Here is a 41627-nt window from a genome sequence, read left to right as displayed (position 1 = left end):
CCGCTCGATTGGGACAGGCAAGCCTTCGAGGCCGAGCGCAAAATGGATTCTAAAAAACACCTTGCCAAATAGGAGCGTCAGACCAGGAAACCCCCTTATCCGCAGCTCCGAAGGAGCAGGATAAGGGGGTTTCCATGGTCGAGGACGTTCTGAAAACTAAGTCCAGCACGGGCCCGGACAAACAACCGACTACAGGTCGATGTGCGATTCCTTGATCGGGAACGGCTCGGCGAAGTGGCAGGCACAGCAGTGACCCGGTGCAACTTCCTTAAACTCGGGGAGCTTCTCGGAGCAGATACCCTGCGCGATCGGGCAACGCGTGTGGAAACGGCAGCCGGTCGGCGGATCCAGCGGCGACGGCGGATCGCCAGCGAGGATGATGCGCTTGCGGGTCTTCTGGATATCAGGATCGGGAACCGGCACGGCAGACAGCAGCGACTGCGTGTACGGATGGTGAGGCTCGCTATAGAGCGTCTTCCAGTCCGAAACCTCGACCATCTTACCCAGATACATAACGGCAACGCGATCGGAGATGTGCTGTACGACGGACAGGTCGTGTGCGATAAACAGATACGCGGTACCGAACTTGTCCTGCAGTTCCTTAAGCAGGTTCAGAACCTGGGCCTGAATGGAAACATCCAGAGCGGAAACCGGTTCGTCGCAGATAATCAGCTTGGGTTTCAACGCAAATGCGCGGGCAATGCCGACACGCTGGCGCTGACCGCCGGAGAACTCGTGAGGATAGCGGTTGATGTGCTCGGGGTTCAGTCCGACAACGTCGAGAAGCTCGCGGACACGCTCAATGCGCTCCTCCTTGGTGCCCACGCCGTGAATGGTCATGGGCTCGGAGACGATCTCGCCGATGGTCATACGAGGATTGAGCGAAGCATAAGGATCCTGGAAGATAAACTGCATCTCACGACGCATGTCCTTGATCTCATGCTTGCTCATCTCGGCAACATCTTTGCCCTGGAAGAACACCTTACCGGCAGTCGGCTTGGTCAGACGCATGATGGTGCGGCCCGTGGTGGACTTACCGCAACCAGACTCGCCGACCAGGCCAAAGGTCTCGCCCGGATAAATCTCGAACGAAATGTCATTCACTGCAGAGACGACACGCTTGGAAAAACGCTTGGCGAACATGCCGGACTCAGCGGGGAACTCCTTAGAGAGGTGCTCGACTTTCAGCAACGGAGTACGCTCGTTGGTATCTGCCATTACGCCTCGCCTCCCTTCTTGGAATCCTTGCGCGTACGGGACGTCTCAGGAGCGTTCTTGAGAAACTCGGGGTCACCGGAGTAGTGGCACGCAGAGTAATGACCAGACTCGGTGACAACGCGCTCGGGGCGCTGCTTGCGGCACTTATCGGTCGCATAGGGACAACGAGGCGAGAACACGCAGCCCTCGGGCAGGTTCATGAGCGAAGGCGGGTTGCCGTGAATCGGCGTAAGCGGCTTCTTCTCTTCGATGGCCTGCTCCGGGATGGAGCGGATAAGGCCCCAGGTGTAGGGGTGGCGGCTCTCGTAGAAGATTTCCTCAGCAGTACCGAACTCGACGGGACGGCCGGCGTACATAACCATGATCTTGTCGGCCATGTCGGCGACGACGCCCAGGTCATGGGTAATCATGATGATGGCGTTGCCGTTCTTCTCCTGCATTTCCTGCATGAGCTCGATAATCTGAGCCTGAATGGTAACGTCCAGAGCCGTCGTGGGCTCGTCGGCAATCAGAATATCGGGATCGCAGGCAAGAGCCATGGCAATCATGACGCGCTGACGCATACCGCCAGAGAACTGGTGCGGATACTCATTGACGCGCTTCTCGGGCTCGGGAATACCAACGAGGTCCAAAAGCTCGGTGGCACGCTTGAGCGCCTCCTGCTTGGAGTAGCCACGGTGCAGACGAAGGCCCTCGCCCACCTGCTTGCCGATCTTATAAACCGGGTTCAAGGAGGTCATAGGATCCTGGAAGATCATCGCGATGTCGTTACCGCGAATGTGCTGCATCTCTTCCTCGGTCATTTCGAGGATGGAGCGACCGCGATATCGAACGTCACCGCCCTCAATCTTTCCCGGAGGCATCGAGATAAGGCCCATGATGGTCATGGCGGTTACGGACTTACCGGAGCCGGACTCACCGACGACGCCCAGGGTCTCGCCGCGATCGAGCGTGTAGGAGACACCGTCGACAGCGCGAACGACGCCATCCTCGGTGTGGAAATACATCTTAAGGTCATCGACCTCGAGCAGATGCTGGCCCTCGGGAACCGGCTGGTCCTTCAGGTCCACATAGTTCTTGTTCTTCTTCATCCTTATGCGTCCTTCATCTTGACGTCGAGGGCGTCGCGCAGACCATCACCCAACAGGGTGAAGGCGAGCACCGTCGAGAGAATTGCCAGACCGGGCATGATCATCATCCAGGGAGCAGTCAGAAGATACTGCTGACCGTCCTGAATCATGGAGCCCCACGAAGGCGTAGGCGGAATAACGCCCATGCCGAGGAAGGACAGAGCGGACTCGGTCAGAATGGCGCCACCAATGTTCATGGTCGCGTAGACCACGATGGAGGCGACGGAGTTCGGGAAGATGTGACGTACAACGATACGAGCATCAGATGCACCCATCGCGCGCGCAGCATCAACATAGTCGTTTTCCTTGACGGTCAAGATCGCAGAGCGGAAGACGCGCGCAATCGAAGGCCAGCCGAGAATACCGATGGCGATAAAGACGTTCTGAAGACCACGGCCGATAACGGCGATCATGGCGACAACGAACAGCACGTACGGGAACGCCAGGAAGATGTCCGCACAGCGCATGATGATCGTATCCCAGATGCCGCCGTAGAAACCGGCCAGAGCACCCATGACCAGACCAATCAGCGTGGAGATCGCGGTGGCCATAATGCCGACGGACAGCGAAACGCGCGCACCGTAGATAACGCGGACGAGAATGTCACGACCAAGGGCGTCGGTGCCAAACGGATGCTCTGCACACGGAGCCAGCAGCGACGTCTCGGCCATAGTGGTCGAGTCGGAAGCCGTCGGAGAACCGAGCCAGGGCTTAGCCCACAGATCTGCGGTCAGGGCAACCACAACGACGATGATGATCCAGCAGACACCGATAACGGCGAGCTTGTTCTTACGAAGACGCTTAAAAGCGTCGCCCCACAGCGTGCGGGACTTGGCGGGAGCAGATGCGACCTTGGTGGCGGTAGCCTGCTCCTGAGACTGAGAATCAGTTTCCTGCATGAGACGTACCTCCCTTAGGCCTTATCCGACGGACCGCCAAGGCGGATGCGCGGGTCGAGGAATGCATAGCTAATGTCGACGAGCAGGTTGATCACCATGACGACGACAACGATGAGCGTAACGCCGCCCATAACGATGGGCCAGTCACGCATGCTAATGGCGCGATAGACCTCATAGCCGATACCGGGCCAGTTAAAGACCGTCTCGGTCAGGATGGCGCCCGAAAGCATGCCACCAAAGTCGACACCAATATAGGTAACGACGGGGATGAGTGCATTCTTAAGCGCATGCTTGATGATGATCGCGCGATTGGAGAGACCCTTGGCCTTTGCCGTACGGATGTAATCCTGGTTCATGACGTCAAGCAGCTGCGAGCGCATAATGCGCGCGGCATAAGCGGTCGAAACCGAAGCCAGCGTAATGGTCGGAAGCACATAGTGCATCCAATCCTGATACTGAGAGCTGGAACCGCCGGCACCCGAGATCGGCATGGAGAATGCACCGCCCGTGGCGTCCTTGAGGATGACGCCAAAGAACAGCTGCAGCAACATACCGAGCCAGAAGGCCGGGACCGCAACGAGGATCGACGTGGTGAGCGTTACCAAAATATCCCAGAAGGAATAACGCTTTACCGCCGAAATGATACCCGCACCGATACCCATGATTGCCTCGAGCACGATGGCGCACGCGGCAAGTTTGACCGTATACGGATACTTCTGGGCGAAGATTTCCGTAACCGGCAGCTTGCGCTGATACGAATTGCCCAGATCGCCATGAAGCAGGCCGTTCATGTAATACAAGTAACGGTCCACGAGCGACGTTTGAACGGGGTCGCCGTTCTCGTCAAGGATCGCGTTGCCGTCCTCGTCCGTCTGGACCAGGTGATAGCGGACGCGAAGCTGAAGCTCCACCTCGGGGGACAGAGCCTTGTCTCCACCGATCAGCTTGATCGGATCTCCCGGCACGATATTCTGAAGGGCGAACAGAATCAGCGTAACGCCCAAAAACACCGGGATGAACTGAAGCACACGTTTAACGATGTACTTACCCATACCACTCCCCTATCTAGGGATTAACCTAAATGGGATGCCGATCGCCAGACCGGCATCCCAAAATTACCATCAGCCAGTTTACCCCAGGTTAGGGAGAACTGTATGTTTCCCATGAGGTCTACGTAAATACTTGACCCTCACGGAAGCTGCAAACTCTTAGGCGAGCTCAGCGGTACCCAGATCGGCGTGCTTCTGCGGATCGACATAGAGGTGCTTGATGCGATCGGAGCCGGCGATGGTGTGCGTGTAGAACATAATCGGGATGACCGGGCAGTCGGCAGCGACCATTGCGTCGGCCTCCTGCATCTTAGCGACGCGCTCCTCGTCGTCAACAATAGTACGAGCCTCGTCGACCTTGGCGTCGAACTCGGGGTTGTTGTAACCGGAGCGGTTGTCGCCACCGAGGGAGTCGGAGTGGAACAGCGGATACAGGAAGTTGTCCATGATCGGGTAGTCGGCAATCCAACCCAGACGACCGAACTGATAGTTAAAGTTCTGATACTGCTCGAGCAGGGCAGACCACTCAGGGGTATCGGAGACAGCGGTAACGCCAACCTTGGCGAGGTCGCCGATGATGGACTCCATGATCTCCTTGTGACCGCCGTCCTGGTTGTAGGACAGGGTCACGCTAATGCCACGATCCCCGTTAGCGCCAGCGGGAGCAACCTTGTCGAGGTACTCGTTAGCCTTGTCGACATCGTAGTCGCAGAACTCCCATGCGCCCTCCTTGTAGCCATCGATGCCCGGAGGAACAATGCCGTCGGCAGGGGTACGGGTACCCTTGAAGATGGTCTTGCAGATGGCCTCACGGTTGATGGCCAGGGAGATGCCCCTACGCAGGTCGGCGTTGTTGAACGGCTCGGCCGTGGTGTTGCAGGTCAGATAGTACGTGGAAGGCTCGGCGCCGAGCAGCATGCGCTCGCCGTCACCCATGGTGTAGCCGTCCTTGGACACGCCGCGATCCTTCTTGGCGGCATCGATCTGAGCGACGGGAACGTCGCAGACATCGAGGTTACCGGCCTGGAACTCCTTGTAAGCGGTCTCCATGTCCTTGATGACCTGGAAGTGGATGCCATCGATCTTGGCCTTGTCACCATAGTAATCGTCGAACTTCTTGACGTTGATCTCCTGGCCATCCTCCCACTTGCCGTCCATCATGAACGGGCCGTTACCGACCGGGGCAAGATAGAAGCTCTTGACATCGGACTCGGCGCACTCGGGAACCGGGGCCAGAGCCGGATGAGAGGCGACGAAGGGGAAGTCAGCGTAAGCGGAAGACAGCTTGACGACGAGGGTCTCATCGTCGGGGCACGTAACACCGCTGAGCTCGGTAGCGTTACCGGCAAGCAGGTCGTCATAACCCTCGACCATGGAAAGGTGATAGGAGACCTCGGAAGGACCGTACTCGGTAGCGATGGCCGACTTGGTGTTGACCAGACGCTCCCAACCGAGCTTGAAGGACTTGGAGGTAACGTCGTCACCGTTGTGGAACTTGGCCTTCTTGATCTTGAAGGTAAACTCGGTGGCGTCGTCGTTGGACTCAAAGGACTCGCAAGCCAGCGGAACGATCTCGCCCTTCTCGGCGTCGTAAGAGGTCAGAGCGTCAAAGAGCTGGTACTCGACCTGAGTGCCCTGGTCCTCCTGGACATTGTAGGGGTCGATGCAGACCGGGTTGTTGATGTAGAAGTTCAGCGTCGAACCGGACTCAGAACCGGAAGCGTCGCCACCCTTCTTGCCACATGCGGCAAGAAAAGCCATGGAGCTCGCAGCAAGGGTGCCGCCAACAAAGGCGCGACGACCCATAACGGGCTGGTGGAACATAGAATCAGCCATGCCATCCTCCTTATGAGATAGGACAAAGAAATGTTCAGTCGGACACATGTCGAAACAATCCGATCCGAACCATCAAAACGCCGCCCGCTGCTATGGCTGGTTATGCACAACGGACCAACGTTTTGCAATACAGTAGCGCATTTTATACACAATTTGGGGCTAATTCCGGTTAACGGTCGAGAATTTCTTTAGTTGGGCGAAGTATGTGGGGATATTTTGACTCTGTTACAAATATGTAAACAAAAAGGGTCCCGCACTTGCGGGACCCTTTTCAAGTATTTACGCGGCTCGTGATTAGTAGCCCACGATGCCCTGCGGAAAGAAGAACATGCACAGCACGACGCACACGGCAAACACGACAGCCATGATGACGGTCAGGCGATCAAGGTTCTGCTCCATAACGCCCGTGGCAGAGCTGGAGTTATACAGCGAGCTGGCAATCATATCCGAAACGCCGGTACCCTTACCGGAATGCATCAGGACGAGAATCGTCAGCGCCACGGCAGAAACAGCCCAAACGACAAACAGAAGAATCTGGAACGGACCCATAGATAAGCTCCTTAATAGAACAGTTCAAACTCCAGTACTGTACCACAACCCCCAGCACTCCCCCATCAGCCATTTGGTGACGAGGTAGAAATAGCGCAAAAAAGAGGGTTGTCCGGTTGTGGACAACCCCCTTACTAGAAAACGGTATTTGTTTTCTATTAGGCCTCGGTGGCGAGTACGCGACCCGTCATCTCGGCGGAAGGCTCAATACCAGCCATGGTGAGCATAGTCGGAGCGATATCGGAGAGACGGCCGTCCTCGATACCGGTAAGCTGTGCCTTCTCATCAACGATGATGAACGGCACGCGGTTGGTGGTGTGAGCCGTAAACGGATGCTTGGAACCGTCGGAAGCAACGTCAAACATGTGATCGGCGTTGCCGTGGTCGGCGGTAATCAGTGCAAAGCCGCCCTTGGCGAGAATCGCCGGGACAACCTTGGACAGGGCATCGTCAACAGCCTCAACGGCCTTAACGGCAGCGTCGAAGACACCGGTGTGACCAACCATGTCGCAGTTCGCGAAGTTCACGATGTAGAAATCAGCGCGATCCTCGTTGATGGCGGCGACGAGCTTCTCGGTAACCTCGGGAGCGCTCATCTCGGGCTGCAGATCGTAGGTAGCAACCTTGGGGGAAGCGACGAGCACGCGCTCCTCGCCCTCCTTGGGCTCCTCGATGCCACCGTTGAGGAAGAACGTCACGTGGGCGTACTTCTCGGTCTCGGCAGTGTGCAGCTGCTTCAGGCCATTGGCGGCGATAACGTCGGCCAGGACGTTCTCGGGGAACGTCTTGGGGAAGGCGACCTCGACGTCAAACGTCGGATCATACTCGGTCATCGTCACAAAGTGCGAAAGCTTGATCTGCTCGCGCTCAAAGCCGTCGAACTCCTTGTCCGTGAACACGCGGGTCATCTGACGAGCGCGGTCGGGACGGAAGTTGAAGAAGATGGCCGCGTCGCCCTCGTGAATGCCCTCGTTGTGGGCAGCGAAGGGCTCGACGAACTCGTCGCCGCGCGGGTCCTTCTCGTAGTAGGCCTTGATACCGGCAACGGGGTCGGTATCAGCATCGGACGCGTTGACCATGACATCGTAGGCGCGCTGGATGCGCTCCCAACGGTTGTCGCGGTCCATGGCCCAATAACGGCCCGAGACGGTGGCAACGCGAGCGTCGCAACCGGTCTCCTCGGAGATCTTGGCCAGGAAGGCGCAGAACTCACTCATGTAACCGGCACCGGACTGCGGGTCGACGTCGCGGCCGTCCATAAAGGCGTGGACGCGAACGGTCTTGACACCGTGCTCGGCAGCCATCTTGACCAGAGCCTCGACGTGGTTCATGTGAGAATGAACACCGCCAGGACTCATAAGGCCCATGAGATGGAGAGTCTTGCCGTCAGCCTTGACATCGTCCATAGCCTTGACGAAAACCTCGTTCTTGGCGATGGAACCGTCCTTGATGGCATTGTTGATGCGCGAAAGCTCCTGGAACACGATGCGGCCGGCACCGATGTTGAGGTGACCCACCTCGGAGTTGCCCATCTGACCGTCGGGAAGGCCCACATCCTCGCCCGAAGCACCGAGCGTGGTGTGAGGATACTTCTCGTACAGGCTATCAAGGAAGGGCGTCTTAGCAGCGGCGACGGCGTTCTCGCCATCGGCCGGAGCCAGGCCACAGCCGTCCATGATGATCAGGAGTGCAGGAAGATGACGTTGTGCCATATGTCCTACTCGCCTGCCTTGACGACCATAGAAGCGAAGTCGGCAGCCTTGAGCGAAGCGCCGCCCACGAGGGCGCCGTCGACGTCGGGCTTGGCGACGAGCTCGGCGATGTTGCCGGGCTTGGCAGAGCCACCATAGAGAACGCGGATGCCGTTAGCGAGCTCCTCGCCGAACATCTCCTTGAGGGTCTCACGGATAGCGCCGCAGACCTCCTGAGCGTCCTCGGCGGTAGCGGTCTTGCCGGTGCCGATAGCCCAGATGGGCTCGTAGGCGACGACGACCTGCTTGGGGCAAGTGATCTCGAGACCCTCGAGACCAGCCTTGACCTGGTTCACGACGTGCTCGACATAGGTGCCGGCCTCGCGGACCTCAAGAGACTCACCGCAGCAGAAGACGGGAACAAGACCGGCGGCAACGAGGGCCTTGGCCTTCTTGTTCTGATCCTCGTCGGTCTCGTGGAAGTAATCACGACGCTCGGAGTGACCGATGATGCAGTAGGTGCAGCCAGCGGACTTGAGCATGTCGCAAGAGGACTCACCGGTGAAGGCACCCTTGGCCTCCCAGTACACGTTCTGTGCACCGAGGGCGATGGGGGCAGCCTGAATGCGGTCATGAACCGTGGTGATGTCGATGGTCGGAGGGCAGACGAGCACCTCGACGCCAGCCGGAACCTCGGGCAGAGCCTGGGCCAGCTCGTCGGCGAGCTTGGCAGCCTCGGCGACGTCGTTGTTCATCTTCCAGTTACCAGCGATAAGAAGGGTGCGATTAGGCATCGAGAAGCGCCTCCACTCCGGGCAGGGCCTTACCCTCGACGAGCTCCATGGAAGCGCCACCGCCGGTGGAGATCCAGCTCATCTTGTCGGCCAGGTTAAACTTATTGACGGCTGCGACGGAATCGCCACCACCGATGATCGAGGTGCAATCAGCCTCGGCAACAGCCTCGGCGATAGCCTGGGTGCCATGAGCGAAGTTGTCGAACTCGAAGACGCCCATGGGGCCGTTCCAGAACACGGTCTTGGCGCGCTTGACGGCCTCGGCGTAGAGCTCCTCGGTCTTGGGGCCGATGTCCATACCCTCACGGTCGTCGGGGATAGCGTCGGAAGCGACAACCTCGGGGACAGCGTCCTCGCCAAAGTGATCGGCAACGCGGTTGTCGATGGGGAGCAGGATCTTGACACCCTTCTCCTCGGCCTTCTTGAGCATCTCGCCGGCGCGCTCGACCCAGTCCTCTTCCTTGAGGGACTGACCGACGGACAGGCCCTGAGCCAGGAAGAAGGTGTAGGCCATGCCGCCACCGATGATCAGGGTGTCAGCGGAGTCGATGAGGTGATCGAGAACGCCGATCTTGGAAGAAACCTTGGAACCGCCGACGATAGCGACGAAGGGGCGCTCGGGCTCGGCGAAGATGCCGGTCAGCGTGTCGACCTCCTTCTCGAGCAGGAAGCCAGCGACTGCAGGCAGGTAAGCGGCGGGGCCCACGACGGAACCCTGGGCGCGGTGAGCGGTGCCGAAGGCATCGAGAACGAAGACGTCACCATAGGAAGCGAGCTTCTTGGCGATCTCGGGATCGTTCTTCTTCTCACGCTTGTCGAAACGGACGTTCTCGAGAACGAGGACCTTGCCCGGCTCGACGGCGGCGACAGCCTCAGCAGCCTTCTCGCCGTAGGTGTCGGCGACAAAGGCAACGTCGAGACCAGAGAGCTCAGCGAGCTTCTTAGCGACAGGCTCAAGGGAGAGCTCAGGCTGGAAGCCGGTACCCTCGGGACGGCCGAGGTGGCTCATGAGGATGACGCGAGCGTTGTGCTCAACGAGGTAGTTGATGGTGGGCAGGGCAGCCTTGATACGGGTGGTGTCGCCAACGACGCCATCCTTGATAGGCACGTTGAAGTCAACGCGGACGAGAACGCGCTTGCCGTCGACATCGATGTCGCGGACGGTCTTCTTGGTAAAGGCCATGTTTGCTTCTACCTTTCGTACGTGTCTGCCTCCCATTACGGCAGACGATTTCCTATAAAAAGGGCGCGACCCTAGGGTGTAAGCCCTATGAGGCCGCGCCCTTCTTTAGACGCTCAACGAGCTATTCGCTAAAAGCTAAATTAAGCAACGAACTTCTCGAAGTACTTGATGGTGCGGACCATCTGAGAGGTGTAGGAGTTCTCGTTGTCGTACCAAGAGGTGACCTGAACGAGGGTCTGGCCGTTGCCGAGATCAGAGCACATGGTCTGAGTGGCGTCGAAGATGGAGCCGTGGGTCTCGCCGACGATGTCGCGGGAGACGATCTGGTCCTCGTTGTAAGCGAAGGTATCGGGGATGGTCTCGGCGTAGGCCTTCATGGCAGCGTTGACCTCGTCGACGGTGACCTTCTTGTCAACGACGGCGTAGAGGTTGGTCAGCGAGCCGGTCGGCGTCGGGACGCGCTGGGCGGCACCGATGAGCTTGCCGTTGAGCTCGGGGAGAACCAGGCCGATGGCCTTGGCAGCGCCCGTGGTGTTCGGGACGATGTTCTCGGAGCAGGCGCGGGAGCGACGGAAGTTGCCCTTGCGCTGCGGGCCGTCGAGCGGCATCTGGTCGCCGGTGAAGGCGTGGATGGTGGTCATGATGCCGGAGACGATGGGAGCGAAGTCGTTCAGACCCTTGGCCATCGGGGCGAGGCAGTTGGTGGTGCAGGAAGCAGCGGAGATGATGTTGTCCTCAGCGGTCAGCGTCTCATGGTTGACGTTGTACACGATGGTGGGCAGATCGCTGCCGGCCGGAGCGGAGATGACGACCTTCTTGGCGCCAGCGTTGATGTGGGCCTGAGCCTTAGCCTTGCTGGTGTAGAAGCCGGTGCACTCGAGAACGACGTCGACGTCGAGGTCGCCCCAAGGCAGGTTGTTGGCGTCGGCCTCCTTGTAGATCTTGATCTCCTTGCCGTCAACGGTGATGGAATCCTCGCCAGCGACGACCTCGTGATCGCGAGCATAGTTGCCCTGCGTGGAGTCGTACTTCAGCAGGTAAGCGAGCATATCGGGAGAGGTGAGGTCGTTGATAGCGACGATCTCGGAGCCCTCATGACCGAACATCTGGCGGAAGGCCAGACGACCGATGCGACCGAAGCCGTTAATAGCAACCTTTACTGCCATTGTGTCTCCTTTCGTAAGGCCCCCGCAAGCTACAGCGCCTGCCGTTGAGGCCCACAAACTAACCACTCGCCTAATATACCTTTTTTTTGGCTTGAATTTCACGAGAATGCTCGAAATTGAAAATCAAATTTGCGTTAAAACGTTTTAAATACTAAAATAGCAGCTAAATCCATATATAAGTCGTTACTTCAAACTACCTGTTTGCTTCAATGAGCTTTTCAAGCCGTAAAACACGATGGTAGAGGGCTGACTTCGACAAGGGAGGGTCAGCCATCTCCCCCAAATCACGCAGCGACAGATCGGGATAGCGCTCGCGCAGGTCGCAAAAGACCGCCAAGGCATCCGGAAGCGCATCACGAAGGCCACGCTGCTCGAGCTCATCGATAAGCGCAAGCTGATGTTGGGCGGCACCGGCGCTTCTGGTCTGGTTGGCGAGCTCGGCGTTCACGCGACGGTTCACATCGTTCTTAACCAACTTGACCGCGCGCGCCTCCTCAATCTCGGCAACGCTGCGCTTGGCGCCAATCAGCTTTAATAGATGCTCGATTTCCTCGGCGCTCTTAATGTACACGGCATATGACCCCCGCCGTGCATTAACACGAGCATGGACCCCAATCTGCTCCAACAGATCGCAAAGCCCCTTGGCATATTGCTCGCCCTGCACAGCAATCTCCAAATGAAAATCGCCGCGTGGATCGGCCACGAAGCCACCCGCGATGAGCGCGCCGCGGATATAGGCAAGTCTACAGCAAGGACGGGCAACGATATGTCGGGGTACGCCGGCGACAAGTCCTCCCCTACGTTCGAGGATACCCAGCAGAACCAAGGCCTTATCCAGGTCTGGCTGATCAGGCAAGGTGATGAGGTAGTTTCGAACCTTATGCAATACAGATTTACGGACGGTGAACTCCGTTTTGAGCTTAAGGATACGATGCGTCAGCGTGATCATCGTGCGCGCGACGGCTCCCGTCTCAGTCGCAACCGTCAAACGATACCGCCCAGAGCCGGTAAGCGAGAGCGTACCGCTCACGCGCGTGAGGGCGGCAAGCGTCGACAAGTCGCAGTATTCACATTCGGGTTCGCAGCGCGCAAGCTCGTCGCGCACCTCAGCGGTAAACGACATGCAGGCCTATGCCTTCGTGTTGGCGCGCGACAGGTCGCGGTGGGAGATGCTCACATGATACTGAGCGCCTTCCAGGTAACGGGCCGTGGCCTCGGCAATGGCAACGCTGCGGTGCTGGCCGCCCGTGCAGCCGATGGCGATAGAAAGCTGCGGCTTACCCTCCGCGATATAACCGGGCATGACCGTATCGAGCAGCTGTGTCCAAGCCTTCCAAAACTCCTGCGTCTTGGGATGGTCCAGAACAAAATCGGAGACCTTTTTATCGAGACCGGTCATCGTGCGCATCTCGGGATCGTAGAACGGATTGGGCAGGAAGCGGACGTCGATCATAATATCCGCTTCGACGGGCATGCCGTGCTTAAAGCCAAACGAGAACACGTGGACGTCCATGAGCTGCTGGTCGGACAGCTCGGAAAATGCCATACGTAGCTTGTTGCGCAGCGCAGAGGTACGCAGACGGCTCGTGTCGATAATCATATCGGCTCGGTCGCGCACGCCCTGCAGCTGAAGGCGCTCGCGCTGAATGGCATCGGCCGTAGTCTCCCCCGGCTTGGCAATGGGATGACGGCGGCGATTTTCGCTGTAGCGACGAATCAGCACCTCGTCAGAAGCCTCCAGGAACACGATGTCGCAGCTCATCTCGCGCTCTTCGAGCGCGGCGACCGCATCGAGCAGCTCGTCAAACAGTCCCTGGCTACGCAAATCGCAGGTGACGGCGAGATGCCTGCCCACGCCCGTATTGATGCCGACGAGCTCGGCAAGCTGGGCGATGAGACGCGGAGGCAGGTTATCGATGCAAAAATAGCCCATGTCCTCGAACACGTGCATGGCCTGTGTGCGGCCTGATCCGGACATTCCGGTGATGATGACGATATCGGGGATGCGCTCCGAGCGCTCCGCCGCATCCATGGCATCTCCCTTTTGCATGTGTTGCCTCCCGAAAACAAGCGCGGGACCCAGCAACCCGGATCCCGCGCGGTCAATTGCCTATATTGAGTATACCGCCCCGAGCGGATACGAGGCCTGTCTTACGCCTCAAGCGCAGCCTTGAACCAACTCGTAATACTCGTGGGGTGCGTGATGGCGGTGCCGACGACAACGGCCCAGGCACCAGCATCGATCGCGGCGCGAGCCTCCTCGGGCGTATGCACGCGACCCTCGCAAATGATGGGAAGGCCGGGGAATTCCTCGGTCGCCTGACGCAGGAGCGGCAGATCGGGGCCATCGGCCATGGTGCAGTCGATGGCGGCGACGCCGTGAGAAAGCGTGGTGGATACCAGGTCAAAGCCCATATCAACAGCACGGCGAATATCCTCGATGGTGGCACAATCCGCCATCAGGAGCACACCCTCCTCGTGCAGCGGACGGAAGGTATCCTCGACCGTCTTGCCATCGGGGCGCGGACGATCGGTGGCGTCGATCGCCACGATATCGGCACCCGCAGCAACGCAGGCGCGAGCGTGACGCAGCGTCGGCGTGATGTAAACGCCCTCGTGCCCATCCTTCCACAGGCCGATGACGGGAACCTCACAGCGACCCTTAATGGCGGCAATGTCGGCAAGGCCCTGGCAGCGAATGGCGGCGGCGCCGCCGAGCTCGCAAGCGCGAGACATTTGAGCCATGGTCTCGGGCGTACGAAGCGGCTCGCCCATATACGCCTGAACGCTCACGACGAGCTTGCCCTTCAGGGATTGAATCAATGGATCGACGGTCATAAGGCTGTAACCTTTCTCAGAACAGCCTCCCGAGGCGTGTTGTCTCGGGAGGCTCCTACAGAAGATACGTTTACTTCAACGAGGCAAGAAGATGCTCAGCGGCACCGATGAGCGGAGCATCGCCCTCCAGAGAACCGATGAGGATCGGCGTGTCCTGAAGCGGATCGAGCGCCTGGCTGGCATAGCCCTCGTGTACCGAATCCTTCCACGTCTGTGAACGCCAATCGGGACCTTGGTGAATCACGCCACCCGAAAGCACGATGACCTCAGGGTCCAGGATGTTAGCGAGCGAGCCCAAGCTGGCACCCAGCGCAAAGCCGGCGTCATGGATGACCTCGGTCGCCTTTGCGTCGCCCGCACGGCACAGGTCGTTCACATCGCGACCGACCGAAGGACGGCTGGGGTCGACGCGACCAAAGCGCTCATCGTACATACGACCAATGGAAGTGCCCGAAGCAACCGACTCCAGATGGCCGGAACGCCCGCAGGCGCAGGGAATACCGGCGGCAGCCGAGCACTCGATGTGGCCCATATGGCCAGCAGCACCATGGAAGCCTTGCATCACGCGGCCGTTCTCGACATATGCGCCGCCGATGCCCGTACCGATGCCAAGACACAAGACGGAGAACTTGCCCTTGCCGACGCCCCAGTGGGCCTCGCCCAGAGCATGAGCCTGCACGTCGCCTACAACGGCAACGGGAAGACCGAGGTCCTCGCGCAGGCGCGGCCCCAACTGAACGCCGGACCAGCCGGGCATGATCTCGTTGGCATACGCGATGGCGCCCGTCTTGGGATCGACAACGCCGGCGGCACCGATACCGACGCCAAGGACCTCGACATCGGGATTCGCCTCGAGAGCAGCCTTGATGGACGCCTCGATACGCTGGAAGACGGCCTCGCCGCCCTCTTGGGCCTCGGTGGGAACCTCGGCCTCAAAAACGGGATGGGGCACGCTGCCGTCAGCCGGGTACTCCATGATGGCAGTCGCGATCTTAGTTCCGCCGATATCGACAGAGCAGACGTACTTGTTCTCCATGTCGCTCTCCTTAGGAGATAAAAAACAACTACAGGAAATGCGCCGTCAGGCTAGCCGTCACAGCGCGGTAAAGGTTTTCCAGATGCCCGAGATCGCCGAGAAACCGTGTGGCCATTGACCTAATGGGTCATGGCCGCACGGTTGAACGGCGAGGTCGGGTGCCCGGGGAAGCTTTACAGGAGACCGTTGTCCTGGAGGACCTTCTTAATCGCCTCGACGTTCTCGCCGGTCATGGCCTTCACCGGGCGCGGCATGGTCGGGCTGTCGAAGATACCCATGAGGTTCATAGCGGTCTTGAAGGCGCCGACGCCACCGGCATAACCCTGGACGCCCGAGGTGACATCCCAGATGTGCGAAATCTCATTGAGGCGATCCTGCTCGGCCTTGACGGTAGCCCAGTCACCAGCCTGAGCGGCCTTCCACTGACGCACGTAGCCCTCGGGCTCAACGTTGGCGAGACCCGGGACGGAACCGTCGGCGCCACCAAGGTAGGCGCCGTCGACAACAACCTCGTGACCGGTGAGAATGCTCATCGGATGGCCGTTTTTCTCGTTCTCCTGAACGAGGTAGCGGAACGAGATGTCATCACCCGAGGAATCCTTGACGCCAGCAAGGACACCCTCGGCGCCGAGCTTGGCAAGGAGCTTCCAGGGGAGCTTGGTGTGGACGCACACAGGGATGTCGTAGGCGAAGATGGGCAGGTCGAGTTCCTCATGCAGGATGCGGAAGTGCTCCTCGACCTCGGTCATGCCCTGCAGGGCATAGAACGGGCAGGTGGCGACGAGGGCATCGGCGCCCAGCTCCTGAGCGACCTTACCGTGCTCGATCATGCGCTCGGTCTCGGTGTCAATGATGCCGACCAGAACGGGAACGCGGTGGTCGACGATACGGACGGCCTCGGCGATGATCTGACGGCGACGCTCGTCGGTGGAGAAGACGACCTCGCCCGAGGAGCCCAGGAAGAACAAGCCATCGACGCCGGCATCGATCATGCGGTTGATGCTGCGCTCAAAGGAGGCAACATCGAGCTGGTGGTCTTCGGTATCGGGAACAACGACGGGAGGGATAACGCCGGTGAATTTCTGAGTTGCCACAAGAATCTCCTTAGTTGTCTGGCGGGCAGCCCTATGCCGCCCACTCTTGTTGGCAGTGTCCAGGCCGTCTAGGCCAAAGAACACGGGTAGAACGTTTGGTTAAAAAAGTCGACGACTTCGTTTTCGAACGCATTGATGCGCTCGTGAGCGTATTTGGCATAGATGATATGCCTCCGGTCACACTCAAGACCGTTGAATACGGCAAACTGATCCTTGGGATCGCTCACGGTATCCATAAGCGATGTGCCCATGAGCACCGATCCACGCACCCGAGACGACAGCGCCTCGAGGCCGCCAGGAAGCGGATTGGCAACCGCCGTGCAGGCGAGGCCCCGCTCGTCCAGAGCAGAAACCGCCAGCGCGACTCCGCCGCCAAGACCCTCGCCCCATGCAAAGATGTGGTCGGGGTCCATGCCATCAAGATTGCGCGCCACCTTCGCCAGCGCGCAACCCCAACGGACGCGCTCGACAAAAGCGGGCGAAGAAATCCCCCGCTGCAGGTCGTCCGCACCAGCAACATCGTCATCCAGCGCGAGGACGGCATAACCCATGGCGGCAAATCTCGTCATGTGATGCCAGCCGCGCACAGGCCGATCGATGTCGTGGAACATCAGGCACAGCGGCACGCGCTCAGATACTCGGGCACGACCGACAGGCTCAATCAAACGAGCGTGAATCGCATCGTCACCGAGCTCAAAGGAGACCTCCGAGTAACGGGCGCAGGGGTTAACAAAGTCAATCGCCGTAATGGCCAGGCCTTGAATCTCAAGATTCGAAGCGCATGTCTCTAAATCGGAAACATCTGCTTGGACATCACCGCGCCAGCCTCGATATTCTGCGAGCCTTGACGAAACCGTTCCAGGAATTCCCACGAGCCCGGGGACAATCAGCTCATTGACATTGCTCTCGCACTTAGACATGAGCCTCCCCTCCCTTGCAGAAAAACGGAATGATCAGATCGTCAAAATCCTGAATCTCCTCGTGGCCAAAGCCTTCAAAGAACTCATGACGCTTTTCACAGGTCAGGTTGTTATAGACCGCAAACTGCGTCGCTGGCGGACAGACGACATCGGCTGTGCCAGTGCCAAACAGCACGGGGCATTTGACCATAGGGGCAAAGTTCTTGGAATCGAAGTACGCCAGCTTGGCATAGGCTTCGTCAATACGAGTCGAGTCCTCGTCAAACCAGCGAGACCAATAGCGCAGGCCCTCGTAGGCAATGTCGTCGGCATCCAAATCCCAGACCAGGCGAAAATCTGACAGGAAGGGATAGAGGATGGCGGCGCGATTGATAAGCTCGCTGTTAAGTGCGCAGGTCGCAATGCCCAAACCACCGCCCTGCGACGCGCCGTTCACAAACACACGGGCAAGATCGATGCCCTCGAGCTCGTGAACGATGCGGCACAGGATGCGAATATCTTGGTGCAAGCGGACATAATAGAGGTTGGCCGGGTCGCCGTCGATACCGGCGACGATATGCCCGGCAACCGTTGTGCCCTCAAATCCACCAATGTCCTCGGAGGGACCTCCTTGGCCGGGGCAGTCGAGGGCGATGAGTGCCATGCCCATGCCCCCAAACGACGCCTGCTCGAACCAGCTGCGGCTTGCACCCGGATACCCATGGAACTGAAGTACCAATGGCACGGGCTCGTCCGAGACGGGTTTAAGGTACTTGGCATGCAGGCGAGCGCCACACATGCCGGTATACCAGAGGTCGAAAAGCTGGCAGGTCGCGGCATCGGTGACCGATGCCGTCTCGATCGCATAGTCAAGCCCGACGGCGTCGGCCTCGACCATGCGATCCTTCCAAAAGAGATCGAAATCTGATGGACGGGGCATGGCGCCTCGATATTCACCAAATTGATGTTGTAGCTCCTGAGCACTTGGCATGGCTCGTGAACCCAACCTTTCGAAATCGCAACGGAGGTGCGCCCGGCAAGGGAACCGGGCGCACGGGAGGGAAAGCGAGGCTACTCGCCGAGCTTGGGGTGCAGCAGCGACGGCGCAGCGCCGAGCAGCATCTTGGTGTAGGGGTCCTGGGGATGCTGGAAGACCTGCTTGGCCTCGCCCTGCTCGACGATCTTGCCGCCATTCATAACGATGATGTCGTCAGAGATATAGCGGACCGTCTGGATGTCATGGCTGATGAACACCATGGCCAGGCCGAGCTCCTTCTTAAGGTCGGTCAGCAGATTCAGAATCTGCGCGCGGACTGAAACGTCCAGAGCCGAGGTGGGCTCGTCGGCGATGATGGCATCGGGGTTCAGCGACAGGGCACGGGCAATTGCGACGCGCTGACGCTGGCCGCCCGAAAGCTGGCCGGGAAGAACCTCGGCAGCGGAGCTGGGCAGACCGGTGAGCTCCAAGAGTTCCTTGACGCGCTTCTCCTGCTCGGCCTCGGTGCCCAGGTTGTGAACGCGCATGGGATCGAGCAGCTGCTCGCGAACGACCATGCGGGGGTTGAGCGCCGTGGCCGGGTTTTGGAACACGACCGAGATGACGCGGCCCATGTGGCGACGGTCCTCGGCGGTACGTTTGGTAACGTCCTTGCCCTTAAAGTAGACCTTGCCGCTCGTGGGGGCCTGCAGGCCGCACATGACGTTGGCGGTGGTGGACTTGCCGCAACCGGACTCGCCGACGATGCCGATCGTCTGACCGGGCATGAGCTTAATCGTTACACCCTGGACGGCGTGAACCAGGTTGGGGTGCAGAATCGAGCCGGTACGGGTCCTAAAGGTGACGTGGACGTCATCAAGGAAGATGATCGGCTCGACGCCGTTGACTGCGGTCTCGCTCATCTACATCACCTCCGCGTGAGGGGTCAAACCATTTGCCTTGAGCACCTCGTCGGGGAGCTCGGAATAGAAGTGCTCGGTGCCGGGCACGCGCTTGAAGACCGGACGGGTGTCCAGGCCAATACGCGGGTGGCTCGAGCGGGGCGCGAAGCGATCGCCCTTGGGGAAATCGCGCGGGCTCGGAACGGCGCCGGGCACCTGGTGCAGGCGGCCCGAACCGCTCTCGATGGACAGAACGGAACCCAGAAGACCGCGGGTGTACTCGTGGATCGGGTTAGTGAGCAGCTCCTTGGTGGGTGCCTGCTCGATAACCTGACCGGCGTACATAACCGTGATGTTATGGGCAACCTCGGCGACCAGAGCCAGGTCATGCGAAACAAAGATCATGGCAAAGCCGAGCTTGGCCTGAAGATCGTTGAGCAGCTTGATAACCTGCTTCTGGACGGTAACGTCCAGAGCGGTCGTGGGCTCGTCGCAGATGACCAGCTTGGGGTCGCGGGTAAGGGCCATAGCGATCAGGACACGCTGACGCTGGCCGCCGGAGAGCTCGTGCGGATAGCTCTCGAGCGTGCGCTTGGGATCGAGGCCGACGAGCTCCAGGAGCTCCTCGGCGCTGCGGGTTCCGCCGCGCTTGGTGAGCTGCTTCATCTGGGCAGAGATAAGCATGGAGGGGTTGAGCGAGGACAGGGCGTCCTGATAGACCATGGCGATATCGGTACCGCGCAGGCCGAACCACTCCTTCTTGCTCATCTTGAGCAGGTCACGGCCCTCCCAGAGGACCTCGCCGGAAAGGTGCTCGTCCTCATCGGTCAGGCCCATGATGGCCAGCGTGGTGATGGACTTACCGCAACCGGACTCGCCCACCAGGCCCATGGTCTGACCAGGACGGACGTCAAAGTTGACATGGTCGACGACGTTGATATCACCGTGATGCTCAAACTGGATGCAGAAGTCACGGACCGAGAGAATCGGTTCGACAGACTCGTCGGGCACATGGCGATCGTCACGCTTGAGCTCGACATCGCGCAGGGCGCCAAGGCGAGCGGAGAGGGACTGGGCCTGCTCCTTGTAGGCGCGAACGGGGTCGGAGACCAGCAGGTCGGCCTCGCGACGCTTGGAGGAATCGGTCGGATCCAGGGCGGCGGAGGGAGCAGCGGCCATGGCGTCGGTAATGCCCTCGGAGAGGATGTTGAGCGCCAGGCAGGTGATCATGATGGCCAGACCCGGGAACAGCGCCTGCCACCAACGGCCGGCAAGCACGCCGCCGCGGGCGTCGGCGAGGATGTTGCCCCAGGTAGCGGTGGGCTCCTGAATACCAGCGCCGATGAAGGTCAGCGAGGCCTCGAAGATGATGGCGTCGGCGACCAGGGTAACGGTGAAGACCATGATCGGGGCGATGCAGTTACGCAGAACATGCTTGATCAAAATCCACGGAGCCTTGGCGCCGGAAACGATGACCGCGCGGACATAGTCCTCGCCGTACTCGGACACGATGTTGGCGCGCACGATACGGGCAATCTGCGGAGTGTACATAAAGCCGATGGCGAAGATGATCGACGGCACGGAGTTGCCCAGGATGGAAACGAAGACGGCCGCGAGGGCGATGCCCGGGATGGACATGATGATGTCCAGGATACGCATGATCGTCTCGGAGACGGCCTTGCGCGAAACCGCTGCAAGAGCGCCCACGACCGAGCCGCAGACCAGAGCCATGGCAGTGGCGCCAAAGCCGATAATCAGCGAGTAACGACCACCGTAGAGCATACGCGACAGAATGTCGCGACCCTTATCGTCGGTACCGAAGATAAATCCGTTGCCGGGAGCCTGGCGAGCCGTAAAGATCTCGACCGGGCTATAGGGGGCAAGAAGGGGCGCCAGAATCGCAGTCAGGGCGACCAGCACCAGCACGACGGCGGCAATCTTAGAAGACAGCGTCATCTTCTTCCAGCCACCGAGCTTGAGCCCCTTGGAGGCAGCCTTCTCGAGCTGCTCGGTTTGCTTCTCTCGAATCTTTACCATAATCTACACCGTCCTGATGCGCGGGTTGATGAGCAGGTAGAGCATGTCAACCACGATGTTGATGATGATGAAGGCGAGAGCAACGACGATGACGACGCCCTGAACCAGGTTCGCCTCGTTGCCCTGAACGCCCTGCAGAATCGCGGTGCCCATGCCGGGGAGGTTGAAGATAACCTCGATGACGACGGCGCCGCCCATGAGGTAACCGATCTTAAGACCGAGGGTGGTGACCGGGGTGATCAGCGCATTGCGAAGAACGTTGATGCCGACGACGACCTTCTCGGGAACGCCGGCGCCACGAGCCATACGGACATAGTCCTTGTCGAGCTCCTCGACCATGGCGGTACGCACGATACGAGTCATCTGGCCCGTCAGCGGAAATGCCAAGGCGATAGCGGGCATGATCATACGTCCCAGATAGCCAACCGGATTCGTGGTGAAGTGAGGCAGAGCACCCGATGCCGGAAGCACCTTAAGGTAGGAAGAGAACAGCAGGATCAACAGAACGGCAAGCCAGAACGACGGGGTTGCCAAGCCGGCAATGGAAAAGACGCGGATCACTTGGTCCGGCCATTTGTCGCGATACAGTGCCGCGATGACGCCGAGCAAAAACGAAACGACCGCACCGATGGCAAGACCGATGAAGGTCAGCTGCATCGTAACGGGCAGGGCCGTGGAGATGCGCTTGGCAACGGAGTTGCGAGCAGCACCATAGGTGCCCATGTCGCCATGAATCAAATCGCCCATATAGCGCACGTAGCGCACGGGCCAGGGGTCGTCCAGACCATACTTCTCATGGTACTCGGCGACCGCCTCGGGCGAGGCACCGTCACCCAACGCCGTGTAGGCGGGGTCGGTCTTGGAGAACGACATAAGGAAGAACACCAGGACGGTGACGCCCAATGCCATGATCGGCAGCGCCACGAGACGCCTTCCAATCAAACGTAGCAAGTTGTTCACGTTCTCTCCCCTTTCTTTTGTCGGTAGGACCAACTGGTATATGAGTACGGATACTCATTACAAGACCCGAGCGACATCGTTGCCGCCCGGGTCTTTGTTTCAACTATGAGGATACGGTCCCAACGACCGACATCCTGCATACAGACTCAAGCGAGTCTTACGCCTTGACGGTCGCAACGCCCCTGAAGGACATGCTCGTCGTGCCGATGCCCTTGAAGCCATCGAGGGCCTCGCCGTTGGGCGCAGTGGACGGATCGTCCCAAGAAGCGGAGACGGTCTTGACGTGGACAACGGGGTACAGAACGGCGTTGTCGGCAATGATGTCGAAGCACTCGTTCCACTTCTTCTGCTGCTCGTCGCCCTCGGCGGCAAGAGCCTCGTCCATGAGACTGTGGAGCTTCTGCCACTCAGCGGACTCCTTCCACGGGCAACGGGTCTGCATCCAGACGTTGTCGCCGTACCACCAGTTGAGCAGCAGGTCGGGGTCGGCGCCGAAGCAGGAAGGATCGCCAGGGGCAAGGAGGATATCGTAGGCCTCGCCGCCGTCGATGGCAGCGTAGGTGGCCGGCGAGGTATCGGTCTGGATGGTCACATCGAAGCCGAGAGCGTCGAGGTCGTTCTTGACCTGGGCGGCCATGCCCTTAATCTGCTCGTTGTCGGTGGTGCGCAGGGTGATGGCACCCGGAGTGATGCCAGACTCCTCGATGAGCTTCTTAGCCTTCTTGGCGTCGGTCTTGTACACCGTGGAAGCCTCATGATAGTTGGTGAAGCTCTTGGGCAGGTAGCAGCTGGCAGCGGTGGCAAGGCCGGCGAAGGTGTTGCTGACCATCTTCTCGGTGTCGAGCGCATACATGACAGCCTGACGGACCTTGACGTTGTTCCAAGGCTCCTTGGCGACGTTGAACATGATGAAGCGGGTGCCGAAACCCTGAACGTTATCGATCTTGCAGCCGGCGCTCTCAAGCTGGTCGACGGCGTCAGCGGTAACGAGCTCCATAACGAGCGTGGAGCCCTCCTGCTGAGCGGTAACGCGAGCGGTGGGGTCGGTCAGGATGCTGTACTGGATCTTCTTATCCTCGGCAGCATACTCACCGTTGTACTCAGGATTGGGAACCAGGGTAATCTCGGTATCGGAGATAGAGTCGTACATCCAGGGGCCGGAGCCGATCGGCTGCTTGGCGCGATCCTCCTCGGTCTGAGTGGCCGGGGTAACGCGGACGATGGCCAGACGATCCTTGAGCAGGGAGAAGTTGGGGACCTTGGTCTTGACCGTCACGGTGCTGGCGTCCTTGGCCTCGATGGACTCGAAGGGCTGGAAGAACGGAGCATAGGTAGCGGAAGCGGCGCAAGCGGTGTAGGAGGCGACAACATCGTCAGCGGTGACCTCGGTGCCATCGGAGAACTTGGCACCCTTGCGGATGGTGACCTCGAAAGTGGTGTCGTCCACAGACTTGGGATCGTCGGTGGCGAGCTCGTTGAAGGTGCTGTAGTCGTGGTAATCGATGCCGTAGAGGCCCTCGACGACGTGCCAGTTAGCACCCAGGCCCACAGCGGAGCCGGTGCTGGCGGGATCGAAGCTGGACGGAGCGTAAGCGGAACCAGCGGTGATCACGCCGCCGCCACGGTTGGCGGAATCGGTGGAACCGGAAGCGGAACCCTCGTCGCTAGAGCTGCCACCGCAGCCGGTGAGACCAAGCCCTGCGACAGCAGCGACGCTGCCGGTGAGGCCGAGGAACGAACGCCTGGACATACCCTTGTTGATGATGGCCATGTCTTCTCCTATCAATAGAGAATCTTACTCGGGAGCACCTAGACTTGCCCCCGCGCAACTTGCGGACGATATATACCTTACCTACCGACGAACCCAACTGAGGTGCCGCGCTCGGCGACCGATACATACATCCGCTTGAACGGTATTTACTACCGTTCACCGAATTCGTTGACAAACGATTCGCCAGACAGTATGTATCGGCGAGGTGAGATATCAGTCTTCGTCAACCCGCAGGATAGCAGGGTTGTTCACAATGACTAGTCAAACGTTTTAGCGTTAATAAAACCCGAAACCAGCATGCAATCATGGCGAAATAAATGGTTGAAAATCACGCAATCATGTATATCAGAAGTTTAGGCCCGTGTTTAGCTATCGGAATGGCCAGCCGCCGCCTCGGCGCGCTCGGCATTCCACGCAACGAGCGCCTCGTGGACCGCCTTGGCAACATCGGCAGGTATGCCGCGAACTTCCGCGATCTCTTGCTCGCTCGCCGCGCGCAAACGCTTCATCGAGCCAAAATGGCGCATAAGGGCACGTTTTCTGGTGGGTCCCACGCCTGGAACGTCATCGAGTACCGAAACTGTCATGGCTTTATCGCGCAACTCACGATGGAATGTGATTGCAAAACGGTGCGATTCATCGCGCACCTGTTTAATTAGATAGAGCGACGCGGATCCGGTCGGAAGCACGACGGGAGTCTCGTCCCAAGGCACGAAAACCTCCTCATCGGCCTTTGCCAAGCCACAAACTGGTATATCGAGCCCAAGAGCCTCAAGTTGCTTGATCGCAGCGGTCAATTGCGGCTTACCGCCATCGACAACGAGCAAATCGGGGCGCGAGCCAAAGCGCTCGTCGGCCATGCGCTCGGGAGCATAGCGTCGTCCCAAAACCTCGAACATCGACACGAAGTCGTTTGCCTCGTCCAATTCGGCCTGAATTTTAAAACGACGGTACTGGCTCTTGTCGGCGCGTCCGTTGGTAAACACCACCATCGAGGCGACGGTAAAGGTTCCGTGCAGCGTCGAGATATCGAAGCACTCGATACGCATCGGCGGCGCCGGCAGCGCCAGCGCGCTTTCGAGCTCCAGGAGCGCTTGATTGGTGCGGTCGTCAGCGTACCCCGTTCGCATCATGTAGCGCATGAGGGCATGGCGCGCATTTTTGGATGCCATATCGAGCAAACGGTGCTTTTCGCCACGCTGCGGCCTATGGAGATGGCAGGAACGCTCGCGCTTGCCTGCAAGCCACTCCCCCAGCGCCTCTGCATCCTCAAGCTCGACAGAGAGGTTTATCTCAGCTGGAATATCGGCCGTCTCGTCGTAATAGCGCTTAAGAAAGCCCGATTGAAGCTCTTCCTCGTCGACATCCAGGCCTTTATCGAGGATGAACTCACAAGTTCGAACCGTTCGGCCCTCGCGAACGACAAAGACACAGGCGGCAGAGATAGTCTCTTCGCGATAGAAGCCGATGACGTCGATATCGACGCTCGATGGAAAAACGACCTGTTGGCGATCGTCCAGGCCCCTAATGACTTCCAGGCGACGCTTGACGCGCGCCGCACGTTCAAAATCGAGCGTCTCGGCTGCCTCCGTCATCTCGGACGTAAGCTCGTCGACGACATCCTTGCGATGGCCCGACAAGAAACGTTCGACACGCTTGACGTTCTTGGCATAGTCGGCAGGGGAAATCGCGCCGACGCATGCGCCCGGCCCGCGCCCGACATGGTAGTCAAAACAGGGACGCCCGTTTTGCGCGCAAATCATATTGACGATGTCTTCTTCGCCCTTATGAGATTCGACGATGCGGCGGCAGCGGCGCCATTCCGCACAGGATGCCGAGCAAATAGGAATGACCTTGCGTAGCGTATCGATGGTCTCACGCGCCGCACGACTATCGGTATAGGGGCCAAAATAGCGCGTGCCGGGCTTATGGCGCTCGCGCGTGTATTTAATAGCGGGAAATAGATCGCTTTTAGTGATGGCGATAAAGGGATAGCTTTTATCGTCCTTAAGGTCGACGTTGAAGTACGGATGGTACTGGCCGATCAGATTGCGCTCGAGCACCAATGCCTCGTGCTCGGTCTCCACCACGATATAGTCGAAGCTCGCCACCAGCTGCATCATGAGCGGGATCTTTTGACGCTCGTCCTGCAGCGTCACGTATTGACGCATACGGGCACGCAAGTTTTTTGCCTTGCCCACATAGATGACATCGCCCTTGGCATCTTTCCAAAGGTAGCAGCCGGGTTGCGTGGGAACGCGCGAAACCTGCTCGGCAAGTGTTGGAATGTTGTCGTGACCTGCCACACGCACCTACTTGCGACGAAGCAGCGCCGAGACCTCGGGCATCTTAAGGACGACGGCAAGGCCAAAGGTAACAGCAAGCGAGACGACACCGGCAATGCAAACGTAGCCAAGAGTAATCAGAATCGAGCCGCCAAGTGCGCCGACAAAGTGCTCAAGCGCCCGCATGACGCCGGCGCCTGCGGCAGCACCCAGGCCACCGAGCAAAAGGCCAAAGAAACCGCCATGCAGGATAGATTTGACCTGAAGACCACGCAGACGACGACGCAGCCACCACAGCGAACAACCGACCAAGATCACGTAGTCGACGACATACGAAAGCGCAATTGCCGGCATACCGAAGCCCAGCACAACGCCAAACAGCAGAACCGAGCCGGCCTGGCCGATGGCGGAATACAGGCAATAGCGGCTATAGGGCTTCATGTCGAGCAAGGCAGAGAAGCTCTTCTGCATCAACACGACCACGCCGTAGAGCGGCAGCGAGAACGCCAGGTAGACAAGGAACTCGGACACCAGCGCCACGCCGGACTCATCAAACTTGCCGGCACAGTAAATCAAGTTGAGCGGACGCGCGAAGACAATCAGGTACAGCGCGAACGGAATCAGGAAGAACAGCATCTGGGCGACGCCACGCGAAATGCCCGTGCGAACGCTGTCGTAATCCTTCTCCTGTGCGTCGTGAGAGAGCTCGGTATAGAGCGCCGTCGAAAGCGAGGCGGCAATCAGCGCGTAGGGCAGCGTGTACCACAGGCGCGCATAGGCGATGACGGAAGGACCAGTCTCGGGCTGGACCACCAGCGCGGCAGCGTTGGTGATAGAAGTCGAGACAAACATGCACACCGTGGCGAGCAGCGTCGGGATACCGAGCGCAATCGTCTGGCGCAGCGCGGGGTCCTTAAAGTCGATATGGATATGGGGATGCACGCCGTGCTTGCCAAGCGCGGGGATCTGACATGCCATCTGAACAAAAACACCGAGGGTCGTACCGGCCGCAATCAAGATGATGCCGGCACGTTCACCAAACTGTGCGGACACGGGCGCAAAACCCATAAAGCTCGCAATGACGATCACATTGTTGAGGACCGGGGCAAACGTCGACCAGAAGTAGTCGCGGTGTGCGTTGAGAACGCCCGAAAACACCGAGCCCAAACCATAAAACAGAATCTGGATGGCAAAGAAACGGAACATGAACGCAGCGGTATCCATGCTGCCGCCGTCACCCGAAAGGAACGATTGCGTCCAGATAAAGCCCGGGGCGAACACGGTCCCCAGCAACGAAATGCCACCCAGCACCAAAAGTAGAATGCCAAGCAGGTTGCCCACGTACTCGTTTGAGGCCTCGCGACCCTGCTCACGCCTCACGCCCATGTACACGGGCAAAAACGCCGTCACGAGCATGCCGCCCATCACGAGTTCGTAGAGCATATTGGGCAGGTTGTTGGCGACCTGATAGGAGGACGAGAGTAGCGACATGCCGATAGCGGCCGCCATTGCCCACGTGCGGATAAAACCGGTAACGCGAGACACGATGGTCAGAATGGTCATAAGCCCAGCGGAACGACCAACCGTGGAGTAGTCCGACGAGCCCATGTCGTCAGTGTCATCTCGCGACGAAGAAGCTTCGGATGAGGGTGTCTGAGGCGCAGATTCTTTTGCAAAATGAGCTCCGCGCTTTGATTCTTCCTGCGGCATCGCTCAGTCCTCTCTCGTGATCGGGGCAACCGTCGCCCCGCAAAATGCAACTAAGTCATCGGGAGCAAGCTCAAGCTGATAGCCGCGCTTGCCGCCCGAGATAAAAATGGTATCCCAAAGGATACATGTCTCATCAATCAGAGTCCGGAAGCGTTTTTTCATACCGACCGGACTGCAACCGCCGCGGACATACCCCGTCGCGGCAAGCAAATCTTTGACATGCATCATGGTCAGCGACTTTTCGCCTGCGGCGCGCGCGGCGGCCTTGAGGTCGAGCTCGTCGGCAACGGGAATGCAGCACACGACATGGTCGTTGGACGGTGTCACACAGACCAAAGTCTTAAATCCTTGACCGGGCTCCTCGCCAAGCTGCTCCGAAATCGCGACCCCCAGGCCCACCGACTCATCGCCATCGTCTTCGTACGTATGTAGAACATAGGAAATGCCGGCGCTTTCCAGCTCGCGCATCGCATTGGTTTTTGACGTCTTAACAGCCTTTGCCATGGCACATCCTTTCCCCCGCAGAGCGATGTAAGGATTAAGTATAGGGCCAATTCCGCCGCATATGCCATCTCGACACACAGAAGCGCCACCGAATCAGAAGGAATCGGTGGCGCGTCGGTGCTACAACATCTCTTTACTGTGCGTCGAGCTGCGCCTGACGCTCACGGTCACGCTTGAGCAACGGCGCCAAGAACTTGCCCGTGTAGCTCTGCGAACATGCCGCGACTTGCTCCGGCGTGCCTGAGACCACGACGGTTCCGCCGCCGTTACCGCCCTCGGGACCCATATCGATCAGGCGGTCGGCAACCTTGATGACATCAAGGTTGTGTTCAATCACCAGCACCGTGTTGCCCGCATCGACCAAGCGCTGCAGTACATCGAGCAGCTGGCGGACGTCCTCAAAATGAAGGCCGGTCGTCGGCTCGTCCAAAATATAGAACGTCTTGCCCGTCTGGCGTCGATGAAGCTCCTTGGCGAGCTTTACACGCTGCGCCTCGCCGCCCGAAAGCGTCGTGGCGGGCTGGCCCAGGCTCACGTAGCCCAAGCCTACATCGTACAGCGTCTGGAGCTTGCGCTTAATCTGCGGGATATTCCCAAAGAAGGCCAGCGCCTCGGTAACGCTCATGTCGAGCACGTCCGAGATGGTCTTGCCACGATAGGTGACCTCGAGTGTCTCGCGGTTGTAGCGTTTACCGCCGCAAACTTCACAGGGAACGTAGATATCGGGAAGGAAGTGCATCTCGATCTTGATCTGTCCGTCGCCCTTGCACGCCTCACAGCGCCCGCCACTCACATTAAAGGAGAAACGACCTGGCGAGTAGCCGCGCGCCTTCGACTCCGGCGTACTCGCAAACAGTGCGCGAAGATCATCCCACAGGCCGATATAGGTAGCAGGGTTGGAACGCGGCGTGCGGCCAATCGGCGACTGGTCGATATCGATAACCTTATCGATACACTCGATGCCCTCGATTTTCTTATACGGACCCACAGGGCGCGTCGAGCGGTGAATGGCATTCGTAAGGGCAGGCGCAATGGTGTCGGTAACTAGGGAGCTCTTGCCCGATCCCGACACGCCGGTAACAACCGTAAGCGTACCAAACTCGATCTTGGCAGTAACGTTTTTGAGGTTGTTGGCTCGAGCGCCCGTAATTTTAAGGCAGCCGCGACCGGGTTTGCGCCGTTCATCAGGCACCCGGATCATTCGTTTGCCGGTCAGATAAGCGCCCGTCATCGACTCAGGACACGCCATGATATCGGCAGGCGTTCCCGCCGCGACTACGTGTCCGCCGTTGACGCCGGCGCCGGGCCCCATGTCGATCACGTAGTCGGCGGCACGGATTGTATCCTCGTCGTGTTCGACGACGATAACGGTATTGCCGATATCGCGCAGGCGCTCGAGCGTCTTGATCAGGCGCTCGTTGTCACGCTGATGAAGACCGATCGAGGGCTCATCCAGAATATAGAGCACGCCCATGAGACCCGCGCCGATCTGCGTTGCCAGTCGAATACGCTGTGCCTCGCCACCGGAAAGCGTCGCCGAGGCACGATCGAGCGTCAGATAGTCGAGTCCAACATCGACCAGAAAACGCAAGCGCTCCAGGATTTCCTTGACGATACGGCCGCCGATAAACCGTTGACGCTCGGTAAGTTCCAAGCCCTCAAAAAACTCGAGCGACTCACGGCACGACAGGCAACAAACCTCGTAAATGGACTTGCCGCCCACGGTGACGGCGAGCATCTCAGGGCGCAAACGAGCGCCGTGGCAGCTCGAGCACGGTTCCTCGCGAATGTACTTCTCCAGGCGCGCCTTGGTGTTCTCGTTCGTCGTCTCGGCATAGCGTTCGTACAGGATGTTGCGAACGCCCGAAAACTTTGTATCCCACTGGCTACGACGTCCGTCGAGCTTTTGGTAGTCGACCGAGATCTTCGTATCGCCCAGGCCATCCAAGAATGCACGACGCACGCGAGGGGGCAAGTCCTCCCACGGCGTATCGGCGCTCACCTTAAAGTGTTTGCAGACCGCAGCAAAAATCTGCGGATAGTAGTTCGAATTGCCAAACAGGCTACCAAAGACTCCGTCGGCAATGGACTTCGAGGGGTCCTCAATCAGCGCCTCGGCATCAACGGTTTTCTTAAAGCCCAGGCCGTCGCACTCAGGACATGCGCCATAGGGAGCGTTGAACGAAAAATCACGCGGCTGAAGATCGTCAATGGAGTGTCCATGCTCCGGGCACGCCAAGGCCAACGAATACTCCAGCAGTTCGCCCTCGGTCCCCTCGGGAGCATCGCGATCGGGCAGCATGTACACGTTTACATTGCCGTGCGCCAAGGCAGTGGCCTGTTCAACAGACTCGGCGATACGGCCCAGAGAATTCTCACGGATCACGATGCGATCGACTACGACCTCGATATCGTGCTTGAATTTCTTATCCAGATCGATCGGATCGTCGAACGAGCGCACTTCACCGTCGACACGCACGCGGCTAAAGCCCTCGGCGCGAAGGTCCTCAAACAGTTTGGTGTACTCGCCTTTTCGCCCGCGCACCACCGGTGCCAGCACAAACGCGCGGCGGCCCTCCCCCGCCGCCAAGACCTTGTCGGCAACCTGGTCGGTCGTCTGGCGCTCAATGACGCGGCCGCATTCGGGACAGTGCGGGGTGCCCACACGGGCGAACAGCAGGCGCAGATAGTCATAAATCTCGGTTACGGTGCCAACCGTAGAGCGAGGGTTTTTAGACGTCGTCTTTTGGTCGATCGACACCGCCGGCGAAAGGCCGTCGATTGAATCCAAGTCGGGTTTGTCCATCTGGCCCAAGAACTGGCGCGCATAGCTCGAAAGACTCTCGACGTATCGACGCTGGCCCTCGGCATAGATAGTGTCAAATGCCAGCGAACTCTTGCCCGAGCCAGAAAGACCGGTAATGACCACGAGTTGGTCACGCGGAATGGAAACATCGATATCACGGAGGTTGTGCTCACGAGCGCCGCGAATAATGATAGAAGAATCAGACATGGAAGCTCCTTGCCTCCTATTGCATCGAATCATACTGTCGATGAGTTTAGCGCACTCGACGCGCACAGATGTTCGTAATACAAGATTCGCAGACCTTTAGCTTTGCGTATCGGGCGCTTTGTTTCTCGAAATGCCGTGGAAAGGTTACAGTAATCTAATACTGAACTTAATTTGCCGTAACAGAGGAACGTCCATGACCGAAGATATCCCCCTTGAAATCACTTCGAGTGACATGGCCAATCTGCCCATATTCATCGCCGTCCTTATCGTGGCCACCGTCGTCGTGCGCGTGTATTTTTCAATCAAACACAATGAAAAGCCACCCATTGCCCGCGTCTTTTGGTGCGCGACGCTCCTCATCCCGCTCGGCATGGTAGCTGCATGGATTACGAATCAATTGCTCGTAAATGAGGACAGTTCCCTATGGGTCCTTTCTTATTCGGCGCTCGGTGCTGCCGCCGTCATACTTCTTGTCGAGCCCTTGGTTTCGGGACTTATCGACCAAACCGATCTTGCGACGGGAACGGTTGCCTGTATTTGCCGTGACATCCTTGTCATCGCCGCTGTTTCAGCGCTCTCGTTCGTTTCACTCGAAATTGCCTGCAACGAAACGTTCTATCGCATTCCCGCCAACTCATTCGGGTTTTCCGTCGGGCTGCTCGCGACGGTTCTGCTCTCCCTTTATTTGCTGGGACAGCGTCATGGAGGCGTCATGGCCCTCGTGCCCGTCGCCTGTTGCATCCTTGGCATTGCCGAGCACTTCGTCATAACGTTTAAAGGCGAGGCCATCCTGCCAAGCGATATCTTGGCCCTTGGCACCGCAATGGAAGTGAGCGAGGGATACGAGTTTACCTTTACCGCCGGAATCGTAACCTCTCTAGCCCTGCTGGAGATTTCCCTGGGGCTTCTTTCGCTTATCCGACCGAGAAAGCTCCGTACGCCCACCCATGTCTTCCCCGCAATCGCCGCTAACCTCTGCGCTTTTCTGCTAGTGACCGTTGTGGGGCTCTCGGGCTTTTCCAGCATCGACTTGGAGCAGGCGCTGAATTTTGGATTTGACCGTTGGCAGCCCATCACCACGTATGCGTCTCAGGGTTTTATCACTTCGTTCACTGAAATGGTCAACGAGTTGCCCATTGAGAAGCCCGAAGACTATACGCCCGATGAGGCGCAGAGCATCGAGCAGGAGCTCGCCGCCACCTACGACAGCACGTATGGCTCGAGCGAGCAGCGCGCGGCGGCCGTTGCCCAGTTCAATGAAATCAAGCCGACGATTGTTGCCGTCATGAACGAGAGTTTTAGCGACCTTTCGTGCTTTGAGCAGCTCCAGGCGGCCGGGTACACCGGCCCCGCATTCTACAACTCGCTTCCCGACACACTTGTTCGCGGCACCATGCTCGCTTCGGTCACCGGTGGCGGAACGGCAAACTCCGAATTCGAATTTTTGACCGGAGCGACAACGGCCTTTGTCGGATTAGGCAAGATCCCCTATCAGCTGTATCAGATGAATGGCGTCAACAGCCTGGCAAGGGACCTTAAAGAGCTTGGGTATACCGCTACCGCCATGCACCCGCAAAACCCCGTCAACTACCATCGAGATAAAATCTATCAGCAGCTGGGCTTTGGAGACTTTCTTTCGATCGGCGATTTCGAAGGTGCGCCCTGTTACCATGCCGGCGTATGCGACTACGCCACCTATGACAAGATACTCGACCTGCTGAGGACCGACGACGCTCCGCAGTTCATCTTCGATGTCACGATGCAAAATCACGGCGGCTACGACTATGGCACCGTTCCCGCCGAAGAGCTGACAAACTATTGGGTCGAGGGAGCCAGCGAGGGCGCCAATAGCGCGCTCAACACCTATCTCACCTGCATCAACGCATCCGACCGGGACCTCGAGTACTTTATCAACGAGCTCCGCAATATCGGCAGACCGGTTGTTCTTGTCTTTTTTGGCGACCATCAGCCGAGCGCCGCAACGACTCTCAACGACGAGCTGTACCCTCAGGAAGATACGGCAAGCCACGCTTTCCGTATCTATCAGTCGACATATTTTGTCTGGGCTAACTATGAAATCGCCGGCAATACCGAGCTCAACGTCTACGACACCGTCGGGGCAAACGAGGTTGCAGCCATTACCCTTAATAAGATCGGCGCCCCGCTCACCGACTATCAAAAGGCCCTGCTTGCAACAAGGTCAGATGTGCCCACCATCAATGTCGCCGGCTACCTTGGTGCCGACGGGCTGCGCTACGACTTGGAATCTGAAGACAGCCCATACGCCTCGACGATCGACAAGCTGCAGCGCATGCAATACCTCGAGTTCGCCAGCAAAGTTCAGTAAGCCCGCCCATTCGCTTGGACCCATCGTATTGCAAGCACGCTCGGCCCAAATGCATCGTAAATGACTCCCGCTCGCAAACGAGGGTACAATGACGCTCGTGTCACATCACGGGGCCCCGGCCCCAACATATACAAAGGAGTCATACATGGGTTGCGAGCACGCACAGGCCGCCGGCGGACAAACGTCGCCGTCGCAATTTGAGGAGAATACGCTGTCCGAGGTCAAACGCGTCATCGCCGTGCTTTCCGGCAAGGGCGGTGTCGGCAAGTCGTTTGTCACCGGTGCCATCGCCACCGAGCTTGCCCGTCACGGCCACAAGGTCGGCGTCCTCGATGCCGACATCACCGGTCCCTCTATCCCCAAGATGTTCGGTATGAGCGGACGCCACGTCCATGCCCTTGGCAACCTCATGCTGCCTGAAATCTCCGAGCACGGCGTCAAGGTCATGAGCTCCAACCTTCTGCTCCAAAACGAGACCGACCCCGTACTTTGGCGCGGTCCGGTCATCGCAGGCGCCATCAGGCAGTTCTGGAGCGAGACCTCGTGGGGCCCCATCGACTACCTGCTGGTCGACATGCCTCCGGGAACAGGCGACGTCGCACTCACCGTCTTCCAGTCACTGCCCGTCGACGGCATCGTCATCGTCACGAGCCCGCAGGATCTGGTCTCGATGATCGTCGCCAAGGCGGTCAACATGGCCGAGAAGATGAACGTCCCCATTCTGGGCATCGTCGAGAACATGAGCTATATTGAGTGCCCCGACTGCGGCAAGAAGATCGAGGTCTTTGGCAAGAGCAAGCTCCCCGAGGTCGCAGAGCGCTATAACCTCGACATCTTGGGCACGCTTCCCATTAATCCGGCACTCGCCGAGGCCTGCGATAAGGGCGAGGTCGAGACCGCGCTGCCCGATGGCATGTTGCCCAAGGCAGTCTCTGCCGTCGAGGCTATTACCCCGCACGAGACCGACGAGGCCTAAGTGAACACGAGCGCCTTCTATGACGTCCTGGTAATCGGCGGCGGGGCTTCAAGCCTCGCCGCCGCCATTACGGCCGCACGTGCTGGCAAAAGCGTCTGCATCGTTGAGCGCGATGTCGCCTGCGGCCTTAAGCTCCTTGCGACCGGTAACGGCCGCTGCAACCTCTCCAACGAATCGATTGATCCTCAGCGGTATAACCACCCCGCATTCGTCGAATCTGTCATGGGCCCCCAACCCGAACAAGAGCTTATGGGTTTCTTCTCCTCGCTGGGCATCATGACAACCTCCGAGGAAGGCCGGCTGTACCCGCGCTCCCTTCGCGCCGAATCGGTGCGCGACGCACTTCTCAATGTTTGCGACCGCCTGGGTATCACCTTAATCTGCGGAGCCAACGTTGCCTCGGCACACAAAGCTTCCGAAGGCTGGGCACTCCAAATAGACCGTCCAGCGCGGGCGCTCAAGGCAAAAAAGCACGACGACCGAAAATCGGAGCTCCGCTCGCTTCGGAAAGCGCTCGCCGATGTCCCTCGCAAGAACGAGGCCCTGGAGGCACATGCCGTAATTATCGCCACGGGTGGCAACCCCACCGGTATCGCCGATACGTTTCGCCTCCCCCTCACTTCGCTGCGCCCCATCCTCTGCCCCGTATCGGCAACGGTCGTCGGCGATCGGGCGGCACTCAAGACGTTGGATGGCCTGCGCGTCCGCGCCCGCTTGACGCTCGCCCGCAATCATAATGAGCTCTGGCACGAAGACGGTGAAGTCCTGTTTCGAACCTTCGGTATCTCGGGCGTCGCTGTCTTCAACCTCTCCCGTCGTATCCAGCGCGGCGATACGATCCTGCTCGACGTTTTCCCCGACCTCTCTAAAGACGAGTTGCTCGATATGCTTAACCGGCGCGTTGAGCTGCTCGGCGGCTTTTCGCCCCGCGATCCCCGTTGGCTCGACGGTATGCTTGCCCCGCAACTCTCCCGCGTCGTCTGCACAGCGTTCGAGCAGTGCCATCCAGGCTCCAACGATGTCATCCACCTGGTCTCGATCCTCAAGCACTTTAAGCTGCTCGTCGAAGGAACCGCCGAGGAGCGCTCGGCACAGGTCACGCGTGGTGGCGTATCTGTCGAGAGTATCTCAACACCCAGTCTGCGCGCGCGCAGCGTTGTCGACGCCCCGCTTTACGTCTGCGGCGAAGCGCTCGACATCGACGCCGATTGCGGAGGCTTTAACCTTGCGTGGGCATGGCTCTCGGGCATTCGCGCTGCAAGCAGCCTGTAGCCGCGCAGTCTATAATCAAAAACGCATTCGGGCCGTCTGGGATACCGGACGGCCTCTTTCTTGCCTCTAAGGAGACCTCGATGATCGAAATCACCCAAGTCAACGCTTCGCTCGATGAAGCCGGCGATGAAAATGCCTGCCTCATTGTTGGCAAGCGAGTCGCCAAGCGCGTCCTACGTTGCAAGGACTCCGAGATCAAGTCCATCGAGCTCCACCGCAAGTCAATCGACGCTCGCAAAAAACGAGACGTCCATTTTATCCTGAGCTTTCGTGTTGAGCTGACCAGTCCCCACCTCGAGCGAGAAGCGGTCGACAGCGTTTCCGAACGTGACCGCTCGCTCGTACGCGCGATAGAAGACGATGAGCCTTCATTCCCCTCCCCCATTTCCGACGCATCCAAAGAGCGCCCCGTCGTTGTCGGCGCCGGATGCGCCGGCCTTTTCGCTGCGCTCACGCTCGCCGAAGCAGGTCTTAAGCCCTTGCTTATCGAGCGCGGCGACCCGGCATTTCGCCGCTCGCAGGCGATCGACCTCTTTCTAAAGGAGCGCATCCTCGACCCCGAGAGCAATATCCAGTTTGGCCTGGGCGGCGCGGGGACCTTCTCGGACGGCAAGCTCAATACGGGAACCAAAAATCCCGCCCATCGCCTTATCCTCGAAACCTTCGTCGAGGCGGGCGCGCCCCGCGATATTCTGTGGGATGCCAAGCCGCACATTGGCTCCGACATCCTTCCCACGGTTGTCACCGCTATATCCCAGCGCATCGAGCAGCTCGGAGGTGTCGTCCGTTATCGAACAAAGCTCGTCGACATTCACATCGACGCGTCTGGCGCCATTACCGGTATTGATGTCCAATCGTCCCAAGACGCCGCTTGCGAGCCAATCGAGACAAAGCACCTCATCCTCGCCTGCGGGCATTCTGCTCGCGATATTTTTGAGCTCCTTAAGGACCACAACGTGGCCCTCGCACAAAAGACCTTTGCCATGGGCGTTCGCATCGAGCATCCGCAGCGCGACATCGATCGAGCCCAATATGGAGCCTTGGCGGGACATCCAGCGCTCGGGGCGGCCCCTTACAAACTTGTTGCCCATCTTCCCAACGGCCGCAGCGTGTTCTCGTTTTGCATGTGCCCCGGCGGACAGGTTGTCGCCGCCTCTTCCGAGCAGGGCCACCTGTGCGTCAACGGCGCTAGCCTCAATGCCCGCGACGGACGCAACGCAAATGCCGCCTTGCTCGTTAACGTCACGCCTGAGGACCTTCCCAACGATGACCCGCTCGCCGGCATCGAGCTCCAGCGTGCCTGCGAGGCGGCCGCCTATCGCCTGGGCGGCTCCAACTGGAACGCACCGGCACAGCTCGTCGGAGATTTCCTCGCAGGACGCGCCAGCAAGGCGCCCGGAAAGGTAAAGCCCACCTATCCGCTCGGTGTGACCTGGACGGCAATTGACGAAGCCCTGCCGCAGCATATCGTCGAGTCGCTCCGCCTGGGACTTCCCCTACTCGGAAAAAAGCTACGAGGCTACGACCGTCCCGATGCCGTTCTTACCGGCGTGGAGACTCGTTCGAGCTCACCTGTCACTGTCACCCGAGACCGAACGTGCCATGCCGTGTCGACCCCGGGCCTCTACCCTTGTGGTGAGGGAGCTGGATATGCCGGCGGCATCATGAGCGCGGCCACCGACGGCATCCGTTGTGCTGAAGCCCTGATCGCAGACCTCTAACGCACAAATTCCAGCGCGCAAAAGACATAGGCCCCGAGCTCCACAGAGAACTCGGGGCCTGTTCGCTATTTCTTAAACCGTGCACCCTGGCGTTTTCTGCCCGATGCGAACGTGGAACCCTTGCGGGCCTGCGAGCGTAAGCGCTCGATCGTCTCGTCCTCAGACGCACCCTCGAGCATCGCCCGAATCTGAACGACGGCATCGCGCAGGCGCGCCGCCTCCTCAAAGTCCATAGCGGCAGAAGCGTTACGCATATCCTCTTCCATGGTTTCGACGATCCGCACAAGCTCGTCATGCGGCAGTTCTTCCAACTGCTCCGCAAGTGTCTGCTCGGGCGCCACCGTTTCCGGCACACCGCCCTCGCCCGACTCGTCGGGCGTATAGAATGCGCCATGGCCAAGAGAGTCGCCCTTCGAGCGTCCCTTGGAGCCCACGGTTTTTTCGGCCTCGGCAATAAAACTTGAGATGTCGTTGATGGCCTTGCGCACTGTCTTGGGCACAATGCCATGTTCTTCGTTATATGCCATCTGAATCTCACGACGGCGCTGCGTCTCCTCGATGGCCTCTTTCATCGAATCGGTCACAACGTCTGCATACATGATGACTTCGCCATCGGCGTTACGGGCCGCACGGCCAATCGTCTGAATCAGCGAACGGCGGTTGCGCAAGAAGCCTTCCTTATCGGCATCGAGAATTGCCACCAGTGAGACCTCGGGGAGATCCAAGCCCTCGCGAAGCAGGTTGATGCCAACGAGAACATCGATCTTGCCTTCGCGCAGCGTTCGCAGGATCTCGACACGGTCCATTGTCGCCGTATCAGAGTGCATGTAGTTGACCTTAATGCCGGCATCAAGCAGATGGTCGGTCAGGTCCTCGGCCATGCGCTTGGTGAGCGTGGTCACCAGCACGCGCTCCTTGCGGGCCACGCGCTCGCGAATCTCGTCCTCAAGATCGTCAATCTGGCCTCGGACAGGACGAACGTCGATCTTGGGATCAAGCAGGCCGGTCGGACGAATGATCTGCTCAACGTCGTTTTGACTCACGCGCAACTCATAGTCGCCCGGCGTAGCCGAGACGTAGATGAACCGGGGAATCCTCGCCTCAAACTCATCGAAACGAAGCGGGCGGTTATCGAGCGCCGAGGGCAGGCGAAAACCGTGTTCCACCAGCGTCACCTTACGCGAGCGGTCACCTTCGTGCATGCCGCGAATCTGCGGCACCGTCACATGGCTCTCATCGATGATGCAGAGCATATCCTTGGGAAAGTAATCGATTAGGGTAAACGGCGGCTCGCCCGGTTTGCGACCGTCCAGATGACGCGAGTAGTTCTCGATGCCGTTGCAAAAGCCCATCGTCTCGAGCATCTCAAGATCATAATCGGTGCGCTGCTGCAGACGCTGCGCCTCGAGCAACTTGTCGGTCGCCTTGAGCTCTGCGACGCGCTTCTCGCACTCTTCGCTGATCGATTTCAGAGCCGCCTTGACCTTCGGCTTCTCGGTCACGTAGTGCGATGCCGGCCATACGGGGATGGCCTCGTACTCACGAAGCATCTCACCGGTGACCTCATCGATCTCGGCAATCAACTCGACCTCGTCGCCAAAAAACTCAAACCGCAACGGATGCTCGGCATAAGGCGGATACACGTCGACAACATCGCCGCGCACGCGGAACGTGCCGCGTGCCAGGTCATAGTCATTACGATCATATTGAATGTCGATAAGTGCATGGATAAAGTCATCGCGCTCGAGCGGCACCTTCTTGTCGACGTTTGGAGCTAGGCCCGCATAGTCCTCTGGAGAGCCAATGCCATAGATACACGAGACCGATGCAACGACGATCACATCGCGTCGAGAGAGCAGTGACGCGGTCGCCTGATGGCGCAGCATCTCGACCTCTTCGTTAATCGAGGAGTCTTTCTCGATATATGTATCGCTTTGTGGCACATACGCCTCGGGCTGATAGTAGTCGTAGTACGAGACGAAGTAGACCACAGCGTTATTGGGAAAGAACTCTTTGAGCTCGCTCGCAAGCTGAGCGGCGAGCGTTTTATTCGGAGCCATGACAAGGGTCGGCTTACCCAAGGCCTCAATGGTTTTGGCCATCGTAAAAGTCTTACCCGAACCAGTCACACCCAGCAAAACCTGATAGCGGTCTCCGTCCCTCACGCCCCGTACAAGCGACTCAATGGCCTTAGGCTGGGAACCAGCGGGCTCGTATGGAGACACGACCTTAAACGGCACATCAGCGCCCTCAACGCCAAAGCGCTTAAGTTCACCACCAACGCGTTCTACTTCAAATTCCGCCATGGATACTCCTAACTCATACATCTGCAGTATACGCAGGCGGTGGGCTTAGTCCTAAACGAACCGATCGGGATAGAGAGTCTTATATCGAACCCAGGCATTATTGACGCGGATCAGATAAGCCTGCGTCTCGGGAAAGGTGATTGCATTATGAAGCGACGTACTCTGCTGCGCCCATCCGTCGACATTGCCCATGCCGGCGTTATAGGCGGCAATGGCACTGTCAGTCGACCCGTTAAAATACGCTAGAAGATACGAGAGATACGCACAGCCAAACTCGATATTCGTAGCCGGATCGTTAAGGTTGTCGGCCGAATACTCGCCACCGTCGACAAGGCCTTTGGCGATCATATCCTGGGCAGTCTCGGGCATCAGCTGCATCAATCCCTGAGCACCCTGATTCGACTCGGCCTCGGAATCCCAATTCGATTCAGACTTAATGACAGCGCACACCAGATACGGATCCAGATTATGCGAAATACTGGATTGCTTTACATACGCCTCGTAGTCAATCGGATACAGCGGCTTAAAGAAAGCGGCAGGAGCATACGAGTAAACGAATGAGATAAGGCCGAAGGCAAAAACGGTAGCCAGCGGTATAAGGCGATACCACGTAAGGAAACGTGTCTTAGGCATCGGCCTCCTCCTTATCCACTACATCCCCGAACCCATGGCACGAAAGCCATGCGTCCAGTTGTTCAAAGAGCGAGTTATCGTCTGCCGCATTGTCAATCACAGTTGTAGCGAGATTGCACAGCGCAGACTCTTCGGGCTGGCAAGCAGAACGGGCATCGAAATCAGATGGCTCCATGCCACGTTGAATAGCGCGCTCGCGACGAACTGACAAAGGGGCGCTGATGACCAAAATTTCATCAGCCAAGCCAAATGCATCCTCAAAACCAGTCGGAGCAGAAACCTCGACCACCGCAAAGGGATAACGGGGAGACGAAACCGTACAACAAACCGGATCGAGAATCCTAAGCGAAAGCTGTTCAATGAGAACGGGATGCACAATGCCATTGAGCCGTGCGACCGAATCAGGAGAAGCAAAAGCTCGAGAAGCGAGGATGTTGCGGCGAATGCCGCCATCCTCATCCAAAATGTCCCAACCGAATTCATCCGCGAGAGCATTGACGATATCAGAGCCCGGCACATACAGCGATTTTGCAAGCTCATCCAGATCGATTAGCATAGCGCCACGAGATTCGAAATAGCGGCAGGCAGTCGACTTACCCGAAGCAATATTGCCCAAGACAAATACGGTAAACATCAAGCCCTCCCTAACGCCAATGCGAGTAATTATCGCTCAAATACACTAGAAGGACTCAAAATACAGCCAAACAGTAAGAGCGCATACGGGGGAACTAGGTCCCAAAGTACAACGTGTATATAACGCAAAAAAGGGGGAGGCCGCGAGGCCTCCCCCTTCTCAGTTCAAGCGTACGGCTCGGTGCCGTCCACCGGTCAG

At 58.6% G+C, this 41627-nt stretch carries 32 protein-coding genes; 4 read left to right on the top strand and 28 right to left on the bottom strand.

The window, feature by feature from the left end; genetic code table 11:
* Positions 1–189 precede the first annotated feature (189 nt).
* The 25 genes from I2F59_RS07280 to uvrA form a co-directional block, all read right to left on the bottom strand.
* The gene (locus I2F59_RS07280) at positions 190–1218 is read right to left on the bottom strand and encodes an ABC transporter ATP-binding protein (RefSeq protein WP_022094888.1); all 1029 of its coding nucleotides are present in this window, start codon (positions 1216–1218) and stop codon (positions 190–192) included.
* Entirely contained in the window at positions 1218–2309 is a 1092-nt protein-coding gene (locus I2F59_RS07275; RefSeq protein ID WP_022094887.1) for an ABC transporter ATP-binding protein, read from the bottom strand. The genes I2F59_RS07280 and I2F59_RS07275 overlap by 1 nt, the downstream gene beginning before the upstream one ends.
* Positions 2310–2311: 2 nt before the next feature.
* Positions 2312–3247 (bottom strand): ABC transporter permease, encoded by a 936-nt coding sequence (locus I2F59_RS07270; RefSeq protein ID WP_006236141.1) that lies wholly within the window; start codon positions 3245–3247, stop codon positions 2312–2314.
* 14 nt (positions 3248–3261) lie between these two features.
* Complete coding sequence (locus tag I2F59_RS07265) at positions 3262–4299, bottom strand: ABC transporter permease (protein ID WP_117637996.1); 1038 nt, start codon at positions 4297–4299, stop codon at positions 3262–3264.
* Between the two features lie 156 nt (positions 4300–4455).
* A complete protein-coding gene (locus I2F59_RS07260) occupies positions 4456–6132 on the bottom strand; it encodes a peptide ABC transporter substrate-binding protein (RefSeq protein ID WP_229065388.1) in 1677 nt (558 codons plus the stop codon).
* Between the two features lie 294 nt (positions 6133–6426).
* The gene (gene secG, locus I2F59_RS07255; RefSeq protein ID WP_006236144.1) at positions 6427–6681 is read right to left on the bottom strand and encodes a preprotein translocase subunit SecG; all 255 of its coding nucleotides are present in this window, start codon (positions 6679–6681) and stop codon (positions 6427–6429) included.
* A 158-nt stretch (positions 6682–6839) separates the two neighbouring features.
* Entirely contained in the window at positions 6840–8393 is a 1554-nt protein-coding gene (gene gpmI / locus I2F59_RS07250) for a 2,3-bisphosphoglycerate-independent phosphoglycerate mutase (protein WP_006236146.1), read from the bottom strand.
* Positions 8394–8398: 5 nt separating this feature from the next.
* The gene (gene tpiA, locus I2F59_RS07245) at positions 8399–9166 is read right to left on the bottom strand and encodes a triose-phosphate isomerase (protein WP_006236147.1); all 768 of its coding nucleotides are present in this window, start codon (positions 9164–9166) and stop codon (positions 8399–8401) included.
* Positions 9159–10349, bottom strand: coding sequence for a phosphoglycerate kinase (locus I2F59_RS07240; RefSeq protein ID WP_195503715.1), 1191 nt, complete (start codon positions 10347–10349; stop codon positions 9159–9161). The genes tpiA and I2F59_RS07240 overlap by 8 nt, the downstream gene beginning before the upstream one ends.
* Before the next feature lie 140 nt (positions 10350–10489).
* Positions 10490–11515 (bottom strand): type I glyceraldehyde-3-phosphate dehydrogenase, encoded by a 1026-nt coding sequence (gene gap / locus I2F59_RS07235; RefSeq protein WP_006236151.1) that lies wholly within the window; start codon positions 11513–11515, stop codon positions 10490–10492.
* A gap of 193 nt (positions 11516–11708) precedes the next feature.
* Positions 11709–12638, bottom strand: a complete 930-nt coding sequence (gene whiA / locus I2F59_RS07230; protein WP_195503714.1) for a DNA-binding protein WhiA — start codon at positions 12636–12638, stop codon at positions 11709–11711.
* Between the two features lie 6 nt (positions 12639–12644).
* Positions 12645–13565, bottom strand: a complete 921-nt coding sequence (gene rapZ / locus I2F59_RS07225) for an RNase adapter RapZ (protein WP_022094878.1) — start codon at positions 13563–13565, stop codon at positions 12645–12647.
* Between the two features lie 101 nt (positions 13566–13666).
* Positions 13667–14353 carry an N-acetylmannosamine-6-phosphate 2-epimerase gene (locus I2F59_RS07220; RefSeq protein ID WP_022094877.1) on the bottom strand — a complete coding sequence of 229 codons (687 nt, stop codon included), beginning with the start codon at positions 14351–14353 and terminating at the stop codon, positions 13667–13669.
* 70 nt (positions 14354–14423) lie between these two features.
* Positions 14424–15389: an ROK family protein gene (locus tag I2F59_RS07215; protein WP_022094876.1), complete on the bottom strand. Its 966-nt coding sequence runs from the start codon at positions 15387–15389 to the stop codon at positions 14424–14426.
* Between the two features lie 173 nt (positions 15390–15562).
* A complete protein-coding gene (locus I2F59_RS07210) occupies positions 15563–16483 on the bottom strand; it encodes a dihydrodipicolinate synthase family protein (protein WP_035138887.1) in 921 nt (306 codons plus the stop codon).
* A gap of 68 nt (positions 16484–16551) precedes the next feature.
* Positions 16552–17403 carry an acetylxylan esterase gene (locus tag I2F59_RS07205; protein WP_195503713.1) on the bottom strand — a complete coding sequence of 284 codons (852 nt, stop codon included), beginning with the start codon at positions 17401–17403 and terminating at the stop codon, positions 16552–16554.
* Positions 17396–18373, bottom strand: coding sequence for an acetylxylan esterase (locus I2F59_RS07200; RefSeq protein WP_195503712.1), 978 nt, complete (start codon positions 18371–18373; stop codon positions 17396–17398). The genes I2F59_RS07205 and I2F59_RS07200 overlap by 8 nt, the downstream gene beginning before the upstream one ends.
* 80 nt (positions 18374–18453) lie before the next feature.
* Positions 18454–19281 carry an ABC transporter ATP-binding protein gene (locus tag I2F59_RS07195; RefSeq protein WP_006236159.1) on the bottom strand — a complete coding sequence of 276 codons (828 nt, stop codon included), beginning with the start codon at positions 19279–19281 and terminating at the stop codon, positions 18454–18456.
* The gene (locus tag I2F59_RS07190; RefSeq protein ID WP_099431432.1) at positions 19282–21297 is read right to left on the bottom strand and encodes a dipeptide/oligopeptide/nickel ABC transporter permease/ATP-binding protein; all 2016 of its coding nucleotides are present in this window, start codon (positions 21295–21297) and stop codon (positions 19282–19284) included. It lies immediately after the preceding gene.
* A 3-nt stretch (positions 21298–21300) separates the two neighbouring features.
* A complete protein-coding gene (locus tag I2F59_RS07185) occupies positions 21301–22257 on the bottom strand; it encodes an ABC transporter permease (protein WP_035138896.1) in 957 nt (318 codons plus the stop codon).
* A 157-nt stretch (positions 22258–22414) separates the two neighbouring features.
* Positions 22415–24028, bottom strand: a complete 1614-nt coding sequence (locus I2F59_RS07180) for an ABC transporter substrate-binding protein (protein ID WP_117647497.1) — start codon at positions 24026–24028, stop codon at positions 22415–22417.
* 365 nt (positions 24029–24393) lie between these two features.
* Positions 24394–26334 carry an excinuclease ABC subunit UvrC gene (gene uvrC / locus I2F59_RS07175; RefSeq protein WP_324249586.1) on the bottom strand — a complete coding sequence of 647 codons (1941 nt, stop codon included), beginning with the start codon at positions 26332–26334 and terminating at the stop codon, positions 24394–24396.
* 6 nt (positions 26335–26340) lie between these two features.
* Positions 26341–27921 carry a murein biosynthesis integral membrane protein MurJ gene (gene murJ, locus I2F59_RS07170; protein ID WP_195503710.1) on the bottom strand — a complete coding sequence of 527 codons (1581 nt, stop codon included), beginning with the start codon at positions 27919–27921 and terminating at the stop codon, positions 26341–26343.
* 105 nt (positions 27922–28026) lie between these two features.
* On the bottom strand, positions 28027–28527 hold the full coding sequence (ybaK, locus tag I2F59_RS07165) for a Cys-tRNA(Pro) deacylase (RefSeq protein WP_195503709.1): 501 nt from the start codon (positions 28525–28527) through the stop codon (positions 28027–28029).
* A gap of 133 nt (positions 28528–28660) precedes the next feature.
* Entirely contained in the window at positions 28661–31540 is a 2880-nt protein-coding gene (gene uvrA / locus I2F59_RS07160; RefSeq protein ID WP_195503708.1) for an excinuclease ABC subunit UvrA, read from the bottom strand.
* Between the two features lie 193 nt (positions 31541–31733).
* On the opposite strand from uvrA, the gene I2F59_RS07155 reads away from it, so the two are divergent.
* The 4 genes from I2F59_RS07155 (at position 31734) to I2F59_RS07140 (ending at position 37856) form a co-directional block, all read left to right on the top strand.
* On the top strand, positions 31734–33887 hold the full coding sequence (locus I2F59_RS07155; protein ID WP_195503707.1) for an LTA synthase family protein: 2154 nt from the start codon (positions 31734–31736) through the stop codon (positions 33885–33887).
* 145 nt (positions 33888–34032) lie between these two features.
* Positions 34033–34863 carry an Mrp/NBP35 family ATP-binding protein gene (locus I2F59_RS07150; RefSeq protein ID WP_006236172.1) on the top strand — a complete coding sequence of 277 codons (831 nt, stop codon included), beginning with the start codon at positions 34033–34035 and terminating at the stop codon, positions 34861–34863.
* Positions 34864–36135, top strand: a complete 1272-nt coding sequence (locus I2F59_RS07145; protein WP_195503706.1) for an NAD(P)/FAD-dependent oxidoreductase — start codon at positions 34864–34866, stop codon at positions 36133–36135.
* A gap of 80 nt (positions 36136–36215) precedes the next feature.
* Positions 36216–37856 (top strand): NAD(P)/FAD-dependent oxidoreductase, encoded by a 1641-nt coding sequence (locus tag I2F59_RS07140; protein WP_195503705.1) that lies wholly within the window; start codon positions 36216–36218, stop codon positions 37854–37856.
* Between the two features lie 65 nt (positions 37857–37921).
* Here the strand turns inward: I2F59_RS07140 and uvrB are convergent, their stop codons facing one another.
* From uvrB to coaE, 3 genes are read right to left on the bottom strand one after another with little or no spacing between them, the layout of a single operon-like run.
* Entirely contained in the window at positions 37922–40162 is a 2241-nt protein-coding gene (uvrB, locus tag I2F59_RS07135) for an excinuclease ABC subunit UvrB (RefSeq protein WP_195503704.1), read from the bottom strand.
* A gap of 51 nt (positions 40163–40213) precedes the next feature.
* Positions 40214–40795: a lytic transglycosylase domain-containing protein gene (locus I2F59_RS07130; protein ID WP_195503703.1), complete on the bottom strand. Its 582-nt coding sequence runs from the start codon at positions 40793–40795 to the stop codon at positions 40214–40216.
* On the bottom strand, positions 40788–41429 hold the full coding sequence (gene coaE / locus I2F59_RS07125) for a dephospho-CoA kinase (protein WP_195503702.1): 642 nt from the start codon (positions 41427–41429) through the stop codon (positions 40788–40790). Before coaE ends, I2F59_RS07130 begins: the two co-directional genes overlap by 8 nt.
* Positions 41430–41627: the final 198 nt, after the last annotated feature.

The organism is Collinsella aerofaciens, assembly GCF_015556945.1.
GTDB classification, from domain to species: Bacteria; Actinomycetota; Coriobacteriia; order Coriobacteriales; family Coriobacteriaceae; genus Collinsella; species Collinsella aerofaciens_AO.
Note: the sequence above shows the minus strand (reverse complement) of the source record. Positions and strands in the feature narration are given on the sequence as shown.

Coding starts and splice junctions, on each gene's coding strand:
- I2F59_RS07260 (WP_229065388.1), bottom strand. CDS start 6,132: ATGGCTGATTCTATGTTCCACCAGCCCGTTATGGGTCGTCGCGCCTTT.
- I2F59_RS07275 (WP_022094887.1), bottom strand. CDS start 2,309: ATGAAGAAGAACAAGAACTATGTGGACCTGAAGGACCAGCCGGTTCCC.
- uvrB (WP_195503704.1), bottom strand. CDS start 40,162: ATGGCGGAATTTGAAGTAGAACGCGTTGGTGGTGAACTTAAGCGCTTT.
- murJ (WP_195503710.1), bottom strand. CDS start 27,921: ATGGGCTCGTCGGACTACTCCACGGTTGGTCGTTCCGCTGGGCTTATG.
- I2F59_RS07220 (WP_022094877.1), bottom strand. CDS start 14,353: ATGACCGTCGATCCATTGATTCAATCCCTGAAGGGCAAGCTCGTCGTG.
- secG (WP_006236144.1), bottom strand. CDS start 6,681: ATGGGTCCGTTCCAGATTCTTCTGTTTGTCGTTTGGGCTGTTTCTGCC.
- I2F59_RS07155 (WP_195503707.1), top strand. CDS start 31,734: ATGACCGAAGATATCCCCCTTGAAATCACTTCGAGTGACATGGCCAAT.
- coaE (WP_195503702.1), bottom strand. CDS start 41,429: ATGTTTACCGTATTTGTCTTGGGCAATATTGCTTCGGGTAAGTCGACT.
- uvrA (WP_195503708.1), bottom strand. CDS start 31,540: ATGTCTGATTCTTCTATCATTATTCGCGGCGCTCGTGAGCACAACCTC.
- ybaK (WP_195503709.1), bottom strand. CDS start 28,527: ATGGCAAAGGCTGTTAAGACGTCAAAAACCAATGCGATGCGCGAGCTG.
- I2F59_RS07200 (WP_195503712.1), bottom strand. CDS start 18,373: ATGCCAAGTGCTCAGGAGCTACAACATCAATTTGGTGAATATCGAGGC.
- I2F59_RS07190 (WP_099431432.1), bottom strand. CDS start 21,297: ATGGTAAAGATTCGAGAGAAGCAAACCGAGCAGCTCGAGAAGGCTGCC.
- gap (WP_006236151.1), bottom strand. CDS start 11,515: ATGGCAGTAAAGGTTGCTATTAACGGCTTCGGTCGCATCGGTCGTCTG.
- tpiA (WP_006236147.1), bottom strand. CDS start 9,166: ATGCCTAATCGCACCCTTCTTATCGCTGGTAACTGGAAGATGAACAAC.
- rapZ (WP_022094878.1), bottom strand. CDS start 13,565: ATGCAAAAGGGAGATGCCATGGATGCGGCGGAGCGCTCGGAGCGCATC.
- I2F59_RS07150 (WP_006236172.1), top strand. CDS start 34,033: ATGGGTTGCGAGCACGCACAGGCCGCCGGCGGACAAACGTCGCCGTCG.
- I2F59_RS07205 (WP_195503713.1), bottom strand. CDS start 17,403: ATGTCTAAGTGCGAGAGCAATGTCAATGAGCTGATTGTCCCCGGGCTC.
- I2F59_RS07215 (WP_022094876.1), bottom strand. CDS start 15,389: ATGGAGAACAAGTACGTCTGCTCTGTCGATATCGGCGGAACTAAGATC.
- I2F59_RS07270 (WP_006236141.1), bottom strand. CDS start 3,247: ATGCAGGAAACTGATTCTCAGTCTCAGGAGCAGGCTACCGCCACCAAG.
- I2F59_RS07265 (WP_117637996.1), bottom strand. CDS start 4,299: ATGGGTAAGTACATCGTTAAACGTGTGCTTCAGTTCATCCCGGTGTTT.
- I2F59_RS07130 (WP_195503703.1), bottom strand. CDS start 40,795: ATGCCTAAGACACGTTTCCTTACGTGGTATCGCCTTATACCGCTGGCT.
- I2F59_RS07195 (WP_006236159.1), bottom strand. CDS start 19,281: ATGAGCGAGACCGCAGTCAACGGCGTCGAGCCGATCATCTTCCTTGAT.
- I2F59_RS07280 (WP_022094888.1), bottom strand. CDS start 1,218: ATGGCAGATACCAACGAGCGTACTCCGTTGCTGAAAGTCGAGCACCTC.
- whiA (WP_195503714.1), bottom strand. CDS start 12,638: ATGTCGTTTACCGCTGAGGTGCGCGACGAGCTTGCGCGCTGCGAACCC.
- I2F59_RS07240 (WP_195503715.1), bottom strand. CDS start 10,349: ATGGCCTTTACCAAGAAGACCGTCCGCGACATCGATGTCGACGGCAAG.
- gpmI (WP_006236146.1), bottom strand. CDS start 8,393: ATGGCACAACGTCATCTTCCTGCACTCCTGATCATCATGGACGGCTGT.
- I2F59_RS07140 (WP_195503705.1), top strand. CDS start 36,216: ATGATCGAAATCACCCAAGTCAACGCTTCGCTCGATGAAGCCGGCGAT.
- I2F59_RS07180 (WP_117647497.1), bottom strand. CDS start 24,028: ATGGCCATCATCAACAAGGGTATGTCCAGGCGTTCGTTCCTCGGCCTC.